Raw genomic sequence first — 54,311 nt, forward strand, 5'->3', positions numbered from 1 at the left:
GGCCAAGCCGGTCCGGCAGGATGCGGCCGTCGTCTTTATCGATCTGTCGGATTTCACTGCACTGAGCCAACAGCTCGATCCGGACCAGCTTCAGGACGTTCTGAAGGCGTTTCACGCGCTGATCGACAAGGCCGCGGTCGATTGCGGCGGCATGATCACGAGCTTCCTCGGCGACGGGGCCATGATCCTGTTCGGCCTGCCGCGCGCAATGCCTGACGATGCGGCGCGCGCGCTGAAATGCGCGATCGACCTGCATCGCGGCGTTGCGCGCTGGATCGCATCGCTGCCGCCTGCGATCGGTGCCCGGCTCGGCTTCAAGATCGGCGCGCATTGCGGTCCGATCGTCGCCTCGCGGCTCGGCGAGAGCCATCAGCACATCACGGCCAATGGCGACACCGTCAATCTCGCGAGCCGGCTGATGGAGGTTGCCGCGCAAAACGGCGCGCGGCTCGCCGTCACCGATAAGCTGCTGGACGCTGCCGACTTCCACGGCGCACCCGACGGCGTGCTGTCCGGTCCCCTGCTGACGCAGGTCCGCGGCCGTTCCGGCGTCGTGACCGTCTGGTTCTGGCGCGACCAGCACAGGCCGAGCCAGGCCGCCACACGGGCCGAGATGATCGACTGAACTCCGCTGTCGTTCCGGCGAAGGCCGGGACGACAACGTAGAGAGTAGCCTGCTAGGGCCTGCGCCTGAGCACGCCGAGGCCGCCGAGCAGGCCGCGCGACATCAGCTCGCGGAAGCTGTCATTGACGAGGACCTCATCGACCTGGTCCGAGATCAATTTCACCTCGGCCCCGGTCATGACGTTCGACGTGAACGCGCCGCCCTGCTTCATCGCGTTGAGCACATCCTTGACCAGCGGCGCCCCACCCGACGGAATCTCCGGCGGCTGCCAATCCAGACCCTCGATGACGAAGAGGCCGCCCGGCTTCAGCGCGGGAAACAGCACGCCGAGCGTCAGGTGCTGATGCACCGAGGCGTGCGAGCCGTCGTCGATGATGATGTCGAGCGGCTTCTCCTTGCGCGCGAGCTCTTCCAGCATGCCGCGGTCGCCCTGGTCGAGGCGATGGATCCTGACGCGCGGATGCGAGAACCAGCTGAAATCCTCGATGTCGACGCCGATGATCTCGGCGTTCGGGAAGTAGTCCAGCCACATCTGCAGCGACGGCACCTGATCCCGGGCGCAGCCTTCGACCCGGCCGCGGCACAGGCCGATTTCAAGGATCCTGATAGGCTCGAGCGCCTTCGACCGGAACAGCTCGTGATAGACGCGCGTGTAGTGATGGGCCACATCGCCCTTGCAGGCCGCGCCCTTGTCCGAACCGTATTTCGCCGCGAGCTGCGTCAGCCAGTTCGGCTCGAGCACCAGCTTCTTGAGATAGCCCGCAACGCTCTCTTCGGGGACGGCATCGAAGCGCAAGCCCCGCTCGGCCCACATCCTGCCCCAGAGATGGACACCGGTCACGCGCGGGTCGCTCAGTAACTCGAAGCCCGCACGGCATTCGGCGGCGAACAGCTCCACCTCGCGGCGGTCGATCGCGTTGAAGCTCGTCGGCGGCAGGATCGACGATTGAAGCTCCTCGCCGCCTGCGACGAGCAGATATTCGCTGAGCAGCAACGGTCCCACCGCGCCATATTCGACGCGATTCTCGCTGAACATCCGCTGCAGCGACAGCGCATAGAGGTTGGCCATGTGAACCGAGCCCCTGGGCGCGCGCATCGCATCGCCGACGCAGACATGCCCGTTCTCGACGCCGGACCATTGCGTGGAGAACACGTGCTCCCTGCCGAAATCCAGCGGCTTGACCAGGACGATGTCCGTATCGAGCCACCAGCCGCCGAGCTCGTGAAGAACGGCATAGCGGAAGATGTCGCTCAAATAGCGGATATCGCTGTTCAGGGCGGCATGCTGGTAGATCGCAGCAGGCACGAGGCTTGCCGCATCCACCACCATCACCCCTGAAGGCACGCGCGCCTGCATCGCGGCGACGTTGTCATAGGTGTAAAGCCTGACCGGATGGCCCTGGCGGACCATCGACTGCAGCGACAGGCGCGACATATCGCTCAGCGGCGCGTTCGACCAGAAGCAGTGAATCGGATCGCGCGCCTCACCCGATCTCGCGCGGGTTCGAAGATGCGGATTGAACTCCGCCGTCAGGGTATTCCATTCGTTGCGGGGAACGGAACCGCACTCGCCGAGGAACGGCAGTTTCTGATAGGCCCGCGCGATCAGGAAGCAGAGGCTCGCCTGGTCGGCTTGCCCCACCCTGCTCAAGGCGTTGCCGAAATTCTCCCAGATCGAAGGATCGACGGGATCGAGCGCCACCGCACGCTGAAACGCCTCGAACGCCTGCGCCTGCATCCCCTTGCCCAGCAGCGCCGTTCCGAACGTCGCAAGATAGGTCGCCTTCATCTCGCTCGTGAGGGCACGGCCGGCCCAATTGATGGCGGCATCGTAGTCGCCGTTGAGCAGAGCGACGCCGGCCATCAGATGAAGCAGGCCGGCATGGTTCGCGTCCGAAGCAAGGCCTTCCCGACAACGGGCCGCGGCCTGCTCGAGCTCGCCTGACTTCAGATGTCGAAGGCAGATCTGGTAAACTTCATCGCGCGTCAGCAACGACGGCCCCGTCGAAGTCTCATCAGCCCTTGCGAGAGTGCCATCGTGATAATTCATGGAGAACCTTCCGGATCATGGGACAGCGGGCAGCAACCCGCTTCCCAAATCCTGGGAAGCTCGCCGCATCTCGACTATCCCGCTCGTAGCTTGTTCGAAGCTTGCCTGAAGCTTGACACCGCCTTCGCTTCGCCGCGCCCGCGCGTGGCGAATCAAATGGGCCGTTGATAAGCGTGAGATCGGGCGTCCGATGGCGCATCGAACCAGGGGAAAGAGAGCCCATGAACAGTCGGCTGGATGTCCATGTCGCCGCCTACGAGGGCAAAAGCGTCTACGATTTCGACAACGAGATTTCGTTGACCTGGTATCCGAAGCGCATTGCTCGTGTCGTCAAGGATCCGGGCGCCGTCCTGGACCTCGGGCTGGGACACGGCTTCGCCACCGAACTCTTTTCGGACTGCTGCGAGCGTCATGTGGTTCTTGAAGGCTCCCCCGCAGTCATCCAAAACTTCAAGCTGCGGTTCCCGGAGAACAGAAGCGAGGTCATCGAAACCTACTTCGAGGAGTTCGAGACGGACGAACAATTCGACCTCATTGTCATGGGGTTCATTCTCGAACATGTCGACGATCCGCTTCTGATCTTGAACCGTTTCAGGAACTTTCTGGCCCCCACGGGCACACTCTTTGTGGCGGTCCCCAACGCCGAGGTCATGAACCGAAGGCTCGGACATCTTGCCGGAATGCTGCCGGATATGGAGGCTCTTTCGGAGAACGATCTGGTTCTTGGGCACCAGCGGTACTTTACGGTCGGCTCCCTCACCAAGCTGGTGACCGAAGCCGGCTACAAAATAGAGAGAATGGAAGGCATCTATCTCAAGCCCTTCGCGACTAGCCAGCTCCTGTCGTTGCATCTCGACACCAAGATCATCCAAGCCTTGTGCGAGATGGGCGTTGACTACCCGGAACTGTCCTGCGGGCTACTGGCGCAGCTCACGCCAGACGGTTCGGCGCGATCATGAGGGTGTTGATCGTAGGCCGAACCTCGGCATGCGCGCAGGCGCTGATCCCGCTGCTTCGTGAACGGTACGACGTGCTGACGGCCGGGCGCAGCGGTTGCGATGTCGAGCTGGACCTATGTTCGAACGATGTACAGATTCCCGGCGGGATCGACTGCGTGGTGAATATGGCGGCCGCCTTCGGCGGCAAAGAATTGCCCGACACGCTGCAAGCCATGAATGTCAACGTGCTCGGCCTGATGAAGCTCTGTCACGCCAGCTCCAGGGCCAACGCGAAGCACTTGGTGCATATCTCAAGCATTTTCTCGGATCTCGCCAACGATTCTCCCTTCTCCGGAGCTTACGCCCTTTCAAAAAGGCATTCCGAGGACGTTGCGCGGTTTTGCGGCAGAGAGCTTCGGCTGCCTGTCGCGGTACTCAAACCCTCCCAGATCTATGGCGTGGGAGAGTCGTTTCGAAAACATCAGCCTTTCCTCTACACCATGATGGACAAGGCCGAGAGAAACGAAGACATCGACATCTTCGGCTCGAATGACCCTCTGAGAAACTTCATTCACACTGACGACGTGGCCAAGATTCTCTCGGCCGTCATTGCGATGCGGATCGAGGGCATCTATCGCTGCGTGAATCCCGACAACGTCAGATATTCGCAGATTGCGGCGGCGGCGATTACGGCTTTTGAAAGCAAGAGCAAGGTCAGGTTCCTGAGGGATAAGCCCGACATCCCGGACAACGGCTTTTCTTGCGACGACACGTTGTTCCGGATGATCGATTATCTTCCCCGCATATCCACTGAGCAAGGCATGCAGATGGAAGCGGCTCATCGAAGGCCGGCATCGTGACGACAGTCCTGGTTTCCGGCGCCGCCGGAATCGTCGGCTACGGAATCCTGCGCTCCCTCAGACTGTCGAAGCGACCGATGACGCTCATCGGCACCTCGATCTATGCCGACTCGGTCGCGCCGGGATTTTGCGACATCTTTGAGATCGTCCCCAGGACCGATGCGCCTGACTACATCGACCGGCTTGCCGCGCTGCTGCGCAAACATCGGGTCGACGTCGCATTCCCCGGCATCGATGCCGACATGTACAAATGGGCAGATCACGTCGCCGAACTTGAAGCGACCGGAACCCGGGTCGTTCTCAATTCGCGCGAGCTGATTTCCCTCTGCTCCGACAAATGGGCCTTCTACCAGCGGCAGCAGGAATTGATGCCGCGCTACGCGATCCCGAGCTATCTGGACATCGACTTCGATGTCCTCAAGGCGAATTGCGGCTTGCCATTCCTGCTGAAGCCTCGCCGCGGCTTTGGCTCCAAGGGCATCGTGACGGTCGAGACTGCGGAGCAGCTTGCCAGGATTGCTCCCGCGACAAAGACAATTTTGATGGCCCAACCCATTGTCGGACGAGACGACGAGGAATTTACCGTCTCCGCGTTCTGCGACGGACAAGGGGGCTTTTCCGCCTGCATGGCGCTTCGCCGAAAACTCTCCAAGGATGGATTCACGGAAAAGGCCGAGGTCGTCGACCACGCCGAGTTCTCCGACGCGATCCGGGATCTGAGCAAGGCGTTTTCGCCAATCGGGCCAACCAATTTCCAGTTCCGCAAGACTGACACGGGCCTGAAGCTGCTCGAGATCAATCCGAGGATTTCGTCATCGACGTCGATCCGCGCCGCCTTTGGCTACAACGAGGCGCTCATGGCGGTCGACATGGCCATCGAGCAACGACTGCCGGTGCAACCGGACATCAGGCGCGGCAGAGCCGTCCGCTATACCGAGGATTTGATCTTCCATGACCATAGCGTTCATCTCTGACATCCACGGAAATTTCGAGGCGCTGAAAGCGGTTCTTGCCGAGATCGACCGCATGCGCGTCGCGGAGATCGTCTGCGTTGGCGACGTGGTCGGCTATTATTCCCAGGTGAACGAATGCTGCGATGAGCTGAGGAGGCGCGGCATCCCAAGCGTTCTCGGCAACCATGACTGGTATCTCGGCTACGGCGGGTTCTGCACCAGATCCAGGAGCGTAAACGAATGTCTGGTCTATCAGCGGAAGGTCATCACGTCCGAAAACGTGAACTGGCTGAGGGCCTTTCACCTGCAAATGCAAATGGACACTGTCCGGATCGTCCACGCCGGCTGGAGCGATCCGATCGACGAGTACCTGACCAATCCGAGCGAGGACTATTTCGCGCGCCTGTCCGGCACACATTTCGTAAGCGGTCATACCCACGTGCAAAGCATCCACCGCTTCGGCGGAAAGACCTATTGCAACCCGGGATCCGTCGGACAGCCGCGCGACGGCGATCCACGAGCCGCGTTCGCAACCTTCGACGGCGAGACCTTCGCGCTGCACCGGGTCGCGTACGACATGCAAAAGGTCTTTGACCGGATGGAGGCCGCGGGATTCCACGACTACTACTATGGCGGACTGAAGACTGGCGCGAAGAATCTCAGGCGGCTCGCAGATTGACCCTCGCGAACCTGGCGTTGTCCGCTCCTCTCATCAACATGAAAACGTGCGAGCACAAATCATGACATCAAACGACCTAGAGGACGCGCAGAACTTTACCTATGCTGCCCGGGACGAAGTGGCCGCTTACAGCCGGCTGCAGGAGCTGATGAAGACCTCGCCGCTGCCTCCGCGTGAATTCCACGCAAATCTCGGCCTGTTCCTCAATCGCCCGTCGCTGGCACGCATCCTCTTCATGCATGACCTTTATTCGATGACCCTGCGCACCCATGGCGTCATCATGGAATTCGGCGTTCGCTGGGGCCAGAACATGGCGCTGTTCACGACGATGCGCCACATCTACGAACCCTACAACATGAGCCGCAAGGTTGTTGGCTTCGATACGGTCGAGGGCTTCCCGTCGGTGGCGCCCCAGGACGGCGATTTCGACGGGCTGAAGGTCGGCGGGCTCAGCGTCACGCCCAATTACGAAGACGTGCTGGCAGACATCCTGTCGGCGCAGGAGAAACTCGCGCCGCGCAGCCACCTCCGCAAGTTCGAGTTGATCAAGGGTGACGTGACCGAGACCCTTCCCGCGTATCTTGAGAAGCACCCCGAGACGATCATCTCGCTGGCCTATTTCGACCTCGATCTCTACGAACCGACGAAGAAATGCCTCGAGCTCATTCGCCCCTATCTGGCCAAGAACAGCATCGTCGGGTTTGACGAGCTGGTCCTCGCCGAGAATCCGGGCGAAACTCTGGCGCTGCGCGAAGCATGGGGCACCCAGGGCTATCGCATCTGCCGCAGCACGATCTCGCCGCAGCAGAGTTACGTCGTGTTCGAATGAGGCGTCGATCTCGACGCCTGGTCGTTTTCGGATCGACGCACCTTGACGGCCTACGCGTCCTGTTCAACCAGATCGTAATTTTCGGCGATGATCTCGCTCAACTTCGACACCGGGTTGAACATCAAGAGATCGACGATCGACAGATATGGCACATGGGGCTGCCCGAACTGCTCATAGGGAAACGGCCTGGATCGCAGCGCCCTGAATTCGATCCCGCGGGCCCTGAAAGCATCGGCATCATAGAGCTCCAGGCCGCCGATCGCGTTGATGTACTTTTGCGTGCCTTCCGCTTCGCACAATGCGAGCACCCTGTCCTGGAACTTGAGGGAATGATCGATCGGCACCTCGGACGAAATCTTGAAGGCGGTCTTCAAACCGAGATGCGCGCAGGTCATCCGCAGCGAATTGAAGAGATAGCGAAATAGATTTGGATCTTGAAAGCCGACAATCTCTTCCAGAAGCGGGAAGGTCTGCTTGAAGAAGGGAGCAGTTCTATAGGCCCCCCGCCATTGATTAAGCAGCTTTGGACGGTCGAACTCGGCCGCCAACTCCCTGTCGCGAATATCAAGCGCGTCCGAGGCCTTCTTCAACGGCAGCGAGAACAACGCGTCTTTGCCGTTGACCAGCATCCGGTTGCGATTGACCCAGCCCTTTTTTACATATTTGACGTTATCGTAGACGATGAAGAGATCGACCGCACCGATGAGCTGATAGTAGCCGATATAGGGCAGAAAATACGGCTGCATGATCGCGAGTTTCATCGTGTGACGCCCTGCTGGCCCCAAACGCGCGCATCGTGGGTATAGGTCGTCGACGTCGCATTGTTGTTGCGCGGCACCACAAGCGGCGCGAAACAGGCATACGCCTGCATGAAGCGATAGACGCTGTTTCCCATCCCGTCCAACCCGGTCGTCGGTAGCATGCGATTGCCGAGCGCCTCGATTTGAACCGGCCGATTATCCATCGGATAGCACAGCTCCAGGAGCCTGGTCGCTCCGGCCGGAGATATCAGGTTTCCGGCTGGCCCGAAGCAAGTGTTCAGCCGGAGCGCGGCAACCTGGGAATTCGCGCTCTGGAAAGCGGCATCACTCCGGTCGTCCGGATGCGCAGGCCGAAAGACCATCATCGACTTCATGCCCTGCGCAAGCTCGAGATCGAGCACTGAATCCGTATTGTATCCGAGCACCAGGAGGTCCCAGTTTCCAAGAGTCGGAAGCAAATTCTCCAGACGCGCGATGATGTCGTGGCGGATGGTACAATCGTCCTCGAAGACAAGGGCGGGTTCGTTCTGCGCGGCGATCCAGTTCAATATCCGCCACAGCGACGCGGCGCCGCCAACGGCTCCCCTGGTGAACTGCGAACCGGGCGCGACAAGCCGCATCGCCATCACCTCCTGATCGGTCAGATCCAGACCATTCGTCGCGGGGAAACGCTCGAAGGCGATTCCGCAGTCTGCATTCCGCTTCACGAAGTTTTCGAATTTCTCTGGATGGCGATCGAGGTTGATGACGAAGTTCTTCATTTGCCAAAAAGCCCGTTAGCGGATGGACGCCGGAGAGCGCCACTAGAATATTGATTCGCCAGCCGCGGCTAGTGCAAACGCGCCTGTCAATCGCGGACCCCGTCGCGCACGAATGCTCCACGCAAGTCTCGACCTATATCGATAAGCCGTCACAAACTTGCATCGACAATCAGGACTCGAGATGACTGCCGCAGTCCCGCTTGAATCTCTCACGCCGCTGGCCCGGAGTCCGCTTCATATCGTGCGTCCCAGCTTTCCGAGAACCGAACAGTTCTTGGCCGCTTTCGAGACAGCGCTGGAGACCGGCCAGGTCACGAACAATTCCCGCTGGGTCGTCGAATTCGAGAGGCGCTTGAGCGAGTATCTGGGCGTCCCGACGCTGGTTTTCTGCAACGGCCAGATCGGGATGATGACCATGCTGAGGGCCGCGGGGATCACCGGCGGCGAAGTGATCGTGCCGTCGTTCACGTTCAGCGCAACACCGCATGCCATCAAATGGGTCGGCGCCGAACCGGTCTTTGCCGATATTCTCGACGACCAGACCATGCGTCTCGACCCTGATGATGTCGAGCGCAGGATCACGGAGCGAACCGTCGCCGTCCTCGCCGTCGACGCTTATGGGATCCCCAGCGATTATGCTTCGCTGGCCCGGATAGCCGAACGCCACAAGCTGAAATTTCTGGTCGATAGCGCCCCCTCCTTCGGAACGCGCATCAACGGGCAGCTGGTGGGAGGGTGCGCAGACGCGCAGATGTTCAGCTTCCACGCCACCAAGGCCTTCGCGACGATGGAAGGCGGCTGCGTCTGCAGCCACGATGCGGACTTGCTCGCGCGCGTCAAGGCGATGCGGAACTTCGGGCAAGTGGACGGCGCTGATTGTCACGAGCCGGGCCTGAACGGGAAAATGCTGGAGATAGCGGCCCTCATCGGCCTCGAGCAACTCAAGACGTTCGAGCAGGCCATTGCGACACGCCGACAGGCTGTCGAGCGCATGCGGACCGGGCTTTCCAAGATTCCAGGTTTGCGCGTGGGGCGAGAGCCAGCAGGCGCGCAAACGAACTGGCTCTATCTTCCTGTCGTCGTCGACGCCAGTGAGTTCGGGCTCGACCGGGATGCGCTGGCGTCGGCGCTCGAGACGCACAATGTGTTCGTCCGCAAATATTACAGCCCGCCCTGCCACCAAATGACGGCCTACACGACGCAGAGGGACGTGAATTTGCCGGTGACGGAAAGGGTCGCTTACAACGTCATCGCGCTTCCGGTCTACAACGACATGACCGACGAAGAATGCGATCTCGTCGTTTCCGCCATCCGGTACGCGCGCCGACAGGCGCAAAACAGACCGAAGCCTTAGTCGCAGAGCAGCAACCGACCCGAGACCCTCAAGAACATAGAAGTCTAGGACATGCAGAAAGTTCTCGTCACTGGAGCCGGAGGCTATATCGGCATTCCTCTGTGCCAGATGCTGGCGCAAAAGGGCTATTCGGTGACAGCGCTCGATCGATGCTTTTTCGGCCGAGATCGATTCACGCAGGCGGCTTCTCACCCGAATATCAAGATGCTCGTCGACGACATCCGCACCGTCGACCCCCAGCAGTTCGAGGGGATGGACGCCGTCATCGATCTGGCCGGACTGAGCAACGACGCCTCTGCCGAAATCGACCCCGAGCTGACGGTCTCGATCAATCACCAGGGCGGCGTTCGCCTGGCTCGCGCGGCCAAGCGGGCCGGCGTGCGCCGCTATGTCTATTCGAGCTCGGCGTCGGTCTACGGCCACGGCCAGGAAGTGTCGCTCAACGAGCACGCCGTCTGTCGCCCGCAGACGCTTTATGCCGAAAGCAAGCTTCACGTCGAGGACGAGCTGCGCAAGCTGCAAAGCGACACGTTCGAAACGGTCATTTTGCGCAACAGCACGGTGTTCGGCCTGGCTCCGCGCATGCGCTTCGATCTCGCCATCAACGTCATGACGCTCCGCGCCTGGAAGGAGCGGGTGATCTACGTCATGGGAGGCGGCGAGCAGTGGCGGCCGTTCATCCACGTTCATGATGTCTGCCGCGCCCTCATGATGGGCATCGAGAGCGAAGCGTCGGTCGTATCAGGGGAAACGTTCAACGTCGGCAGTGACGATCTCAACTACCAGATCAAGCAGCTCGCGAACTTCGTCAAGGACATCATTCCGAACATCGTCACCCACACGATCCCGGATGCGACGGACAAGCGAACCTATAATCTGTCCTTTGCCAAGATCATCCAGCGCCTGAAATTCGATCCATCCTCCCGCGTCCATGAAGGCATCGTGGAGATCAAGCAGGCGCTGGAGCGGGGCACGGTCAGTGGCGACGATCCCACCACCCATACGCTGGGATGGTACCGGTCCCTGATCGACTGGGAAAAGCGGATCAAGGAGTTGTCGTTCAACGGCAAGATCTTGTGATCGCTCAGGGCACAAGTTCAGGCGGCGGCGAGCGGTCGAGCACGTCGCCCTTAGGCCGCTCAAGCAGATCGATACCATAGGTCTCGACCACGAGCGGCCCGCGCTTGCGCTGCAGCTCGGCGACACGCGTCACTTGCGTGAAGAGGTCGTTGAGGAAGGGATGGCCTCCGGGCCTGATCTCGTCGACATAGAGCAGCTTGCCCGCGAGCAGCTTCGGATCGGGCTCGGGCATGTTGACCCAGCGAATGCGCTGGTTCTGCTGCACCACGCAAGCCCCGCGCGGCAGATAGAAGGCGAGCCAGCCCGTGGTGCCGTAGTCAGGCGTGAGCACGCAGGTTGCGCCATTGCGGACGCGTTCGGCTTCGATATTGGCTGCGAGCTCGCGCCAGCCGACGCCGACGCTGCGCACGGTCGCGTCGCGGCGATAGCCTGAAAGCCAGCCGGTATTGGCCTGCAGGATCAGCGCGGCAAACATCACGATGCCAACAGGCGCGGCCCAGCGCAGGCAGAAATCCACCAGGCGGCGCGCCCGCGGCTTCCACTGTGCAAGGCTGGCGGCGGCCGCGGCGGCGACAATGAACGGAGGATAAACCGGCGCAAACCAGTTGGCCTCGACGCGGGCATGGAGCGAATGCCAGACGAAATAGACCACAATGGTCCAGAACATCGTCTCGATCAGCACGCGCGAGGCCAGCGCGCCGGCCCGGCGCCAGGTCAGCGCATGCAGACCCATCGCACCGAGGATGAAGACCAGTGGCGTTGCGAAAGCGATCTGGGTCGGGATCAACTCGGCAATGAAGACCGGGCGGAAATCCTCGATCCTGGCGCGCCCGAGCTGCTTGACGAACGAGACCCAATGATGATCCGCATTCCACAGGATCACCGGTGAGAACAGCGCCAGCGCGACGAGGCCGCCGAGATAGGGCCAGGGCGAGAGGAACCAGCGCCGCAGCTTCGGCACCGCCGCAAGCCAGATCAGGATCGCAGCACCGAAGAACATCGCGGTGTACTTTGACAGCAGCGCCGCGCCGACGGCAGCGCCGACTGCCAGCCACCAGGCACCGCGGCCGGTCTCGAGCACCTTGGCGAGGAAGAACAGCACGAAGCTCGAGGCAACCAGCAGCGGCGCATCCGGCGTCACGATCAGCGTGCCGACCGACGCCATCATGGTGACGTTGAGCAGGATGGCGCTGGTCGCCGCCACGCGCGCACCGCCAAACAGGATCGCGGCGGTGCGATAGATCGCATAGCTCATCGGCAGCGCGAGCAAGATCGAGACCAGGCGGACGCCCAACTCGGTATCGCCGGCGATCATGGTGCCGGCGCGGATCACGTAAGCCACCATCGGCGGGTGGTCGTAATACCCCCCCGCGAGGTTCTTCGACCACATCCAGTAATAGGCTTCGTCGAAGGTGATCGGGGTATACGCGGCCGCAACCAGCCGCAGGGCGACCAGCGCAAGGATCACCAGCGCCGTGTTGCGGACGATCCGCGCGTCAGCCCCGCCCATAGCGGCGCACTATTTCTTGCGCCAGACGAACAGTCCGGACATCGCATAGTTCCACACCACGCCCATCAGTGCGCCGGCAAGGCCCGCCAACCACCAGATCGGCTCCTGATCGTAGACCGAGAAGGCGACGCCGACATTGGCGAGCAGGCCGACGCTGCAGACGATGTAGAACATGATCAGGCCGCGCAGGATCGCAAAACCCTTCAGCCGCTGGTCGCGATAGGTGAGGAAGTTGTTCATGATGAAATTGCTGGTCATGGCGACGATCGCGCCGGCGGCCTGCGCCTCCGCGAACGACACCTTGATCAGCTGAAGCGCGATGAACAGCGTGGCGAGATGCACGATGAGGCCGATGCCGCCGACCATCGCGAACAGGATGAAGCGCAGCGAGACGATGTCGTTGGTCAGCTTTGCCAGGACGAGGCCAAGGAAGTCCAGCGCGACCATCGAATCGAGCTTGCTCTCGCCGTGCTGGCGGGCGCCGAAGGTGTAGGGAATTTCGACGGCGCGCAAATTGCCGTGCGCGGTGGCAACGAGGTCGAGCAGGATCTTGAAGCCGTGCACCGACAGTTTCGGCGCCAATTGCTCGAAACGGTCGCGGCGGACCATGAAGAAGCCGCTCATGGGATCGGCGATCTCGACCCGGAGCATCTTCCTGGCGACTTCGGTCGCCAGCGCGCTGGCGCCGGCGCGCTTTTTGTTGAAACCTTCGCTCTTGTAACCCTCGATGTAGCGGCTGCCGACGACGAGGTCGGCCTTGTCGCTTGCGAGCAGCAGCAGCATCTTCGGCAGCTGCGTCTCGTCGTGCTGGAGGTCGGCATCGATCACGGCCGCATAAGGCGCGCTCGAGGCCAGGATGCCCTCGATGCAGGCGCCGGAGAGGCCGCGGCGGCCGATACGGCGGATGCAGCGCACGCGGCTGTCTTTCTGCGCCAGCTCGCGCACGACGTCCCAGGTGCCATCGGGCGAATTGTCGTCGACGAACACGACCTCCCAGGCGACGTTAACGAGCGTCGCCTCCAGGCGCCGGTACAGCACGGTGACGTTGTCGCGCTCGTTGAAGGTCGGGACGATAACCGACAGTTCGGGCCCCTCTTGGGCCTGGCTGTGGGCGTCCGGTCTGATCGCTTCATTCATGACGGCAGCGTATATCCGCCGCGTCCAGCGATGCCAAGTTCTTGGGCTACAAGTTCTTAGGCTACGAGTTCTTGGGCTACAAGCCGAGGTTTTTCAGGGAAACCGCCCCAAAAGGGGCCCAAAAATGCCAACGACCCCGGAACGGCGGACCGCGCGTACATCCGGCGCAGGCCCAAGCTATTCCAAGGTCGTCCCAGCGCCGGAGCTTTTGGCTCAACGTCGCCGTTAGGGGCTAGATGGGAACGGAAAAGCCTGATTGCAAGAGGCCGAACCCGCCCTTTTTCAGGCCATCATTGATTCGGGACTTCCCGGATCACTGGGCCCCGAGGCGCGGGGGCCACAGGGGCCGCAGGCGCCATGGCGGCGGGGGCCTCGACCTTGGCCGGCTTCGGAGGCTTGCCGTACTGGCCGATCGGCCCGAAGACGACGGCGACCGCCAGCACGACCGCGGCGACGATCGCGCCAAAAATGCCACCGACCGACTCAGACGACATACCAACCCATCCCCATTCCAGATGAGCCCTGTCATATCACGGATGAATGCACGGTCGGAAGGGCCAGGGGGCGAGTTGCGAATAGCGAATGGCGAGTAGCGAATGAAGTAAACCAGGCCTTCCCGCCCTATTCGCCATTGGCCATTCGCCACTCCCCTACTTCGCCGGCGGCCGGTGCTTGACGTAAGCGGTCACGATGTCCCTCTGCGCCGACTCCACCGCCCTGTTCGCGGTCGCGAGATGGGAGCCGGAATCGATATCAGGATATTGCGTGGTGAGATAATCGAGCAGCGCGACCCGGTAATATTGCCGCTCCGATGGACAGGCCCCCGCAACAGAGCGGCCGAACTCCTGCTCCGACAGGCCCTGATTGGAGTCGCGCGAATACTCGCGCGCCAGGCAATGCCAGTAATCGTCGCGGCCCTGCATCGCGAGCTTCTGTGCGCCCTTCGCATCGTCATCATCCGCCCTCACGGAATGTGTGGCAGCAGATGTCATCATGACGAGCGCCGCTCCCAGCATCAGCATCCGCATCTTGTTCTCCTTTTTGTGCAGATCGCGGGGCAAGCTTAGACGGGATGCAACAACTGGCCAATCACTTCTGGTTTGAATAGGATGCAGCTCTCCCCTTCCCGTCGATGCGAGATCCTCCCGTGGCCAAAGCAAAAACCGCGACCAAAAAATCCGGCAACATCTACATCGGCATCGGCGGCTGGACCTTCGAGCCCTGGCGCGGCGTGTTCTATCCGGAGAAGCTGACGCAGGCGAAGGAGCTGTCCTACGCCGCCTCGAAGCTGACCTCGATCGAGATCAACGGCACCTATTACGGCTCGCAGAAGCCGGAGAGCTTTCGCAAATGGGCGAGCGAAGTGCCCGAGGGCTTTGTATTCTCGGTGAAGGGGCCGCGCTTTGCCACCAACCGCCGCGTGCTGGCCGAGGCCGGCGATTCGATCAAGCGCTTCTATGATTCCGGCGTGCTGGAACTCGGCGACCATCTCGGCCCCGCGCTGTGGCAGTTCGCGCCGACCAAGAAATTCGACAGCGCCGATTTCGGCAAGTTTCTGGAGCTGCTGCCGCGCAAGCTCGAGGGGCGCGCGCTGCGCCACGTGGTGGAAGTGCGCCATGACAGTTTTTGCACGCCTGACTTCATCGCCCTGATCCGCGAGTTCGAGACGCCCGCGGTGTTTGCCGAACACGGCAAATACCCCGCGATTGCCGATGTCGCCGGCGATTTCGTCTACGCCCGGCTTCAAAAGGGCAATGACGAGATCAAGACCTGCTATCCACCGAAGCAGCTCGACGCCTGGGCCGCACGCTTCAAGGCCTGGGCCCAGGGAAGTGAACCCGACGACCTGCCGAAAGTTGACAAGACCAAGCCGAAAAAGGAACCGCGCGACGTGTTCGCCTATGTCATCCACGAGGGCAAGGTACGCGCGCCGCACGGCGCCATGGAACTGATCGCGCGGGTGAGTTGAGGAGGCTCCATGGCCAAGGCGAGGAAGCTCTTCACCATCGGCTACGAGCAAACGCCGCCGAAGGCCGTGCTGGATGAGCTCGAGCAGGCCGGCGTCAAGCTCGTGGTCGACGTGCGCGCGGTGACGTCGTCACGGCGGCCGGGCTTTTCCAAGAAGCAGCTCGCCGCAGGCCTCGATGAGCGCGGCATCGCCTATGTGCATCTTGCCGCATTGGGCACGCCAAAGGAAGGCCGCCTCGCTGCGCGCAGTGGCCAGTACGATGTGCTGGAGAAAATCTTCTCGAAGCACCTGAAGACGCCGGAGGCGAAAGAGCAGATGGATGAGCTCTCGGCCCTCGTGAAGAAGGCCGGCCCGGTCTGCCTGCTGTGCTATGAGCGCGACCACACCCATTGCCACCGCCAGATGATCGCGGAGATCATCGAGGAACGCGACGGGGTTGCGGTGAAGAATTTGGCAGGGCGGCAGGTGTAGCAGCAGTTGTAGTCCGTAGCCCGGATGGAGCGAAGCGCAATCCGGGACCTTCGTTCCGCGCCGGCAGTCCCCGGATTACGCTTCGCTCCATCCGGGCTACGAAGATCCTACCCCTCCCCCGCCAGGTTGAACGTCCCCTCCATCATCTGCACGCAGGCACCGCCGACATGGGCGGAGACGATCTTGCCGTCGCGCTTGACGACACGCGTCTGCAGGATGCTGGGGCGACCCATGTCAAAGCCCTGGCCGACGGTGAGCTTCAACTCGCCGTCCCCGACAGGATCGAGATCGGCGAACAGCGCGGCTGCGGCGACCGTTGCGCTGCCGGTGGCGGGATCTTCGGCGAGACCGCCGGCGCCGCGCATGAACATGCGCGCCTGCCGCTCGCACGGCGCCTCCGAGGCGGGCACATCACGCGTGTAGAACCACACCGAGCGGGCGTCGTCGCGCGGCAAGATCCTGCCGAACGCGGCCGCGTCGGGCCTTGCCCGCTTGAGCGCCTCACGCGACACCACCTCGGCCACCAGAAACGGCGTTCCGACGCCAACGACTTGCGGTGCATGATGTTCGATCCTGATGTCGTCGGCCGCGAGCGAGATGCAGGCCGCAACATCAGCGGCGGACACTTCCGCCCATCGGGACAGCGGCTGCGGCGCGGTCAGCTCGGTGCCGATGACCCGCCCCTGCTCGCGAAAAATATCGATCGGCACGAGGCCGGCCTTCTCCTCGAACCGCAAACGCGACTTCGGCTCCCTCGCAAGGCTCGCCAGCACGAAGGAGGTGCCGACATTGGGATGCCCCGCGAACGGCATCTCCCTCACCGGCGTGAAAATGCGAACCTCGGCGTCGTTATCCCGGTCGCGCGGCGGCAGCACGAAGGTCGTCTCGGAATAATTGAACTCGGTCGCGATCGCCTGCATCTGCTGCGTCGAGAGCCCGGCAGCATCGAGCACCACGGCGAGCTGGTTGCCGCCGAAGGCGCGATCGGTGAACACGTCGACAGTGATGTAGCGGCGCTGCATGGTGCTTCCTCACGCTAATGGCGGCGGCAACCCGCGCCGCTTCGCGCAACACTCTACAAACCGCCGACATCGTCCGTCATGCCCTAAAATAGAGAGCAATCGGAGCAATCGCGCTCGCGCCTCAGAAGCGGAAAAGGGGTCGCGGCGATGCCAGCACCTGCGCGCGCTCGCGCTCGTCGACGATGAGCGTGTCGAGAAATTGCCGGTTCTTGGCGTAAGTCTGCGTCGCCTCGAACTGCGTGTGCGGCCAGTCGCTGCCCCACAGCAGGCGATCGAGGCCGTAGGCATTGCGAAGCAGCGGATAGGCCTCCTTGGCAAAGCTCTCGCCTGCCGCGCCGTTGCGATACGGCGCAGAGATCTTGACCCACACGTTCTTCGTCGCCCCTAGCTTCAGCACGGATTGGAAGCCGGGATCCGCGACGCCGGCCTTGGGATCCGGCAGGGCAAAGTGATCGAGCACGACGGTGACGCCGAGCTCGAGCAGACGCGGAGTGAGCACGGCGAGATCGGACGCGTTGCGCTGGATCTCGACCTGCCAGCCCATCGCCTTCACGTTGGCGAGCAGTCCCTTCCATTCGCTTGCCGAAAGATCAGGCAAGGGCTGGCCGACGAGATTGAGGCGGATGCCGACCACGCCGGCCCGATCGAGTTCACGCAGTTCTTCGGCGGGCACGGCAGGATCGACGACGGCAATGCCGCGCAGGCGGCCGGCCGTCTGCTTGAGGCAATCGACGAGATAGGAATTGTCGGTGCCAAGGAAGCTCGGCTGCACCAGCACGCCATTGCTGATGCCGTTGTGGTCGAGCTGTTCCAGATACAGCGACAGCGGCGCGTCGTAGTCGGGCGCATAGCGCCGGCCCGGCGCGAGCTTCAGTCCGTGGTGGAAGACATGGGCGTGGGTGTCGATCACAGGCATCGTCGCCTCACCTGCCGCTTTGCCCGCAGCCGCGATGGCCGCCAGGGCTGCGGCGCCCGCGCTGAATTGGCGGCGCGTCATGCCGCGATCGGTTATCTTCATGTTGATTACCCCTCATTCCCGTCAAACGCGCGCGGCCGCAGTCTGCTCGAACACCTTGCCGCGGGTTTCGGGCAGCAGCAGAACCGCGATCAGCACCAGCGAATAGGCGAACGCGGCGTCGATGCCGATCGCGGGCCCAAGGCCGATGTGATCGCTGAGAAAGCCGACCAGGAAGGGGAACGCGGCGGAGACCACGCGGCCGAAATTGTAGCAGAAGCCGACACCGGTGCCGCGGACGCCGGCCGGATAGAGTTCGCTGAACAGCGCCGCCATGCTCGCTGGGATGCCGGCCGAGAAGAAGCCGAGCGGAAAGCCGAGCACCAGCATCTGGCCGTTTGTCAGCGGCGCAAAGATATAGACCAGCACGGTGGCGATGCAGGCGCTGGCGAAGAACGCCACGTTCGCGCGGCGGCCGATCCGGTCGCTGACGATCCCGCTGGCGACGCAGCCGCAGAAGAAGGCGATGATGATGACAGCGAGATATCCGCTGGACCCGAGCACCGAGAGGTGCCGCACTTCGCGCAAGTAAGTCGGCAGGAACGTCGTCAGCGCGGCATAGCCGCCATGGGCGCCGATGCCGAACAGACCGCCGACCAGGGTCGAGCGCAGCACGTCGCGGTGGAAGATGCCGGCGAGCGTCGCGAAGAATGGTGCCTCTGCGTCCCTGGCGGCAGCGCGCGGCGGCTCCTTCAGTCCGCGGCGGATGAAGATGATGAGCAGCGCCGGCAACAATCCGATCGCGAACAGGATCCGCCAGGCGATATCGGCCGGGGCATAGGTGAACACCAGCGCGGACAGCAGCACGGCCGCGCCCCAGCCCACGGCCCAGGCGCTCTGCACCGTGCCCAGCGCCTTGCCCCGATGCTCGGGGCGGATGATCTCGGCCATCAGCACCGCGCCGCAGGCCCATTCAGCACCGAAGCCGAGGCCCTGGATCGCCTTGAGCACCAGGAGCTGGGTGTAGCTCATCGCGAATGCTGACGCGAAGGTCGCAAGCGCGAAGGTCGCGACCGTGATCTGGAGCGCCTTGACGCGACCGAAACGATCGCCGAGCGCGCCGCCGAGCCAGCCGCCGAACGCGCCGAAGAACAGGGTGACCGAGCCGAGCAGGCCCGCATCGGCCTTGCTGATGCCGAAGGCGGCGATCAGCGCGGGAATGGCAAGACCGAACATCTGGACGTCGAGCGCATCCAGCGCCCAGCCGCCAAAGCTTGCCCAGAAGGTGCGCCGCTCCAGCGGCGAGCTTTCACTGTACCAGTTCGACATGTTTCCTACCCCTGTACGCGTTTATTGCTTGGTGTCGTTGAAGGCCGCCATCACCGGATCTCGGCGTGGTAGCGGAAGCGATCCGCCGGCCCGCGCGAGCGGCGCCATTCGATCGGCCGCCGTTCCAGATCGAGTGCGAGGCGCTCGATCACGATCAGCGGTGCGTGCGCCTCGAGGCGCAACAGCCGGGCCTGCATTTCGTTGGCTGTCTCGACCGTCAAAACTTCTTCGGCGGAAACCACGACCTCGCCGCAGCGCTCTTCGTAGAGCGGATACAGCAGGTCGCCGAACTCGGCGGTGTCGATTTCGAGAATTGGCGCAAAGCGCGATTGCTGAAGCCAGATTTCCTCGGCGAGCAGCGGCACATCATCGAGCAGCCGCAGGCGCGACAGGCTGATCACGGGTTCGCCGACGGGAATGCGCAGCGCTGAGGCGACCGCCGTCGTCGCTGGCACGCTCTTGCGCCTGAGGATGCGGCTCTTCGGCACGCGCCGCTCGCCGCTTTGGGACTGGAAACGGAAGAAGCGGAACAGCGAGGAGTTGAAGCGGGCGCGGCGCACGAAGGTGCCGCGGCCCTGCTGCCGCTCCAGCACGGCATCCGCGACGAGCCGGTCGATCGCCTTGCGCACCGTGCCGATGGCGACGCCGTAATGCGCCGCCAACTCGGCCTCCGATGGGATGGGCTCGCCCGGCCGCCATTCATTGCGGTTGATCCGCGCGGCGAGGTCGTCGCGCAGGCGCTGGTAGCGTGGCAGGCGGTCGTCGTGCGAGGCCGGATTCATATAGTCATATAGATGACTAGATGAGATAGGAGTCAAGCGCTACTAGAATACCGCATGCAGCAGATACGAAGCCGGGCTGGATATTTCAGCACGCGCCTGCAAAGAAACGCGAGCGATCCCCTCACCCCAATTGAAACACGGCGACCGGCTGTTCATAGCCGCGCACCGTGACCTCGCCGAGCGCGACCGCATCCTCGCCGTCTTCACCCAGCGCCTCGCGCACGGACGATGAGATCAGGAGCTGCGAACCAAACTCTTTATTGAGCGCCTCGAGCCGCGATGCGAAGTTCACGGTGTCGCCGATCACGGTATATTCCTTGCGCCTGGGCGATCCGATATTGCCGGCGACGACCTCGCCGAAATGGATGCCGATGCCGATGCGCAGCGGCCAGCTCGTCTGCGCGTTGATGTGATCCATCGCGGTCAGCATGTCGCGGCCTGCGGCGACCGCACGATGCGCGGCATCGGAGGCCTCCAGCGGTGCGCCGAACAGCGCGAGAAATCCGTCGCCCAGAAACTTGTTCACGATGCCGCCATGGCGGTCGAGAATATCGACCAGCACGGCGAAAGCGCCGTCGAGCCGGTCGACGACCTCCTGCGGGGTGCGCGACTGGGCGCCGGCGGTGAAGCCGCGGAAATCGACGAACATCACGGCGACGCGCCTGATATCGCCGGCGACGCTGGTCCCCTCCGCCATCAGCCGCTCGACCACCTGCGGCGAGACGTGCTGGCCGAACAGGTTGGTCACCCGGTCGCGCGCGGTCGCCGCCGCGATGCTCGCGCCAAATTGCCGCCGCAACTGCGCGCCGACGGAGCCCGCGAGCACGCCGCAGAGCAGGATGACGGCGCTGCGCACGGTGTGGAAGTAGATCAAGGGTTCGCCCGCGGCGTTCGCCGAATCGAAATACAGCGCGACCGCCAGCAGTTCGCTTGCTGCGACAAATCCCGTGAAGGTGGACAGCCAGAAATCGAGCCGCAGCGTCGAAAGAATGACGAAGATGAAATAGACGAACGGCAGCACGAAGCCGAGCGCGGGCCCAGCGCCCATGCTGCGGATCTGCAGGATCAGGATCAACGTCGGCAGCGACGTTTCGATGAAGGCCCCGATATAGCGCCTGACCACCGGCAGGTCGCGATCGAGCTTGAGGTTTCGCCTGATCTGGCTGTGGACCCAGACCTCAAACAGCAGGAAGCCTGCAACAAGGACATATTCGCGGACCATGCCGTCCGTCCCGCGCCAGATCCGGTTCGCGATGGCAGGGTCGATCAGGAAAGTCGCCGTGAGCAACACCAGCATGACGAGGCCCGTGGCGATCAGCGCCTGCACCCGCAAGAGCTCGGTCCGCAGCACTTCGCGCGTCAGCTCGCGCTCGAACTCCTCCGACAAGACGGCCCTCTGCCGGGCTCTTAAGAAGCTAACCATTATTCCCCCGGGTCATTCCGGGGCGATGCGACAGCATCGAACCCGGAATCTCGAGATTCCGGGTTCACGCTTCGCGTGCCCCGGAATGACCTCAGCTATTGTGCCTCAATCCAGCGTGCGGCGGAAGCGCGTCACGGCGATGGTCATGGCGACCAGCATCAAGATGGCCAGCGCCAACGTATCGAACCGCAGGTTCGGCATGGTGGCGCCCTTCAGCATGATGGCGCGGACGATGCGAATGTAGTGCGTCAGCGGCAGGCATTCGCCGATATATTGGGCCCAGGCCGGCATCCCCGCGAACGGGAACATGAAGCCGGACAAGAGAATGCTCGGCAGGAAGAACATGAATGACATCTGGATTGCCTGCAGTTGATTCTGCGCGATGGTGGAGAACGTGTAGCCGATCGCGAGATTTGCAGCGATGAAAAGGGTCGAAAGTCCCGCCAGAAGGAACAGATTGCCGAGCACCGGCACGCCGAACAGGAACACTCCGATATTGACGATCAGGAAGGCCTGGACGAAGCCGACCAGGATGTAGGGAACGATCTTGCCGATCATCACCTCGACCGGCTTGATCGGCATCGACAGGAGGCTCTCCATGGTGCCGCGTTCAATCTCGCGCGTCACCGACAGCGCCGTGAAGATCAGCATCGTCATGGTGAGAATGGTGCCGACAAGTCCCGGCACGATGTTGAGCCGCGATTCCGCCGCCGGATTGTAGCGCGCATGGGCGCGGATCTCGAACGGCATCGCCGGGGGATCGCCGATATAGAGATCGTGCGCGAGTGCGGTCTGCACGATCATGCCGAGCGAGCCGAGTGCGGAGCTTGCGGCGACCGGATCGGTCGCGTCGGCTGCAACCAGCAGCGCCGGCTTGTCGCCGCGCCGCACCGCGCGCTCGAAGCCGCGCGGGATCTCGACGCCGAACAGCACCTTGCCGGACTTCAGCAAATTGTCGAACTCGTCGACGTCGTGCACTTCGTAGACGAAGCGAAAATAGGCGGTATTCTCCAACGCCTTCAGGATCGAACGGGCAAGGTCCGAGTCCTCCTGCAGCAGCACCGCGCTCGGCAGATGGTGCGGCGTGGTGTTGATGGCATAGCCAAACAGGAGAAGCTGCATCACCGGGATGGCTATGATCATCGCGAACGAGACGCGGTCCCGCCGAAGCTGAATGAACTCCTTGGCCATCATGGCATAGGAGCGACGCCAGAAGCCGAAGCGGTCGCGGATCTCCCGTGCGGGGCCGGTTGTCTGGACAGTGCTCATTGGAAATTGTCCTTGGAGCGGCCCATCAACTCGATGAAGACGTCCTCCAGCGAGGGCGCCGATTTCTGCCAGTGCAGCTCACCCTTCTCGCGCCACGGCGCGATGCTGGCTTCGAGGGCGGCGATGTCGCGGCCCGAGACGTGCAGCGAGGTGCCGAACGGCGCCACCATGTCGATCCCGGGCTTGCCGGCAAGCTGGGCCGCGAGGCCGTTCAGCTCGCCGGTGACAGTGTAGGTCACTAGCGCGGACTTCGCGATCACCTCGTCGACCGTGCCGTGCGTCAGGAGGTGGCCATAGGCGATATAGGCGATCTCGTGGCACCGTTCGGCCTCGTCCATGTAATGGGTCGAGACCAGCACGGTGAGGCCACCGGCGGCGAGCGCATGGATCTCGTTCCAGAAATCGCGCCGCGCCTTCGGATCGACGCCGGCGGTCGGCTCATCGAGCAGCAGCAATTCCGGATTGGGCAGCGTGCAGGCTCCCAATGCAAGGCGCTGCTTCCAGCCGCCGGAGAGCTCGCCCGCGAGCTGCTCCTCGCGGCCCGAGAGGCCGAGCCGCTTGATCATGTCGCGCGCAGCCCCGCGCGCGTCGTCAAGGCCATAAAGCCGCGCAACGAATTCGAGGTTCTCGCGCACGGAGAGATCCTGGTAGAGGCTGAAGCGTTGCGTCATGTAGCCGACCTTGCGCTTGATCTTTTCGGCATCGCGCAGGATGTCGTAGCCGAGACAGGTGCCTTCGCCGCTGTCGGGCGTCAGCAGGCCGCAGAGGATGCGGATGGTCGTGGTCTTGCCCGAGCCGTTCGGCCCGAGGAAGCCGTAGATCGAGCCGCGCTTCACCTGCATCGACAGGTCGTGCACGACCTCGCGGCCGCCAAACGACTTGGTCAGGCCCTTGACGTCGATCGCGATGTCGTTCGCACCGTTCATCGCTTGTCCGCCACCGGAGTTTTCGGGTTGAGATAGACGTCGATCGGCTGCCCTACCCGCAAGGCATCGGGTCGCGACGGCCGCGCCTGGATCAGATAGACGAGCTTGTTGCGCTCTTCGAGGCTGTAGATCACGGGCGGGGTGTACTCGGCCGTGGTCGCGATGAAGTAGATCTTGGCGGTGAGATCGGCCGCGCAATTGTCGCAGGCGATGCGCACCGTGTCGCCGATCGACAGCTTCGGCAGCTCCGTTTCCGGCACGAAGAAGCGCAGCTTCATGTTGCCGGGCGGCATGATCGAGAGCACCGGCCGCTGCGCCGCCACCATCTCCCCTTCGCGGAAATAGATCTGCTGGATGGTGCCTGCAACAGGCGCAAAACCCTTGCGGCGCGCTAGTCGCGTCTCCGAGGTTGCCACCCGCGCTTCCGCGACACGCAGCGACGACACGGCGGAATCGAGATTGGCTTGCGTGCCCGAACCGGTCTTGCTCAGCGAGGCTGCGCGATCATAGGTCTGCTGCGCATTGGCCAGTGTCGCCTTGTTCTGGTTGAGATCAGCGAGCTGGAGATCATCATCGACGGAATAGAGCTGCTCGCCGACCCTGACCTCGTCACCCTCCCGGACGTTCAGCTTCGTTACCCGCCCGGCCTCATCCGGGCTGACATAGATCATGTCGGCCTCGACCCAGCCCTGGAAACCGGGATCGCGCTTCTCCTTGCAGCCGGCAAGTCCGGTTGCGAGCACGGTGGCCAATGCGATTGCAAAAATCCTTTGCGACGACGTCATGTCGTCCTCCGCTCACCAAAAATCAAATCGAGATGGACGCGCAGCATGTCCTGCGCGTCGAGCGGCGCGTGCCGCGCAAACAGGCTTTGCCAGATCACCGCGATCATCGCCGGCGCGATCAGGATCTGCGGATAGCGCGCAAGCTTTGCCTGTTGGATCTCGCCACGGGCAATGCCGAGCTCGATCAGCGCGCGCATGCCGGCCATCCCCCGCGAGACCACCTCGCGGTAGTAGAAGTCCGCCACCGCCGGAAAGCGGGGCCCCTCCGCCACGATCAGGCGGACGAGATCGCCGCGCCTTGTGCCGATCACCTCTTTGAGAAAATTGCCGGCAAAGGTTTCGATCAGATCGCGCACCGAGCCCGTCGGCGGCGGCAGCGCGTTCAGCTTCGCCACCACCGGGACGATCACGGTGCGCACCAGCTCCTCGAACATCGATTCCTTGTCCTTGAAGTGCAGGTAGATCGTGCCCTTCGCGACGCCGGCGCGCCTGGCGATGTCGTCGAGCCGCGTCGCGGCAAAGCCGCGCGTGATGAACTCCTCCATCGCCGCCGCGACGATCGCATCGCGCCGCTCCGCCGCGCGCGTGGCCCGGTTCGACACCGGCGCGGCTTCGTCGCCGGCTTCCGCATTGCGCGTCTCTGCTTTGGCCGTAGCCGCTTTGCTGAACTTCTTTGTCATGCTGCATTTATGACTGACTAGTCAGTCAATGTCAATGAGACTTGGGCCATTCCCCGGCACAACGAATTAGTATTGACTAATGCATTAGTGCCCACTAATTGATTGACATGATCGAAGCCGCCCCCAATCCCGTCACCGCCGTGATGCGCGCCCTCGCCGATCCGACCCGACGCGCGGTGTTCGAGCGGGTGTTCGACAGCAAGGAGATCAGCGTCGCCGAGCTGACGCGCGGCAGCGGGGTGACGCAGGGCGCGATCTCGCAACATCTGAAATCGCTGAAGCAGGCGGGCCTCGTCGCCGAGCGCGCCGAAGGCCGCAACGTCTATTACCGCGCTGCGCCGCAAGGACTCGAACCGCTTGTGACCTGGATCGATCATTACGGTGTCTTCTGGCGCGAGCGCCTCCAGAACCTGCGTGACCTCTTGAAGGAGATCGACCCGTGAATGCAGCCGCGTTGAAAGCCGAAACCAAAGATATCGTGATGGACGAGGTGCTCCCTCACGCGCCGGAGACGGTCTGGAAGGTGCTGACATCCGCCCAGTTGATCGCGCGCTGGCTGATGCCGCCGACCGGCTTCGAGGCTGTCGAAGGCAATGTCTTCACCTACCAGACCAAGCCGGGCGGCCACTGGGACGGCGTCATCCATTGCCGCGTTCTGGAAGTCGTCCCTAACAGGCGTCTGGTCTACGCCTGGAAGGGCGGCGACGAGCGTAACGTTGGCTACGGCGCGCCGCTCGACACTGTCGTGACCTGGTCCCTCACCCCCGTCGAAGCCGGCACGCGCATTCAGCTGGTTCATGCCGGCTTCATCATGCCGAGGAACGACAGTGCTTACACCGTCATGAGTGGCGGCTGGAAGAAGGTGATCCGGCAGCTCGACGAAATCAGCGGCGAAGACAGTTGAGGAGTTATTGCGATGACCAAGCCCTATACCGGCGGCTGCGCCTGCGGCGCGATCCGCTATTCTGTCGTCGGCGAGCCCATGTTCTCCAATCATTGCCAATGCCGGGACTGCCAGCGCGAAAGCGGCACCGGCCACGGCTCCTACGCCACCTTCCCGCGCGCCGGCGTCACGGTGACGGGCAAGGCCAAGACATGGGACATGACCGGCGACAGCGGCAACGTGAAGACGCGCGCCTTCTGCCCCGAATGCGGCGTCGCTGTCTACATGACCTTCAAGGCCATGCCAGACATCTTCACCATCCGCGCCGCCAGCCTCGACGAGCCCACCCGTTACAAGCCGCAGGCGGTCACCTACGCCGTGCGTGCGTATGACTGGGATCCTCTCGATTCCGGCCTGACGAAATTCGAGAGGATGCCGCCCGGTTGAGGCGCTCGAACACGCTTTAGCCAAAGTCGAGCACCATGCGGCCGTCGATCTTGCCGGCCTTCATCCGCTCGAACACGTCGTTGATTTGCGAAAGCGGCACTTTCGTCACCTCGGCTTTCACCTTGCCGTCGGCAGCGAACGCAATGGCCTCGTCGAGATCCCTGCGGGTCCCGACGATGGAGCCGCGCACGGTGATGCGCTTGAGCACGACATCGAAGATCGGCGTCGGGAATTCGCCCGGCGGCAGGCCGACGAGGCTGACGGTGCCCTTCCGCCGCACCAGCTTCAGCGCCTGCGCGAACGCGGCAGTCGACACCGCCGTGACCAGCACGCCGTGAGCCCCTCCGCCGGTCGCCGTCAGCACCTTGTCCACGGCGTCTTTTGCGAGCGCGTTGACCGCAAGATCGGCGCCAGTCTCGCGCGCGAGCTTCAGCTTGTCCTCGGCGATATCGACGGCCGCGACCTTGAGCCCCATCGCCTTGGCGTACTGGATCGCGACATGGCCGAGCCCGCCGACGCCCGAGATCGCAACCCACTCCCCGGGTCGCGCGTCCGTCTCCTTCAATCCCTTGTAGGTAGTGACGCCGGCGCAGAGGATCGGCGCGACGGCCGCGAAATCGATCGTCGGCGGCAGCTTCGCCGCGAAGGCCGCCGAGGCGATGACATATTCGGCAAAGCCGCCATTCACGCTGTAGCCGGTGTTGTGCTGATGCTCGCACAGCGTCTCCCAGCCGGTCTCGCAATATTCGCAACTCATGCAGGCGTCGTGCAGCCAGGCGACGCCGACGGCATCGCCGACCTTCAGATTTTTGACGCCGGGCCCGAGCGCCGCGATGATGCCGGCGGCTTCATGGCCGGGAATGAACGGCGGCACCGGCTTGACCGGCCAGTCGCCCGAAGCGGCGTGCAGGTCGGTGTGGCAAACGCCGCAGGCCTTCACCTTGACCAGGACTTCACCGGGACCGGGCTGCGGTACCGGTACATCCTCAATCACCAGCGGCTTGCCGAATTGTTTGACAACAGCGGCTTTCATGGTCGGCATTGCTCTGCTCCATTGCATGACGCAAGTAGACTAGCAATGCCGCACAGCTCTCACTTGATTGGAGTCAAACAACGCAGGTTTATTGGTCGCGCTGCGGAGCGCAGAGCACGCGCGGCAGCGAAGAGCGCGCCTGGCAGCGAAGAGCGCGCCTGGCAGCGCAGAGCGCGGAGCGCGCTTGGCGTCAGCTATGGAACTTCAATCCGTCGACGATCTTATCGATCAGCCTCCGCTCGGCGCGCATTGCGATGCCGACGAGATTGAGATCGCCGCGCGCGACCGCCCTCACGACCTCGCGATTGGCGGCATCATGCGTGGTCTTGAACATGTCCTCGGTGTAGACCGCCGGCGTGACGTTGCGCGTGAGTGCGCGATCGAGTGCGCGCGACAACGCCGGACCATCCGCACCATAGATCAGGATCGGCTGGCCGATCAGCGCTAGATACTTCGTGCTTGAAGCGTCCTCATAGGCCTCGCCGATGCACTCCGGAAAGGCAGCCGCGACGCCGCTTGTCAGGAATGACGCAACATTGAGCTTCTGCCAGGCCTGGAGGTCGTTGCGAATGACAACGGCGATCTTGGTATCGAACTGCATGAATTCTCCCCGCGCACATCCAAGCATCTGGCAAGCGTCTGGAAAGAAAAGAAAATCCCGAGCGCTGCGACTGCTGATGAAATGTAACGCGAATTCTCCGAGCGATCACAGCGCAGAAATTTCAATGCGGGATGCGATCGGCTATGCTTCTCTCCGCCGGTCAAGTCGGATATACGTCGATGCCCTGTCACTGAACTGACATAAAGCTACCAATGTCCGAAACCGGCGCCATCAAGCGAGCACTCGAACCGGTGCGGCGTCTCGCCGGGTCAAACAACCAGCACGTTGCAATCAAGGACGCCCGGGCTTCCGCTGCGGAACAAAAACCTGGTTCCAAACTCTCCGGCATCGAGCCCCCGCGCAGTGGACCACGTCCCGCCGGCCTGCCGGCCGAGGATATCGGCGCCGAAGCGACGACGCCGGATGTCGCTTCGCCCCGCGATGTTGCGCCTCACGCGAGCGAAATCGAACTCAAGCTGCTCGTGGCTTCCGATCGTCTGGCGGATTTCAACAATGCGCCGATCATCGCAGCGAATGCGCGCAACAAAGGGGCGCGCAAGCATCTCAAGGCTGTCTACTACGATACGCCCAAGCGCGCGCTTCGGCGTGACGGATTCAGCTTCAGGGTGCGCCAAAGCGGCACGCGATTCACGCAGACCGTGAAAACGGAATCCAGCAACGATCCGCTGCGACGTGGCGAGTGGGAGGCAGCCGTGCCGTCGATGGCGCCCGACATCGCGCTGGCCATGCCGCTGGTGTCGGACAAGCTGCGCACTGAGCTGGAGCGTCACCCGGTCGAAGCCGTCTTCAGCAGCGACATCCACCGGCATCAGCGCCTCGTCGACTTGCCGTCGGGCACGGTCGAACTCGCCTTTGATCATGGCCATCTGACCGCAGGCGATCGCTCGTTGCCGGTCAGCGAGATCGAGCTGGAGCTCAGGAGCGGCAGCCCGTCCGCGATCTGGGAGCTCGCACTGCGGCTCGCCGAGCATGGTTCCGTGAAACCGTCGATCCGGACAAAATCGGCGCGCGGATTTGACCTCGCGGCCGATGCGCCGCCGCGGACCCCGAAGCCGCCGAAGCTTCGTCTCGATCCATCGATCTCGCTCGACGAAGCCTTCGCCGAGATCCTGCGATCCTGTCTGTTGCATTTGCTCCAGTCGTTGCCCCTAGCCGAGGACGGTCGCGACCCCGAGGGGATGCACCAGCTTCGCGTCGCGCTGCGCCGCCTGCGCTCCGCGCTCGACCTGATGCGGTCGGTGGTATCGCTTGCCAAGCTCGACCTGATGCGCGCTGAAGCAAAATGGCTTGCGGGACGTCTCGCCGGCGCGCGTGACTGGGACGTGTTCCGGCAGGAGACGTTGCGAACCGTCGCGGACGGCTGTCCGTCGGTCACCGGCTTCGACACGCTCGGCGCGCTCGCAGACGAACGTCGCGCAGCCTGTTACGATGCGGCCCGCCTCGCCCTCGCCGACCGACGCTGCCAGTATTTCGTGATCGGGCTCGGCGCCTTTATCGAAGCGCGCGGCTGGCGCAGCGACGTTGCTCCCGAAGGCCTGGCGCGACTGGCGGAGCCGGCGATCAACTTCGCACGCAACATCCTGTCGGCGCAGCATGCCAAGGTGCTGAAGCGCGGCCGCAGATTCAAATCGCTGACGGCCGAGCAACGGCACCGCGTCCGCCTCGCCGCGAAGAAGCTGCGCTACTTCGCCGACTTCCTGCTGCCGCTCTGCGGGCACGGCAAATCCGCAAAGCGCTTCTCGCGCAAGCTCGCGGATCTGCAGCAGGAGCTCGGAATCTACAACGACATGGCGACGACGTCGTCGCTGCTCGCCGACGTCAATGCCGGCGCGATCGGCAGCAGCATGGTCGCGGCGGCGATCACGGGCTGGCAGGCCCATGCGACGGTCGGCGTCGAAGCGCGGCTGCTAAAGGCCTGGTCGGAATTCGCTGGAGCCAAGGTGCCCTGGTCAGTGGACGCGGCGGAGCAGCCGATCAAGCTGGTACAAACCAGCGCGGGCTGGCTGCGCTAACGGCAGTTCGACCCTTGATTAGCCTTTGGCGTCGCACGCCCAGGCCCGGATCACGCATTCCTTGCCGCCATATTTGTAGCATTCGCGGGTCGCGGCATTGAGCGAGGCCGAGATCTTCGGCTTCACGGCGTAGCCATAGGCGCCACAGGGATTGGTCATGTCGACTGACATGGCCGCACAGGCCCGCCTCATCGTCACCGTCGTGCATTCGCCCTTGCACTGCTTTTGAGCGGCGGCACGTGCCTCGTGCTCGGCGCCGTAATCATAGGCCTGGCCATACGCGCCGCACTTGCCAACGGCAAGGGCGCCGGCCGCATGAGCCTCGGTTATATGACGGGCGCCGGCGACACAGACCGACAGCGCAAAGAAAAACATCGCGCAACGGCGCGCGACGACGGTCGTAACCATGGAAAAAACCCCTCACCCCCAAGGCAAGCGGCGGCAACTCTAAGCGGCGGTCGTTTCCAGATGGTGAATGGGTGGTTGAAGCCATGACGGAATAGTGACGCCGCATAACACACTTTATAATAGTAATTTTTCATAGCGTTATTTAAGGTCGTATAGCGTCAAGCAGACAGGCAGGGAAACGCTCATGCGTCCAATCAATTCAATGCTGTTCGGAATCGCTGCGGCGGCCTGTCTGATCGGACCCCTGCCTGCGCGTGCGCAGTCGGTGAACTGGACCTGGACCAACCAGTATGGCTCGACCCTGGCGATCACCAGCTTCAACCAGAACACGGGCGCGATCGCGGGGACCTACACCAACAATGCAGCGAGCAGTTGCGATGAAGGCAAGCCGCAGGGCGTGACCGGCTGGCTGGCCTACGGCAATACGGGCACCGCGATCAGCTTCTCGGTGAATTACCTCGGCTGCGGGTCGACCGCCGTCTGGACCGGACAGCTCAACAACTCGGCCGGATTCCAGGGACTGTGGTATCTGTCCCTCGGCGAGGCCGTCGCATGGAACGGCATCAGCGCGGGCGCCGACACCTTCACCTTCAGCAGCGGCGACAAGAGCCTGCTGACGAAGAGCGGCGTCGATCTGAAGGCCGCCAGCGAGAAGCTGTCGAACACCAAGAAATAGGCAAGCAGGGACCCGCAGGGTGGATTAGCGAAGCGTAATCCACCAATGTGTCATCGCAGAAAAGGAAGTGGCGGGTTACGCCAGCGGACCGCGCTTCGCGCAGCCGCTGTCTAACCCACCCTACGAAGTTACAGCACCTTCAACCGCGCCTTGCCGCTTCCAGAGCCTGCGGCGTGTCGATGTCGAGGAAGGCACTCTCGCCGTCGACGGGCACTTCGGCGACCGCCTCGGTGTGTTTTGCGATCAAATGCCGCGCGCCGACGTCGCCGTCGAGCGTCATCAATTCCTTGAAGAAGCGACGCGACCACAGCACGGGATTGCCGCGGCGGCCTTCGCTGACGGGCACGACGATCAGATTGCCACGATCAGGCGCAAAGCTGTCGATCAGGCGATCGATCAGGCCGGCATCGATCAGCGGCATGTCGCCGAGGCAAATTACGGCGCCGTCGCTGGCGTCGGGCACGGCCGCAATGCCTGCTTTCACGGAGCTCGCGATGCCGCCGGCGAAATCAGGGTTCTTGACGAACCTTACGTTTAGGCCTTGCAGCGCCTGCTCGACCAGCTCGGTCTGATGTCCGGTGACGACGATCACCTCGGATGCTTTGGAGGCCAGCGCCTGTTCGGTGGCGATCCGCACCAGCTTCTTGCCGTCGAGCTCGGCGAGCAGCTTGTTCGGCCCGCCCATGCGGGTGGAGCGGCCGGCCGCGAGCACGATGGCCGCGACCTGGCTGTTGCCCTCGATCTCGGGCTTTGCGCGCGGCTGCGGCCGCGTCACGATCTCCATCAGCAGGCCGCCGACTCCCATGCCCATCAGCTCGGAGCGTGTCACCTTGATGCCGGCGAGCAGACGCATCAGCACCCAGTCGAATCCGTTCTCCACCGGCGAGCGCGCGCAGCCCGGCGCGCCCAGCACCGGCACGCTGCCGGCGCGCGCGATCAGCAGCAGATTGCCGGGATCGACCGGCATGCCGAAATGTTCGATCTCGCCGCCGATTCCGGTGACGGCAGCCGGAATCACATCGCGGCGGTCGGCAATTGCGGAAGCACCAAACACGATCACGAGCTCGGCGCCAAGCGCGAGCAATTCCTTGATCGCCGCCGACAGCGCGCGCTCATCGTGCGGAACCCGCCGTTCGGCGACGATGCTGGCACCGGCCGGCGCGAGGCGCTCGGCGGTGACGCGCAAGGTCTTGTCGACCACCTTGGACGACAAGCCCGGCAGCAGCGTCGAGACCACGCCGACACGCTTGATGACATAGGGCGCGATTTTCAGCACGTCCTTGCCGGCCGCCTTCACCGCGGCATCGCGCAAGCCGCCTTCGACACCGAACGGGATGATCTTCACCGTGCCGACCATCTCGCCTTCGACCACCGGCTTGTAGGCGGCGAGCGTGGCAAAGGTGATGGCCTCGTCGACATTGTTGATGCGGTCGACCGCGGCGCGGTCGATGACCAGCACGCCCGGCCGCGCGGCGAACAAATTGGCGCGGCCGGTAAAGGCGCGCTCGACATGGATGCCCTCGCCGCCGATGGCAAGCGCGATGCTGGCGGCCGCGACGTCCTCGGAAACGTCGCCTTCCTCCATGCGCACCACCACGATGTCCTTGATGCCGGCGCGCTCCAGCTGCTCGACCTCGGCAGGCCCGATCGTCGTGCCTTTCTTCAGCACCAGCGGTCCCTGGCGCAGGGTGTGGACGGTCACCCCGCCGATCGCATCCCTGGGGCTCGCGGGGCCGAACTTCATGCCGCTTCTTCTTTTTCCTTGGGCGGCAGCCGCAGCACCGCCGTGATCTCGGCCATGATCGCCACCGCGATCTCGGAGGGTGAGACCGCGCCGATCGCAAGGCCAATGGGCGCGTGGATGCGCGCGATGTCGCTTTCCTTGGCGCCCTGCGCCCGCAGCCGGTCAGCGCGCTTGGCATGCGTCTTTCGCGAGCCCAGCGCGCCGATATAGAAGCAGTTGCGCTCAAACGCATGCAGCAGCGCGGGGTCGTCGATCTTGGGATCGTGCGTCACTGCGACGAAGGCGGTGTAGGCATCGACATTGAGCGGCGGCAGCGCGGTCTCGGGCCATTCGGCGACCAGCGGAATGTCGGGGAAGCGCTCGGGGCTGGCAAAGGCCGTGCGCGGATCGACAACGGTGACGTCATAACCGAGCGAGCGCGCCAGCGGCGCCAGCGCCTGGCTGATATGGACCGCGCCAATGATCACGAGCTTCGCAGTCGGCGCGTAGACGTTGAGGAACAGTTTTTTACCGCCGGCCTCGACATTGGCGCTCTTGCCCATGCGAAGCTGCTTGTCCAATTCAGTACGCAGCGGGTCCTTGGCGAAGTCTGCCGCCTTCACCAGGCGCTGCTCGCCGCTCTCGGTGTCGGTCACCAAAATCACCGGCCGGCGCGCGGCGCGCTCGGCATTGAGTTCGTGCAGAATGGAGAGCTTCACGGTCAGCCGACCTTCTCGACGAAGACGCGGATGGTGCCGCCGCAGGACAGACCGACATTCCAGGCGGTCTCGTCGGCCACGCCGAACTCCAGCATCTTCGGCTTGCCGCTCTCGATCACATCCATGGCCTCGGTGACCACGGCGCCCTCGACGCAGCCGCCGGAGACGGAGCCCAGGAACGTGCCCTCGTCATTGATGACAAGGCTCGAGCCCGCGGGGCGCGGGGCCGAACCCCAGGTTTCGACAACGGTGGCCAGCGCGACGCCGCGCCCGGCCTTCTGCCAGTCCTCCGCCGCCTTCAGGATGTCCTCGTCGCGATCGAGCATGGCTAGCCTCTCAAGCTGCGGAGCGGATCAGGCTGCGGTGATGCGGCGGCAGCGGCCGGGAGAGCGTCGTGATCAGCTCCTGGATCGAGCTCAAATTATGTACCGGGCGGAATTCGTCAACGTGCGGGAGCATCATTTTAATTCCCTGGGCCTTGGCCTCGAAGCCCCCGAACCGAAGCAGCGGGTTGAGCCAGATCAGCCGCCGGCAGGAGCGGTGCAGCCGGTCCATCTCGAAGGCCAGCCTGGAGTCGGCCTCCCGCTCCAGCCCGTCGGAGATCAGCAGGACGATCGCGCCCTGGCTCAGCACCCGCCGTGCCCATAATTTGTTGAAGTTATGCAGCGAGGCCGAGATCCTCGTGCCGCCGGCCCAGTCCTCGACTGCCGCCGAGCAGCTCGCCAGCGCCTCGTCGGGATCGCGCTGGCGCAGCGCGCGGGTCACATTGGTCAGGCGGGTGCCGAACAGGAACACCGAGACGCGCTTGCGCGCATCGCCGATGGCATGCAGGAAATGCAGGAACAGGCGAGTGTACTCGCTCATCGAGCCGGAGATGTCGAGCAGGGCCACGATCGGGGCCGGTTTCTCGATCCGCCCGAGGCGATGGATGTCGATGATATCGCCGCCGGTGCGCAACGACGCCCGCAGCGTTCGGCGCATGTCGAGCCGCAGGCCACGCGGATCGGGCAGATAGCGGCGCGTCAAAAGCTCCGCCTGCGGCAGGTGCATCATTTCGATGGCGCGGAGCGCCTCTGCGATCTCGGCCGCACTCATTTGCGCAAAATCCTTCTTCTGAAGGATCTCCTTGTCGGAGACCGACAGGCGCAGATCCTGCTCCTGGTGCTGCGGCGTCTCGGTCATGTGCGGCTGCGACATCGCCTCCTGGACGCGGCGCGAGCCGGCCTGGGGCTTCTTCTTGGCCTGCTCCGGCAGCGGCACCGAATCGAGCAGGTGCTTCCACTCTTCCGAGGCGCGGAAAAACAGGTTGAAAGCCTGCTTGAAGATCAGCGCATGCTCATGGCGCTTGACGAAGATCGCCTCCAGCGTGGTGAAGACGTCGGCGCGGTTGCCGATGTCGATCACCTGCAGCGCGCTCATGGCATCGATCACCGCGCCGGGGCCGACCGGCATTCCGGCCGCGCGCAGCGCGCGCGCAAAGCCGACGATGTTGTCGGCGAACTGCTCGGTCTGCTCCGGGGCAAGATGGTTGATGGCCATGCTGGTACTCATCTTCTCGTCATTCCGGGGCGCGAGTGAAACGAGCGAACCCGGAATCTCGAGGTTCCGGGTTCGATGCTTCGCATCGCCCCGGAACGACGACGACTAATTCTCGCTCGTAGCTTCCTTCAGCACCTTCTGCAGGGTGTCGCCCTGCATCCGCGTGATGTCGTCCTGGTATTTGAGCAGCGCGCCCAGCGTGTCGCCGACCACTTGCGGGGTCAGCGAGCGGGCATCGAGCTCGGACAAGGCGGTGGCCCAGTCGATGGTCTCGGCGACACCGGGCGACTTGTAGAAATCCTGGTTGCGCAGCGCCTGCACGAAGCGGACGACCTGCTGCGACAGCTTGACCGAGATACCGGGCACGCGCGTCTTGACGATCGCAAGCTCGCGCTCCGCGGCGGGATAGTCGACCCAGTGATAGAGACAGCGCCGCTTCAACGCATCGTGAATTTCGCGGGTGCGATTGGAGGTGATGATGACGATCGGCGGATGCGGCGCCTTCACGGTGCCGAATTCGGGGATCGTCACCTGGAAGTCGCTGAGGATTTCCAGGAGATAGGCCTCGAACGCCTCATCGGCGCGGTCGAGCTCGTCGATCAGCAGCACCGGCGGTCCGGCAACGTCAGGCTCCAGCGCCTGCAGCAGCGGCCGCTTGATCATGTAGCGGTCGGCGAAGATGTCGCTCGACAGCTGCTCGCGATCGGTGTCGCCGGCGGCTTCCGCCATCCGGATCGCGATCATCTGCGCGGCGCTGTTCCACTCATAGACTGCGGAGGAGACGTCGAGGCCCTCGTAGCACTGCAGGCGGATCAGCTTCCGCCCCAGCGCCGCCGAGAGCACTTTTGCGATCTCGGTCTTGCCGACGCCGGCCTCGCCTTCCAGGAACAGCGGCCGGCCCATGCGCAGCGACAGATACGTCACCGTCGCCAGCGACCGCTCGGCGAGATAGCCGCGCGAGGTCAAGAGTTCGAGCATCGCATCGACCGATGCCGGCAGGGTCGCTGAAGTCATGAAAGTGCCAGTCTCGTTACGCCCTCGCTAACGGGCAAGTATCGCGCCAAGGCGTGAGGTCCACTCACTCCTTGGCATTGGCCGCGTCGACGGCTCGCCGTGTCAGCACGCCGATCAGATGCGCGCGGTATTCGGCGCTGCCGTGGATGTCGCTGTTGAGCCCTTCCGCCGGCACGTCGATGCCTTCAAGCACCTTGGACGAGAACCGCTTTTTCAGCGCTTCCTCGAACGCATCGACGCGGAACACGCCGTCCGAACCAGCACCGGTGACGGCGACGCGCACATCCGACGGACGCCGCGCCACGAACACGCCGACCAGCGCGTAGCGCGAGGCCTGGTTGCGGAACTTGATATAGGCGGCCTTCTTCGGCAGCGGGAACATCACCTTGGTGATGATCTCGTCGGCTTCCAGCGCGGTCGAGAACAGGCCCTGGAAAAACTCCTCGGCCTTGAGGCGGCGCTTGTTGGTGACGATGGTGGCGCCGAGCGCGAGCACCGCGGCCGGATAGTCCGCGGTCGGATCGTTGTTGGCGAGCGAGCCGCCGATCGTGCCCTTGTGGCGCACCGCGGGATCGCCGATCTGGCCGGCGAGATTGGCGAGCGCCGGAATGGCTTCACCGACGACAGCCGAGGTCGCGACCTCGGCATGCCTGGCGGTGGCGCCGATCACCAGCGAACGGCCCTTCATCTCGATCGTGTTCAGCCCCTCGATATGGGAGAGGTCGACCAGATGCGGCGGGCTTGCGAGCCGCTGCTTCATGACCGGAATCAGCGTGTGACCGCCGGCGATCAGCTTGGCGTCCTCGTTCTTCACCAGGAGATTGGCGGCCTGCCGGACGGTGCCGGGGCGGTGGTATTTGAATTCGTACATGGGGGTATCCTGGGGGTGTCCTGATCGCGGAGGGCGCGCGGTTACGCGAGATCGGATTTCGCCATCGCCTTCGCGCCGGCGGCGATCGAGGCGACGATATTCTGGTAGCCGGTGCAGCGGCAGAGATTGCCTTCCAGCTCTTCCCTGATGGTATGGTCGTCGAGCTCGTGGCCCTTGCGATGGACGATGTCGATCGCGGTCATGATCATGCCGGGCGTACAGAAGCCGCATTGCAGGCCATGGTGCTCGCGGAAGGCTTCCTGCATCGGATGCAGCGGCGCGCCGTCGGCGGCCAATCCCTCGATCGTCTTGACCTCGTGGCCGTCGGCCATCACGGCGAGCGTCGTGCAGGACTTCACGGCCTTGCCGTCGAGATGCACGACGCAGGCGCCGCACTGCGAGGTGTCGCAGCCGACATGGGTGCCGGTCAGGCGCAGATTCTCGCGCAGGAACTGCACGAGGAGCGTCCGCGGGTCGACATTGCCGGTAACAGGATTGCCGTTCACGATGAGGGAGATTTTTGCCATAAGCACTCTCTGTCAGCGCCCCGACGGGTCCCGTCGAAGCGGTTCTTTCTTATAATTATTCCAACCCATCATATGGGCCATTATGGCCGGGGGCAACATTGCCCCAAGCGCAAGGTGCCATGACGGAAAGCGAGGGCGATCAGCCCTGTACCGCCTTGGCGAAATTCGCGAAAAACTCGTCGGCCAGCTTCTTGGCGGTGCCGTTGATCAGGCGCTGCCCGAGCTGCGCCAACTTGCCGCCGATCTGCGCCTCGACGTCATAGGAGAGCAGCGTGCCGCCATCCTTCTCCGCGAGCTTCACTGCGGCGCCGCCCTTGGCAAAGCCGGCCACCCCGCCCTCGCCCTCGCCCGAGATCTTGTAGCCGTTCGGCGGGTCGAGATCGGAGAGCATCACCTTGCCCTTGAAGCGCGCCGAGACCGGACCGACCTTCATTTTTGCCGTTGCACGGAAGCCGCCGTCCTCGGTCTTCTCCAGCTCCTCGCAGCCGGGGATGCAGGCCTTCAGCACCGCGGGATCGTTGAGCTTCTCCCATACGGCCTCGCGCGGCGCCGCAAGCTGGACTTCGCCGTTCATTGTCATGGCCATGGGGCGCCTCCGGGGTCGCAAAAGGTGGGATGCTCAAGTAACGCAGGGAGATCGCAAAGAAAAGGGTCACCCATGGTCACGTGGAATGCATATTCGCACCTGCAAAAAGTCTTGTGCCGATCGTCAGGGATTGGCAGAGCCTGATCATGATGATTAGGTCTCTTTACCGGACTTGCGCAACATGAGCACAGCCCTCTCCCCCCTGCTTGCGCCGATGCTGTCGAGCGCAGCCATGCGCGCCGTCTGCGACGACCGGACCACGCTGCAGAACATGCTCGATTTCGAGGCAGCCCTGGCCCGGGCCGAGGCCGCCACCGGTGTGATTCCCGCATCCGCAGTGGGCCCGATCGAAACGGCCTGCAAGGCCGATGCCTTCGACATGACCGCGCTGGCCATGACTGCGACCCGGTCGGGCAATCTCGCGATCCCGCTGGTCAAGATGCTGACCGCCAATGTCGGCAAGGCTGACGTGGAGGCCGCGCGCTACGTGCATTGGGGCGCGACCAGCCAGGACGTCATCGACACCGCGACCATGCTGGGCTTGCGCGCCGCCATCGATGCGCTGGATGCCGACCTCAGCCGCGCCATCAAGGGCTTCGCCGCACTCGCGCGCGCCCATCGCAACACCGCGATGGTGGCGCGGACCTGGCTCCAGCACGCCCTGCCGATGCCGTTCGGATTGAAGGCCGCTGAATATGCCTCGAGCCTCGCCCGTGCCCGCTGCCGTCTGCGGCGGCTCCGCCGCGAGGGTCTCGCCCTGCAATTCGGCGGCGCCGCCGGCACGCTCGCAGCCCTCGGCGACAACGGCCTCGCAGTCGCCGAACGATTGGCGCAGGAGCTCAGCCTGCCGCTGCCAGAGGCGCCCTGGCACACCCATCGCGACCGCATCGCCGAAGCTGCATCAACCTTCGCGATCCTCGCCGGAAGCTGCGGCAAGATCGCGCGCGACGTCTCGCTGATGATGCAGACCGATGTCGGCGAAGCCTTCGAGCCCGCCGGCGAAGGCCGCGGCGGCTCCTCGACCATGCCGCACAAGCGCAACCCGGTCGCGGCCGCAAGCGCGCTCGGCTGCGCGACCATGGCCCCGCAGCTCACCGCTACGATTCTGGCCGCGCAAGTGCAGGACCACGAGCGCAGCGCCGGGCCCTGGCATGCGGAATGGCCGACACTGCCGCAATTGATGCTGGTCACCTCGGGCGCGCTCGCCGCGATCGTCGACATCGCCGAAGGCCTCGAGGTCGATGCCGCGCGCATGCGCAGCAATCTCGATACAACGCACGGGCTGATCATGGCGGAAGCCGTCACCTTTGCGCTCGCCGACAAGATCGGCAAGAGCGATGCACATCATCTGATCGAGGCCGCGAGCAAGCGCGCGGTCGCCGAGAAGAAGCACCTGCGCGACATCCTTTCCGCGGATTCGCAGGTCACCGCGCATCTGACGCCGGAAAAAATTGCGGCATTGTTCGAGCCGATGGCCTATCAAGGGGCGTCACAGGCCCTGATCGATCGCCTGCTCGCTTCGTTGGATCTCTCCTGATGTCATTGCCAGGCTTGACCCGGCAATCCATCATCCAGGATAGATTCACCTTCTAGATGGATGCGCGGGTCAAGCCCGCGTATGACAAGGAACATGCAATGCCCATGATCGATGCCGACGGTTGCCTGATCAACGTCTCTGTCGAGGGCCGTGACGGCGGGCCGACCCTGATGCTCTCCAACTCGCTCGGCTGCACGCTGCAGATGTGGGAGCCGCAGATGAAGGCGCTGACGCAGGTGTTCCGCGTCATCCGCTACGACCGCCGCGGTCATGGCAAGTCCAACGTCCCGCCCGCCCCCTATACGATGGAGCGCTTCGGCCGCGACGTGCTCGCGATCCTCGACGACCTCAACATCGAGAAGGTACATTGGTGCGGCCTGTCGATGGGCGGCATGGTCGGGCAATGGCTCGGCGCCAACGCGCCGGAAAGATTCGGCAAGATCATCCTCGCCAACACCTCCTGCTACTATGCCGAGCCGACCAGATGGCTGGAGCGCATCGACGCCGTGAAGAAGGGCGGCATCGCGGCGGTCGCCGATGGCGTGATCGCGGGCTGGCTGACGCAGGATTTCCGCGAGCGCGAGCCCGAGATCACCGCCAGGATGAAGGCGATGCTGCTTGCGACCCCCGTCGAAGGGTATCTGGCCTGCTGCGAGGCGCTGTCGACGCTCGACCAGCGCGCGCTGCTGCCCAAGATCAAGAGCCCGACGCTGGTGATCGCCGGCCGCCACGATCAGGCCACTCCGATCTCCGCGGGCGAGCTGATCCGCTCGAGTATTCCAGGCGCCAGCATGACCATCATCGACGCCGCCCACATTTCCAATGTCGAGCAGCCGCACGCGTTCACCGACGCGGTGGTGGGATTCTTGACGCAGCGTTAGCAACCAACCGTCATTGCGAGCGCAGCGAAGCAATCCAGAAATTCCTCCGCGGTGACAGACTGGATTGCTTCGCTACGCTCGCAATGACGGAGAGGAGGACAGCATGGACGACCAGAAGCGCCGCGATGCCGGCATGACCGTACGCCGCAAGGTGCTGGGCAATGCCTGGGTCGACAAATCGATCGCGAACCGCAACGCCTTCAACACCGATTTCCAGGACATGATCACGCGCTATGCCTGGGGCGAGATCTGGACCCGGCCGCATTTCGACGAGCGGACGCGGCGCGTGCTTGTGATCGGCACCATGGTCGCGCTCGGACAATGGGATGAATTCCGCCTGCACGTGCGCGCGGCGCTGGCCGAGGGCGGCTTCACCCCCGACGACATCAAGGAAATCCTGCTGCAGCAGGCGATCTATTGCGGCGTCCCGGCGGCGAACCACGCCGTCAAGGAAGCCTCAGCGATTGTGCAGGAGCTCGGCCTTATCAAAGGCTAGCGCCGCGGTATCCGGAACGGCAACCGTCTTCGGCGCTCCGTCCGGCCGCTCGATCAGCAGCACGATCGCGGCGCCAAGCAGCAGCAGCAGCTCCGTGGCGTGCAACCGAAGGGCGGCCATCTCGCCGACCTTGGAGGCCATGACCATGCTTGCGAACGAGATCAGGCTGCCGATTGCGAGCGCAATGCCGAGCGCCTCGTCGCTGGCCCCGCTCCTGCGGGTGCGCGGAATGACCAGAAGCGCAAGATAGATCGCAAAGAACGCCACCACGGTCAGCCGTCCCAGCGCCAGCAGCCAGGCGGCGCGCACCGTGCTCAGGCCGGACATCTGCAGTTGGTCGCTGAGGAACAGCGCCACCGCGACGCTCGGCCGCTCGTAGAGACCATGCACCGGCGCGACCATGATGTTGAAGGCGACCATCGTCCAGGCCGGGATGAAATAAGCCGCCAGCAGCGCGCCGTTGACCGAGCCGATCCGCCAATTTTTGAACATGCCGCTTCCCGCTTCGTCTACTCGCCTTCGAGGTAAGGCTTTGCCGGGAGCTAACTCGCACCGGACTGCGGCGGCAATTTAAACCCTTTGTTTACCTTAACTGGCCTGTTGACGGGCCGTCGTTCCGGGATGGAGGGTGAGCACCACACCTCAGGTGCGCAATTGCGCACCGGGGAACCTGGAGATCGCGGGCTCGGCTGTTCGAGCGCCCCGGAATGACGCCNNNNCCCCGCCTCTCGGCGGGACCACGTTGCGCTACTCCCTGGGGGTCAATCCAGTCTGTTGTCCTGCTTGCCGCCCTGCTGCTGGCCGGGCTTGTCGCCCTGGCGCATCGGATCGTGCTGCTGCTGCTGTCCGGGTTTCTGGCCGCCGCCCTGCTGCTGCCCTGGTTGCTGGCCTGGGCGCTGCTGGCCGGGGCTTTGGTTCTGCTGGCCCGGATTCTGGTTCTGCTGCTTCGTCATGGGGGAAAGCTCCCTTGTTGGACGTCAGTTGAGAGATAACCGCCGGTGTGGATTTTGGTTGCCTTGCGGAACCGGTTCCTCGCAGGTGCGGAACCGGGAGCCGGCGTCCGAAGCCGAAATCAACTCTGTACAAGCCCTTATGCCCGGGCATCCCCAGTTGCAGCCGCCAGTTCCCTCCTGTTACAAAACGGGGAGAAGACGGGGCTGCCGGGGCCCGAGAAGAAACCAAGCAACTCTCTCGAATAGCTCCCTTTCAACGTCAGGTTCGGTAGCGGCAGCCCATGGATTATTTCGCCCAGCAGCTCATCAACGGCCTCGTGCTCGGTTCCATCTACGGTCTGATCGCGATCGGCTACACGATGGTCTACGGCATCGTCGGCATGATCAATTTCGCCCATGGCGACATCTTCATGATCGGCGGCTTCATCGCACTGATCACTTTCCTGCTCCTGGTCTCGCTCGGTCTGACTGCGATCCCGCTGATCCTGCTGCTCGTCCTGCTGGTCGCGATGGCGGTCACCGCACTCTATGGCTGGACGGTCGAGCGCATCGCCTATCGGCCGCTGCGGCACTCCTTTCGGCTCGCACCGATGCTGTCGGCGATCGGCATGTCCTTCGTGCTGACGAACTATTCGCAAGTCGCGCAGGGCGCCCGCGTCAAGCCCGTGCCGCCGATCATCACGGGCGGCTACACGCTGCATGAAGGCGCCGAGGGGTTTGCGGTGCAGCTCTCCAACATGCAGATCATGGTCGTGCTGGTCACCATCGTGCTGCTGGCCATGTTCACCTGGCTCGTATCGCGGACACGGCTCGGCCGCGACATGCGGGCCTGCGAGCAGGACCAGACCATGGCGGCGCTGCTCGGCGTCGACGTCGACCGAACCATTTCCATGACTTTCGTGATCGGCGCGGCGCTCGCCTCGGTCGCGGGTATGATGTACCTGCTCTATTACGGCCAGGTCGATTTCAACATGGGCTTCGTCGCGGGCATCAAGGCCTTCACCGCCGCCGTGCTGGGCGGCATCGGCTCGCTGCCCGGCGCGGTGCTGGGCGGGCTCGCGATCGGCCTGATCGAGACCTTCTGGTCGGCCTATTTCTCGGTGGAGTACAAGGACGTCGCCGCCTTCTCGATCCTGATCATCGTCCTGATCTTCATGCCGACCGGCCTGCTTGGCCGGCCCGAAGTCGAAAAAGTCTGACGGGCCCTCGCGTGACAGCTCTTTCAACCGAAACTATGCAGGCCAGCCGCACGGCGGGCATTCCGTTCATTCTGAAAAAAGCTTTCCTCAGCGCATGCGTTGCGCTGGTGCTGTTCTCGCTGATGATCGGCATCCGCACTGAGGCCGGCCCCGACGGGCAGCTGACCTGGTGGACGCGTTTCGGCGATCTCGCCTCCATCGTCGGCCTCGTGTTCGGCGGCTCCATCATCATTGAGCTGCTGCGGCAATGGCTCGGACCGATCGGCGCGGAAAAGCTCGTGCCAGCGCCGGTCCAGCGCGGCCTGTCACTGGCGGGCCGCTTCCTGGGTCCGGCTCTGCTCGTCTTCACCCTGCTCGTGCCCGTCATCTTCTACAATCAACGCTATATCCTCGACCTCGCCATCCTCGTGCTCACCTATGTGATGCTCGGCTGGGGCCTGAACGTCGTGGTCGGGCTCGCCGGCCTGCTCGACCTCGGCTATGTCGCCTTCTACGCGGTGGGTGCCTATTCCTATGCGCTGCTTGCCACCAATTTCGGCTGGTCGTTCTGGGTCTGCCTGCCGCTCGCCGGCATGCTCGCCGCGATCTGGGGGGTCATGCTCGGCTTTCCGGTGCTGCGGCTGCGCGGCGACTATCTCGCCATCGTGACCCTCGCTTTCGGCGAGATCATCCGGCTCGTCATCCTCAACTGGCAGAGTCTGACCGGCGGACCCAACGGCGTATCCGGCATTCCCCGCCCCACCTTGTTCGGCATTCCGCTCGACAACAGCGATGACGGGCTCGCCGCCAAGCTCGGTATCGACTACTCGCCGACCCATCGCATCGTCTTCCTGTTCTATCTGATCCTGGCGCTCGCGCTGCTCACCAATTGGGTGACGATCCGCCTGCGGCGCCTGCCGATCGGCCGCGCCTGGGAAGCGCTGCGCGAGGACGAGGTCGCCTGCCGTGCGCTCGGCATCAACACCACGACCACCAAGCTCACGGCCTTCGCCACCGGCGCGATGTTCGGCGGCTTTGCCGGTGCGTTCTTCGCAACACGCCAGGGCTTCATCAGCCCGGAATCCTTCACCTTCCAGGAATCGGCGCTGGTGCTCGCCATCGTCGTGCTCGGCGGCATGGGCTCGCAGCTCGGCGTCGCGCTCGCCGCCCTCACCATGATCGGCGGCTTCGAGCTGTTCCGCGGCCTCGAGACCTACCGCATGCTGGTGTTCGGCATGGCGATGGTGCTGATCATGATCTGGCGGCCGCGTGGCATCATCGGCCATCGCGCGCCGACCGTATATCTGACCAAGGCGCAGGCGATCTCCTCCGACCTCGTCAAGGAGGGCCACGGATGAGCGGCGAACCAATTCTCAGTGTCGACGGGCTCACCATGCGCTTCGGGGGCATCGTCGCCGTGCACGACCTGTCGTTTGCAGCCGAACGGAAGCAGATCACCGCGCTGATCGGACCGAACGGCGCGGGCAAGACCACGGTCTTCAACTGCATCACGGGCTTCTACAAGCCGACCGGCGGTACCATTCGTCTCACCCAGGACGACGGCAGGCAGACCGCGCTGGAGCGGCTGAACGATTTCCGCATCGCCAAGCAGGCCAAGGTCGCGCGCACCTTCCAGAACATCCGCCTGTTTCCCGGCATGACGGCACTCGAGAACCTGATGGTGGCGCAGCACAACACCTTGATGCTCGCATCGGGCTTCACGGTTCTCGGCCTGATCGGGGTCCCCACCTATCGCGACGCCGAAAAGCGCGCGATCGCGCTCGCGACCGACTGGCTCAAACGGATCAACCTGCTCGACCGCGCCGACGATGCCGCAGGCAACCTCGCCTATGGCGACCAGCGCCGGCTCGAGATCGCGCGCGCGATGTGCACCGAGCCCGCCCTGCTTTGCCTGGACGAACCCGCCGCCGGCCTCAATGCACGCGAGAGCGCCGCGCTGAGCGAGCTGTTGCAGTCGATCCGCGGCGAGCTCGGCACCTCGATCCTGCTCATCGAGCACGATATGTCGGTGGTGATGGAGATCTCGGACCACATCGTGGTGATGGACCATGGCGTGAAGATCGCGCAAGGAACGCCGCGGGAGGTGCGCGACGACCCGAAGGTGATCGCCGCCTATCTTGGCACCGACGAGGAAGAGGCTGCGGCCGTGATGGAGAGCGGATCGTGACGGCTGCCACCCCCTTGCTCGCGATCCGCGGCTTGCGCGCCGCCTACGGCAAGATCGAGGCTCTCAAGGGCGTCGATGTCGAGATCAATGCCGGCGAGATCGTCGCGCTGATCGGCGCCAACGGCGCCGGCAAGTCGACGCTGATGATGACGATCTTCGGCAAGCCGCGCGCCCGCGCCGGCCAGATCCTGTTCGACGGCAAGGACATCTCCGCTGTCCCCACCCATCAGATCGCGCATTTGCGCATTGCTCAGTCGCCGGAGGGCCGCCGCATCTTCCCGCGCATGAGCGTCGCGGAAAACCTGCAGATGGGCGCCGACGTCACCGACAGCACGGAGGCGGAGCGAGAAAGCACCCGGGAGCGCGTGTTCGCACTATTCCCCCGGTTGAAGGAACGCGTCATGCAGCGCGGCGGAACCCTGTCGGGCGGCGAGCAGCAGATGCTGGCGATCGGCCGGGCGCTGATGAGCCGCCCGCGCCTGCTGCTGCTCGATGAACCCTCGCTGGGGCTCGCGCCCCTCATCGCGCGGCAGATCTTCGATGCGATCCGCGCCCTGAACCGCCAGGACGGCCTGACCGTCCTCATCGTCGAGCAGAACGCCAACCATGCACTGAAACTCGCCCACCGCGGCTATGTCATGGTCAACGGCCTGATCACCCTGGCCGGAACCGGCGCCGAGTTGCTGCAGCGCCCCGAGATTCGCGCGGCCTACCTGGAAGGCGGCCGGCACGCCTGACGGCCTTGGCGCGCCCGCCGAATACGGCGAGATATCTTTGCAACTGCCCGTATTTTGCCGGTGACTTCTCGAAAAATTCATTGAACAATGGCGCCGGTTTGAACCGGGCTTGCCCGGCAACTCCCACAGACGATCACCCGCGAGGTATCTCATGAAATCACTGAAACTCATCGGTCTGGCATTCGGCGCTTCCGTTGCGCTGTCAACGGCGGCGTTCGCAGACGACCTCACCATTGCAGTCGCGGGCCCGATGACCGGCACCGAATCCGCCTTCGGCCGCCAGATGAAGAACGGCGCCGACCTGGCGGTGGCCGACCTCAATGCCGCCGGCGGCGTTGCCGGCAAGAAGCTGGTCCTCGATGCCGAGGACGATGCCTGCGATCCCAAGCAAGCCCGCTCGGTTGCCGAAAAGATCGCGGGCGCGAAGATCCCGTTCGTCGCCGGCCACTTCTGCTCGTCATCGTCGATCCCGGCTTCGGAAGCCTATGCGGACGGTAACGTCCTCCAGATCACACCCGCCTCGACCAACCCGCTGTTCACCGAGCGCAAGCTCTGGAACGTGGCGCGCGTCTGCGGCCGAGACGATCAACAGGGCCTGATCGCCGCGCAGTACATCGCGAAGAACTTCAAGGGCAAGAACGTCGCGATTCTCAACGACAAGACCACCTACGGCAAGGGTCTGGCGGATGAGACCAAGAAGGCGCTCAACAAGGCCGGCATCACCGAGAAGCTCAATGAGTCCTACAACAAGGGCGACAAGGACTTCAACGCGATCGTCTCGCGCCTGAAGAAGGAGAACATCGACCTCGTCTATGTCGGCGGCTATCATCAGGAGGCAGGCCTGATCCTGCGCCAGATGCGCGACCAGGGCATGAAGACGGTCCTGATGTCGGGCGACGCGCTGGCCGACAAGGAATACGCCTCGATCACGGGCCCGGCCGGCGAAGGCACGCTGTTCACCTTCGGTCCCGATCCGCGCAACAAGCCGAGCGCGAAGAAGATCGTCGAGGCCTTCAAGGCCAAGGGCATCGATCCGGAAGGTTACACGCTCTACACCTATGCCGCGATGCAGGTCTGGTCGCAGGCGGTCAAGAAGGCCGGCACCACCGATGCCAAGAAGGTCATGGAGACCATCAAGGCCGGCAAGTGGGATACGGTGCTTGGGCCGCTCGAATATGACGCCAAGGGCGACATCAAGCAGATCGACTATGTCGTCTACAAGTGGGACGCCAAGGGCGGCTACGCCGAGCTCAACGCCAACGGCACCTAAGACAGGGCGCCTGGACTTTTAACAGCTTGACGTCAACGCCCCGGTTCGCCGGGGCGTTTTGTTTTCGCAAGCCGGTCAAACGGCAGCAGACAATTCGCCGCCAGCCGCTGTCTGCGCCTTCCGGAGCGCTTGCAGCAGACCGTTCGGCCGAAACGGCTTTTGCACGCAGATCACGCCGGCGAGACCCGGCGCCTCACTGATGAAATCCAGTGTCGTCATCCCCGATACCGCCACAATCGGAAATCCGGGAACACGCTCGCGAATGGCGGCCATGACCTCGATACCGCTGATGTCGGTCAGGAAGATGTCGACAATGGCCGCGTCGAAAACCTCTTCGCCAAAGGTCTTGAGGCCAGCCACACCGCTCTCGGCTTCAACTACGTCAAATTGGTTGACCCGAAGGACGATCGAGACCATGGCGCGGACGTCCTTCTGGTCATCCACAACAAGGACACGGGGCATGGGAACAACTCCCGGATTCGCATCATTAATTGGTTCAATTCAAACGGCGACGCACGGCAAGGCAGTATGACCCCGTCCAGTAAAGCCAACCTTACCGATTTCCTATTCCGATTCCCCGTCCGAGTTAAGTAAGCTGTAACCCTCGGTTGAGTCGTGGGCACATCCCCTCGGGACACGCGTCCAGAGCGGGTTACCATGGAGGCCAGGGCCGAGACGCCAGGGCCAGTACCCGAGGCGGCCGGCCGATCAAGTCACGTGGACTACCCATGCTGTCCCTACGAGAGGTCAACGTGCACGCCAGAAACGACCGAAGCACATTCCTTTCGACCTTGCCGGCCATGCAGAGCGATCGCACCGCAGCGTTGGCGATCGTCGGGATCTCCGCGATCCTGTTCGCGCTGGCTGTCCCCTTCGCGGGGACTCCCCTGGTCCAGATGCCAGCCTTCGTGGCCAGCTACCAGTCGGCGCTGGCCGTCAGCGATATCATTACCGCTGTTCTGCTGCTGTCGCAATTCTCGGTCCTGCGCAGCCGCGCGTTGCTGCTGCTGTCGACAGGGTATCTGTTCACCGCAGCGGCGGCGGTGACACACGCCCTCACCTTCCCCGGACTGTTCGCGCCGACGGGATTGCTGGGCGCGGGCACCCAGACCACGGTCTGGCTCTACATGATCTGGCACAGTGGATTCCCCTTGTTCGTGCTGGCCTATGGCTGGCTGAAGGACGGCAACGGCGGCAACAAGATCGAGGGACCGACGCAGCGGTCGATCGTGGTCGCCGTGCTCGGCGTCATTGTCGCGATGATCGTCATCGGTTGGATCGTCACGGCGCGGCACGATTTGCTGCCGGTCCTGCTGAGGGACGGCCGCTACACCACCGCCATGATCGGCGTGGTGTCTTTTGTCTGGTCCTTGAGCTTCGCGGCGCTGATCACGCTCTGGCTCCGCAGGCCGCATACGGTGATCGACATCTGGCTGATGGTCACGATGTGCGCCTGGCTGTTCGACATCGCGCTGTCGGCGATCGTCAATGTCGCCCGCTACGACCTCGGCTTCTACGCCGGCCGCATCTACGGCCTATTCGCCGCGAGCTTCGTGCTCGCCGTGCTCCTGATCGAGAACGTCCGCCTGCAGGCGAGCACGATGGGCCTTGTCGGCCGGCTGCGCGAGCAATCGGCGTTCGAGCGCGACTATTACGGCAAGCGTCTCGCGCTCTATGGCGCCGTGGTCGAATCCTCCAATGATGCCATCATCACCGAATCGCTCGACGGCCGCATCACGGGCTGGAACAGAGCTGCCGAGCGTCTGTTCGGCTATTCAGCCAATGAAGCCATCGGCCGATCGATTGATCTCGTGGTGCCGGAGGACCGTAGGGCCGAAGCCAGGGGTCTTCTCAACCGCATCAGCAGCAACGAGTCGATCGCCCAGCACGAGACCGTTCGCATCCACAAGGACGGCCGACCGATCGACGTCGTCCTGAACGTCTCGCCGCTGCGATCCGACAATGGCGAGATCATCGGCGCCTCCAAGATTGCCCACGACATCACCGAGGAGAAGCAGGCGCGGGAGAAGCTGCGCCGCGAGATCGAGGAGCGCGAGCGCATCTTCGAGACCTCGCAGGACCTGATCCTGGTCACCGACGGGTACGGTAATTTCATCCAGGTCAGCCCGAGCGTGAAGGACATTCTCGGCTTCAACCCGGAGGACATGATCGGGCACAGCGCGATCGAATTCATCCATCCCGACGATCTGGACAGGACGCGCGAAGAGATGCGCGCTGCGCGGCGCGGTCAGACCAAGCGCAGCTTCGAGGCGCGCTATTACCACTATGACGGGCACGAGGTCTCGCTGAACTGGGTCGGAAACTGGTCGGAGCCCGTCAAGCGCCATTTCTTCATCGGCCGCGACCTCACCGACAAGCAAGCCGCAGAAGCCCAGCTGCGGCAGGTCCAGAAGATGGATTCCATCGGCCAGCTGACCGGCGGCGTCGCCCACGACTTCAACAACGTGCTCACCGTCATCACCGGCACGATCGGCATTTTGTCGGACGCGGTCGCCGACCGGCCCGAGCTTGCCGCCATCACCAAGCTGATCGACGACGCCGCCGAGCGCGGTGCGCAGCTGACCAAGCATCTGCTCGCCTTCGCCCGCAAACAGCCGCTCCAGCCCCGCGAGATCGACGTCAATGCGCTGGTGCTGGAGGCCGCAAAGCTGCTGCATCCGACGCTCGGCGAGCAGATCACGATCATGCCGCAGCTTACCGAAGACGCCTGGCCTACTCTGGTCGATCCAGGCCAGCTTTCGACTGCGATCCTCAATCTCGCCCTGAACGCGCGCGACGCCATGCCCGATGGCGGCACCCTGGTGCTGGAGACCCGCAACATCTTCCTCGACGACGGCTATGCCAGCATGAATCCCGATGTCGTCGCCGGCAATTACGTGATGATCGCGGTCAGCGACACCGGCTCGGGCATTCCGGCCGCGCTGCTCGAGCGGGTGTTCGATCCGTTCTTCACCACCAAGGAGGTCGGCAAGGGCACGGGCCTTGGCCTCAGCATGGTGTTCGGCTTCGTCAAGCAGTCCGGCGGCCACATCAATATCTACAGCGAGGAAGGCCACGGCACGAGCGTGAAGATCTACCTGCCGCGGTCCACCGGCATGCAGGAGACCGAGTACGAACAGCCTCAGAACGTGCCCATCACCGGCGGTAACGAGAAGGTCCTGATCGTCGAGGACGACGCGCTTGTGCGGCAATATGTCGTGACCCAGGTCAAGAGCCTCGGCTATGCCGCGCTCGAGGCCGCCAACGCCGCCGAAGCCCTGGTCATCATCGATGCCGACAAGGACATCGACCTGCTCTTCACCGACATCATCATGCCCGGCAACATGAACGGCCGCCAGCTCGCCGATGAGGCGACACGGCGGCGACCGCAGCTGAAGACGCTGTTCACCTCGGGCTACACGGAAAACGCCATCGTCCATCACGGCCGGCTCGATTCCGGCGTGCTGCTGCTGGCCAAGCCTTACCGCAAGTCGGAGCTCGCCAAGATGCTCAGGACCGCGCTCGCGAGTTGAGCCCGCCGCTCGCGTACGCTATCGCTGGGACCGTGCCAGCTGCATGGGAGTGCCGTCCTTGAAAAACCTGCTCACCGATATTGCCGGCGTCCGCGTCGGTCATGCCGATGACGCAAAACTTGCCTCGGGCGCAACGGCCATCGTGTTCGATCAGCCGGCGGTCGCGGCGATCGACATCCGCGGCGGCGGACCCGGCACGCGCGAGGACGCGCTGCTTGGCCTCGCCAATACCGTCGAGCGCGTCGACGCGATCGCGCTGTCCGGCGGCTCTGCCTTCGGCATCGAGACCGGCGGCGGCATCCAGGCCTGGCTTGCCGAGCAGGGCCGTGGCTTCCGCGTCCGCGAGGCCCTGATCCCGATCGTGCCGGGCGCCATCCTGTTCGATCTGCTCAACGGCGGCGACAAGGCCTGGGGCCGCTTCGCGCCCTATCGCGATCTCGGCTATGCCGCAGCCGCCTCAGCCGGGAGCGAGTTTGCGCTCGGCAGCGTCGGCGCCGGCTTTGGCGCCACCACAGCGACGTTCAAGGGCGGCCTCGGCTCGGCATCCGCCGTCACCAGCAGCGGCGTCAAGGTCGCGGCGCTCATCGCCGTCAACGCGGTCGGCAGCGCCACGGTCGGCGACGGACCCTGGTTCTGGGCGGCGCCGTTCGAGCTTGGCGGCGAGTTCGGTGGCCGCGGATGGCCCGACAAGTTCACCGACGACATGCTCAAGCTGCGCATCAAGGGCGGCCCCGCCGCAACCGAGCGCGAGAACACCACCATCGGCGCCGTCGTCACCGATGCAGTGCTGAGCAAGCCCCAGGCCAAGCGGTTGGCGATGATTGCGCATACCGGCTTCGCGCGTGCGATCTATCCGGTGCATGCTCCGACCGATGGTGACGTGCTGCTCGCCGCCGCAACCTGCGCAAAGCCGATTGATCCGATCGTCGGCCTCACCGAGCTCGGCATGGTCGCCGCCAATGTGGTTGCCCGCGCCATCGCCCGCGGCGTCTACAACGCGACCGCGCTGCCGTTCCCGGGCGCGCAGCCCGCGTGGAAGGATCGGTTCGGAGTGTAACGAGAGCGCCTCTCTCCCCACGTCGGGTGGCATCGCCCGGCGAAGACCGGGCGATGCATTATTCCAAAGACGATTGCGATTGAATGAGAGGCCGCGGCGTACTGGATGCCCCGGCCCCGGCTCCGCTAGGCTACGCCGGGCCTACAAGGAGCTCGGCCGGCGAAGCTTCAGCGAAGACGGCAAGCCGGGGCATGACAGCGGATGCGCCCCTTACACGCTCATGGACATCGACGAAGCCGCGGAACCGGCCGCGGTCTGGGCCTGGCGCTGCATCATCTGGCCGAACCAGTCATAGGGCGAATTGGCGCTGGAGGCGCCCGGCACCACTGTCGTCATCTTGAAACCGTCAGCATAGGTGACGGTTGTGGTGGTCGAGCCGTCGGCGGCGGTCGTGGTGGTCGAGGTCGACCCGCCGCTCGGCGATGACGAGGAATCCGAGCCGTTGCCCGACGCACCGCCCGAGCCGCTCGGCGCGTGCGCATGGTGGTGGCCGCCATGATGGCCGGCGCCCTTCAGCGCCTTGGACATCTCGTCCAGGCTGACGCCGCCGTCCGAATTGGTATCGAGCTTGGAGAACACGTCGTCGGCCTGCGCCAGATTGGTGCCGCCGGCGCCGAGCGCGTTCTCGAACTCCGATTGGGTGATCTTGCCGTCGCCATTGGCGTCGATCTGCGAGAACAGGTCCTTCAGCGCTGCGTCGCGGCTGGTCGAAGTCGCGTTGCCCGTGCTGGCGGACTGGTCCGTCGACTGGCTTTGCGCGGCGAACAGCGCATTCATCGTCCCCGGCGAGATCTGCGGATAATGGCCAGGATTCGCCGACGGAGCTGCACTGCTTGACGTGCTGCTGGTGCTGCTGTCGATCGCGAATGGGTTGGCCGCGCCTTGCGACGAGCCAGTCTGCGGCGTCGAGGACGATTTCGAGCTCGTCAGCGATTGAATGGCATCAAGCGCAGTCGAGACGGCACCAAGCGCAAACAACATTGCACAACTCCAAACCATGCGGCATGCCGCCGCCAATGTTCTGGCCGTGAGGTCAGCAAGCGACGTGCCAGCGCGAAAAGCTCAATGAAATCCATATCCGCCGGGCTTTGCGGGGTGCGGGAACATCGGCAATTCATGCCCGCTGGCGGCAGAAATTTCCGCCCACAGGAAGCTCAACCTCCCTGCATTGCCCGGCCGGGAGGCCCATGTTAGGCGAGGCCAACAGCCCCCATGCCGCCCCGGGAAACAGCGCCATGATTCAAGCCTTCGCCCCCCGCCCCCTGGCCATCGCGCCCTCGATCCTGGCCTCGGATTTCTCGAAGCTCGGCGAGGAGGTCCGCGCGGTGGATGCTGCCGGCGCCGACTGGATCCATCTCGACGTGATGGACGGGCACTTCGTGCCCAACATCTCCTACGGCCCTGACGTCATCAAGGCGATGCGCCCGCACACCAGGAAGGTGTTCGATGCGCATCTGATGATCTCGCCCTGCGATCCCTATCTGGAGGCCTTCGCCAAGGCCGGCTGTGACCACATCACCGTGCATGCCGAGGCAGGTCCGCATTTGCACCGCTCGCTCCAGGCCATTCGGGCGCTCGGCAAGAAGGCGGGCGTCTCGCTCAATCCGGGCACGCCGATCAGCGTGCTCGAATACGTGCTCGACCTGGTCGATCTCGTGCTGGTGATGTCGGTCAATCCCGGCTTCGGCGGCCAGGCCTTCATCCCCTCCGCTATCGGCAAGATCCGCGACATTCGCGCGATGACGGCGGGGCGTCCGATCGATATCGAGGTCGATGGCGGTGTCGGCCCCGATGTCGCCGGCGCGCTTGCGGCCGCCGGCGCCAACGCCTTCGTCGCCGGCACGTCCGTGTTCAAGGGCGGCACGCAGGATGCGTTCAAGAACAATATTGCAGCGATCCGCAACGCGGCGCTCGCGGCGCGCGGCGAGGCGATCTGACCGGCGCTACGCCCGCAAAACTGCGGCCCTTTACGGGCATTGCGACGCGCAATGACTAAAATTGCAACCTAAATCCGTACTCCTCCGGACTTCCCTGATTCGTGCAAATCATCGCTAGTGATTCCTGCCTGATTTGACAGGAGCACATCATGACGACGACCCTGGTTTGGACTGGCGTGGCGTTGTGGATCGGTTTTTGTGCGTTCGTTGTGTTCGGCCCATCGGCCGGACCGGTGCAGGTCCCGGCGCGTTCGACCCGCGTCATCGGTCGCCGCCGCTATCCGGGCTGACGCCATGCAGATCGCCCTCGTGAAGCGTCAGCCGAAACGCAGGTGC

General features: G+C 63.8%; 59 protein-coding genes (1 of these 59 only partly in view). 28 read left to right on the forward strand and 31 right to left on the reverse strand.

What is annotated here, in order from left to right:
• Window positions 1–625 (forward strand): adenylate/guanylate cyclase domain-containing protein (locus AOQ71_RS48090; RefSeq protein WP_245316974.1); only part of this gene is annotated, 625 nt, incomplete at its 5' end.
• A 52-nt stretch (window positions 626–677) separates the two neighbouring features.
• On the opposite strand, the gene AOQ71_RS18160 is transcribed toward AOQ71_RS48090, so the two are convergent.
• Window positions 678–2,675: a glycosyltransferase gene (locus tag AOQ71_RS18160; RefSeq protein ID WP_057748766.1), complete on the reverse strand. Its 1,998-nt coding sequence runs from the start codon at window positions 2,673–2,675 to the stop codon at window positions 678–680.
• 221 nt (window positions 2,676–2,896) lie between these two features.
• Between AOQ71_RS18160 and AOQ71_RS18165 the strand changes: the two genes are divergently transcribed.
• The 5 genes from AOQ71_RS18165 to AOQ71_RS18185 all read left to right on the forward strand — a co-directional run bounded on the left by AOQ71_RS18165 (window position 2,897) and on the right by AOQ71_RS18185 (window position 6,934).
• Window positions 2,897–3,634, forward strand: a complete 738-nt coding sequence (locus AOQ71_RS18165; RefSeq protein ID WP_057748769.1) for a class I SAM-dependent methyltransferase — start codon at window positions 2,897–2,899, stop codon at window positions 3,632–3,634.
• Window positions 3,631–4,473: an NAD-dependent epimerase/dehydratase family protein gene (locus AOQ71_RS18170; RefSeq protein WP_057748772.1), complete on the forward strand. Its 843-nt coding sequence runs from the start codon at window positions 3,631–3,633 to the stop codon at window positions 4,471–4,473. Before AOQ71_RS18165 ends, AOQ71_RS18170 begins: the two co-directional genes overlap by 4 nt.
• Window positions 4,470–5,447 (forward strand): ATP-grasp domain-containing protein, encoded by a 978-nt coding sequence (locus AOQ71_RS18175; protein WP_057748775.1) that lies wholly within the window; start codon window positions 4,470–4,472, stop codon window positions 5,445–5,447. Before AOQ71_RS18170 ends, AOQ71_RS18175 begins: the two co-directional genes overlap by 4 nt.
• Window positions 5,425–6,105 carry a metallophosphoesterase family protein gene (locus AOQ71_RS18180; RefSeq protein WP_057748778.1) on the forward strand — a complete coding sequence of 227 codons (681 nt, stop codon included), beginning with the start codon at window positions 5,425–5,427 and terminating at the stop codon, window positions 6,103–6,105. The genes AOQ71_RS18175 and AOQ71_RS18180 overlap by 23 nt, the downstream gene beginning before the upstream one ends.
• 61 nt (window positions 6,106–6,166) lie before the next feature.
• Window positions 6,167–6,934, forward strand: a complete 768-nt coding sequence (locus AOQ71_RS18185) for a class I SAM-dependent methyltransferase (RefSeq protein WP_057748781.1) — start codon at window positions 6,167–6,169, stop codon at window positions 6,932–6,934.
• A 50-nt stretch (window positions 6,935–6,984) separates the two neighbouring features.
• Here AOQ71_RS18185 and AOQ71_RS18190 read toward each other — a convergent pair whose 3' ends face one another.
• The gene (locus AOQ71_RS18190) at window positions 6,985–7,695 is read right to left on the reverse strand and encodes a WbqC family protein (RefSeq protein WP_057748784.1); all 711 of its coding nucleotides are present in this window, start codon (window positions 7,693–7,695) and stop codon (window positions 6,985–6,987) included.
• On the reverse strand, window positions 7,692–8,456 hold the full coding sequence (locus tag AOQ71_RS18195) for a glycosyltransferase family 25 protein (protein WP_057748787.1): 765 nt from the start codon (window positions 8,454–8,456) through the stop codon (window positions 7,692–7,694). The genes AOQ71_RS18190 and AOQ71_RS18195 overlap by 4 nt, the downstream gene beginning before the upstream one ends.
• A gap of 181 nt (window positions 8,457–8,637) precedes the next feature.
• Here AOQ71_RS18195 and AOQ71_RS18200 point away from each other — a divergent pair, with 181 nt between their 5' ends.
• Window positions 8,638–9,810, forward strand: coding sequence for a DegT/DnrJ/EryC1/StrS family aminotransferase (locus AOQ71_RS18200; RefSeq protein ID WP_083514300.1), 1,173 nt, complete (start codon window positions 8,638–8,640; stop codon window positions 9,808–9,810).
• A 51-nt stretch (window positions 9,811–9,861) separates the two neighbouring features.
• Window positions 9,862–10,890 carry an NAD-dependent epimerase/dehydratase family protein gene (locus AOQ71_RS18205; protein ID WP_063958260.1) on the forward strand — a complete coding sequence of 343 codons (1,029 nt, stop codon included), beginning with the start codon at window positions 9,862–9,864 and terminating at the stop codon, window positions 10,888–10,890.
• A gap of 4 nt (window positions 10,891–10,894) precedes the next feature.
• On the opposite strand, the gene AOQ71_RS18210 is transcribed toward AOQ71_RS18205, so the two are convergent.
• The 4 genes from AOQ71_RS18210 to AOQ71_RS18225 all read right to left on the reverse strand — a co-directional run bounded on the left by AOQ71_RS18210 (window position 10,895) and on the right by AOQ71_RS18225 (window position 14,565).
• A complete protein-coding gene (locus tag AOQ71_RS18210; RefSeq protein ID WP_057748798.1) occupies window positions 10,895–12,400 on the reverse strand; it encodes a glycosyltransferase family 39 protein in 1,506 nt (501 codons plus the stop codon).
• Between the two features lie 9 nt (window positions 12,401–12,409).
• The gene (locus AOQ71_RS18215; RefSeq protein ID WP_057748801.1) at window positions 12,410–13,537 is read right to left on the reverse strand and encodes a glycosyltransferase family 2 protein; all 1,128 of its coding nucleotides are present in this window, start codon (window positions 13,535–13,537) and stop codon (window positions 12,410–12,412) included.
• 290 nt (window positions 13,538–13,827) lie between these two features.
• Window positions 13,828–14,031 (reverse strand): hypothetical protein, encoded by a 204-nt coding sequence (locus tag AOQ71_RS18220; RefSeq protein WP_057748802.1) that lies wholly within the window; start codon window positions 14,029–14,031, stop codon window positions 13,828–13,830.
• A gap of 156 nt (window positions 14,032–14,187) precedes the next feature.
• Window positions 14,188–14,565: a hypothetical protein gene (locus AOQ71_RS18225; RefSeq protein ID WP_057748952.1), complete on the reverse strand. Its 378-nt coding sequence runs from the start codon at window positions 14,563–14,565 to the stop codon at window positions 14,188–14,190.
• 104 nt (window positions 14,566–14,669) lie between these two features.
• Between AOQ71_RS18225 and AOQ71_RS18230 the strand changes: the two genes are divergently transcribed.
• Entirely contained in the window at window positions 14,670–15,506 is an 837-nt protein-coding gene (locus AOQ71_RS18230) for a DUF72 domain-containing protein (RefSeq protein WP_083514301.1), read from the forward strand.
• 9 nt (window positions 15,507–15,515) lie between these two features.
• Window positions 15,516–15,977, forward strand: a complete 462-nt coding sequence (locus AOQ71_RS18235) for a DUF488 domain-containing protein (RefSeq protein ID WP_057748809.1) — start codon at window positions 15,516–15,518, stop codon at window positions 15,975–15,977.
• A 107-nt stretch (window positions 15,978–16,084) separates the two neighbouring features.
• On the opposite strand, the gene AOQ71_RS18240 is transcribed toward AOQ71_RS18235, so the two are convergent.
• The 9 genes from AOQ71_RS18240 to AOQ71_RS18280 all read right to left on the reverse strand — a co-directional run bounded on the left by AOQ71_RS18240 (window position 16,085) and on the right by AOQ71_RS18280 (window position 25,148).
• Window positions 16,085–16,999, reverse strand: coding sequence for a PhzF family phenazine biosynthesis protein (locus AOQ71_RS18240; RefSeq protein ID WP_057748811.1), 915 nt, complete (start codon window positions 16,997–16,999; stop codon window positions 16,085–16,087).
• A gap of 121 nt (window positions 17,000–17,120) precedes the next feature.
• Window positions 17,121–18,017 (reverse strand): amidohydrolase family protein, encoded by an 897-nt coding sequence (locus tag AOQ71_RS18245; protein ID WP_057748814.1) that lies wholly within the window; start codon window positions 18,015–18,017, stop codon window positions 17,121–17,123.
• Window positions 18,018–18,038: 21 nt separating this feature from the next.
• A complete protein-coding gene (locus AOQ71_RS18250; protein ID WP_057748818.1) occupies window positions 18,039–19,283 on the reverse strand; it encodes an MFS transporter in 1,245 nt (414 codons plus the stop codon).
• Window positions 19,284–19,333: 50 nt separating this feature from the next.
• Window positions 19,334–20,065: a GntR family transcriptional regulator gene (locus tag AOQ71_RS18255; protein WP_057748821.1), complete on the reverse strand. Its 732-nt coding sequence runs from the start codon at window positions 20,063–20,065 to the stop codon at window positions 19,334–19,336.
• A gap of 121 nt (window positions 20,066–20,186) precedes the next feature.
• Complete coding sequence (locus AOQ71_RS18260) at window positions 20,187–21,488, reverse strand: adenylate/guanylate cyclase domain-containing protein (protein ID WP_057748824.1); 1,302 nt, start codon at window positions 21,486–21,488, stop codon at window positions 20,187–20,189.
• A gap of 105 nt (window positions 21,489–21,593) precedes the next feature.
• Window positions 21,594–22,757, reverse strand: coding sequence for an ABC transporter permease (locus tag AOQ71_RS18265; protein WP_057748827.1), 1,164 nt, complete (start codon window positions 22,755–22,757; stop codon window positions 21,594–21,596).
• The gene (locus tag AOQ71_RS18270; RefSeq protein ID WP_057748830.1) at window positions 22,754–23,683 is read right to left on the reverse strand and encodes an ABC transporter ATP-binding protein; all 930 of its coding nucleotides are present in this window, start codon (window positions 23,681–23,683) and stop codon (window positions 22,754–22,756) included. Before AOQ71_RS18270 ends, AOQ71_RS18265 begins: the two co-directional genes overlap by 4 nt.
• Window positions 23,680–24,468, reverse strand: a complete 789-nt coding sequence (locus AOQ71_RS18275) for an HlyD family secretion protein (protein ID WP_057748833.1) — start codon at window positions 24,466–24,468, stop codon at window positions 23,680–23,682. Before AOQ71_RS18275 ends, AOQ71_RS18270 begins: the two co-directional genes overlap by 4 nt.
• Window positions 24,465–25,148, reverse strand: coding sequence for a TetR/AcrR family transcriptional regulator (locus tag AOQ71_RS18280; RefSeq protein ID WP_083514302.1), 684 nt, complete (start codon window positions 25,146–25,148; stop codon window positions 24,465–24,467). The genes AOQ71_RS18275 and AOQ71_RS18280 overlap by 4 nt, the downstream gene beginning before the upstream one ends.
• 107 nt (window positions 25,149–25,255) lie before the next feature.
• Here AOQ71_RS18280 and AOQ71_RS18285 point away from each other — a divergent pair, with 107 nt between their 5' ends.
• From AOQ71_RS18285 to AOQ71_RS18295, 3 genes are read left to right on the forward strand one after another with little or no spacing between them, the layout of a single operon-like run.
• The gene (locus tag AOQ71_RS18285; protein ID WP_057748836.1) at window positions 25,256–25,591 is read left to right on the forward strand and encodes an ArsR/SmtB family transcription factor; all 336 of its coding nucleotides are present in this window, start codon (window positions 25,256–25,258) and stop codon (window positions 25,589–25,591) included.
• Window positions 25,588–26,052: an SRPBCC family protein gene (locus AOQ71_RS18290; protein WP_057748839.1), complete on the forward strand. Its 465-nt coding sequence runs from the start codon at window positions 25,588–25,590 to the stop codon at window positions 26,050–26,052. The genes AOQ71_RS18285 and AOQ71_RS18290 overlap by 4 nt, the downstream gene beginning before the upstream one ends.
• Before the next feature lie 12 nt (window positions 26,053–26,064).
• Window positions 26,065–26,478 (forward strand): GFA family protein, encoded by a 414-nt coding sequence (locus AOQ71_RS18295; RefSeq protein ID WP_057748841.1) that lies wholly within the window; start codon window positions 26,065–26,067, stop codon window positions 26,476–26,478.
• A gap of 16 nt (window positions 26,479–26,494) precedes the next feature.
• Here the strand turns inward: AOQ71_RS18295 and adhP are convergent, their stop codons facing one another.
• Both adhP and AOQ71_RS18305 read right to left on the reverse strand, forming a co-directional pair.
• Window positions 26,495–27,520: an alcohol dehydrogenase AdhP gene (adhP, locus tag AOQ71_RS18300; protein ID WP_057748844.1), complete on the reverse strand. Its 1,026-nt coding sequence runs from the start codon at window positions 27,518–27,520 to the stop codon at window positions 26,495–26,497.
• A gap of 181 nt (window positions 27,521–27,701) precedes the next feature.
• Window positions 27,702–28,112, reverse strand: a complete 411-nt coding sequence (locus AOQ71_RS18305; RefSeq protein WP_057748847.1) for a DUF2000 family protein — start codon at window positions 28,110–28,112, stop codon at window positions 27,702–27,704.
• Between the two features lie 212 nt (window positions 28,113–28,324).
• Between AOQ71_RS18305 and AOQ71_RS18310 the strand changes: the two genes are divergently transcribed.
• Complete coding sequence (locus AOQ71_RS18310; RefSeq protein WP_083514303.1) at window positions 28,325–30,145, forward strand: CYTH and CHAD domain-containing protein; 1,821 nt, start codon at window positions 28,325–28,327, stop codon at window positions 30,143–30,145.
• A gap of 18 nt (window positions 30,146–30,163) precedes the next feature.
• Here AOQ71_RS18310 and AOQ71_RS18315 read toward each other — a convergent pair whose 3' ends face one another.
• Entirely contained in the window at window positions 30,164–30,553 is a 390-nt protein-coding gene (locus AOQ71_RS18315) for a DUF4189 domain-containing protein (protein WP_057748850.1), read from the reverse strand.
• Between the two features lie 184 nt (window positions 30,554–30,737).
• On the opposite strand from AOQ71_RS18315, the gene AOQ71_RS18320 reads away from it, so the two are divergent.
• The gene (locus AOQ71_RS18320; RefSeq protein ID WP_057748854.1) at window positions 30,738–31,229 is read left to right on the forward strand and encodes an avidin/streptavidin family protein; all 492 of its coding nucleotides are present in this window, start codon (window positions 30,738–30,740) and stop codon (window positions 31,227–31,229) included.
• A 139-nt stretch (window positions 31,230–31,368) separates the two neighbouring features.
• On the opposite strand, the gene AOQ71_RS18325 is transcribed toward AOQ71_RS18320, so the two are convergent.
• The 8 genes from AOQ71_RS18325 to AOQ71_RS18360 all read right to left on the reverse strand — a co-directional run bounded on the left by AOQ71_RS18325 (window position 31,369) and on the right by AOQ71_RS18360 (window position 38,208).
• Window positions 31,369–32,973, reverse strand: coding sequence for an NTP transferase domain-containing protein (locus tag AOQ71_RS18325; RefSeq protein ID WP_057748857.1), 1,605 nt, complete (start codon window positions 32,971–32,973; stop codon window positions 31,369–31,371).
• Window positions 32,970–33,671, reverse strand: coding sequence for an XdhC family protein (locus tag AOQ71_RS18330; protein ID WP_057748862.1), 702 nt, complete (start codon window positions 33,669–33,671; stop codon window positions 32,970–32,972). Before AOQ71_RS18330 ends, AOQ71_RS18325 begins: the two co-directional genes overlap by 4 nt.
• Before the next feature lie 2 nt (window positions 33,672–33,673).
• Window positions 33,674–33,997 carry an XdhC family protein gene (locus AOQ71_RS18335; RefSeq protein WP_008564652.1) on the reverse strand — a complete coding sequence of 108 codons (324 nt, stop codon included), beginning with the start codon at window positions 33,995–33,997 and terminating at the stop codon, window positions 33,674–33,676.
• A 10-nt stretch (window positions 33,998–34,007) separates the two neighbouring features.
• Window positions 34,008–35,210, reverse strand: coding sequence for a vWA domain-containing protein (locus tag AOQ71_RS18340; RefSeq protein WP_083514304.1), 1,203 nt, complete (start codon window positions 35,208–35,210; stop codon window positions 34,008–34,010).
• A 105-nt stretch (window positions 35,211–35,315) separates the two neighbouring features.
• Window positions 35,316–36,224: an AAA family ATPase gene (locus AOQ71_RS18345; RefSeq protein ID WP_057748868.1), complete on the reverse strand. Its 909-nt coding sequence runs from the start codon at window positions 36,222–36,224 to the stop codon at window positions 35,316–35,318.
• 64 nt (window positions 36,225–36,288) lie between these two features.
• A complete protein-coding gene (locus AOQ71_RS18350) occupies window positions 36,289–37,095 on the reverse strand; it encodes an FAD binding domain-containing protein (RefSeq protein ID WP_057748871.1) in 807 nt (268 codons plus the stop codon).
• A gap of 41 nt (window positions 37,096–37,136) precedes the next feature.
• A complete protein-coding gene (locus AOQ71_RS18355; protein ID WP_057748873.1) occupies window positions 37,137–37,622 on the reverse strand; it encodes a (2Fe-2S)-binding protein in 486 nt (161 codons plus the stop codon).
• Between the two features lie 139 nt (window positions 37,623–37,761).
• On the reverse strand, window positions 37,762–38,208 hold the full coding sequence (locus tag AOQ71_RS18360) for an SRPBCC family protein (protein ID WP_057748876.1): 447 nt from the start codon (window positions 38,206–38,208) through the stop codon (window positions 37,762–37,764).
• A gap of 181 nt (window positions 38,209–38,389) precedes the next feature.
• Between AOQ71_RS18360 and AOQ71_RS18365 the strand changes: the two genes are divergently transcribed.
• The 3 genes from AOQ71_RS18365 to AOQ71_RS18375 all read left to right on the forward strand — a co-directional run bounded on the left by AOQ71_RS18365 (window position 38,390) and on the right by AOQ71_RS18375 (window position 41,122).
• A complete protein-coding gene (locus tag AOQ71_RS18365) occupies window positions 38,390–39,745 on the forward strand; it encodes a 3-carboxy-cis,cis-muconate cycloisomerase (protein WP_057748960.1) in 1,356 nt (451 codons plus the stop codon).
• Window positions 39,746–39,843: 98 nt separating this feature from the next.
• A complete protein-coding gene (pcaD, locus tag AOQ71_RS18370; RefSeq protein WP_057748963.1) occupies window positions 39,844–40,626 on the forward strand; it encodes a 3-oxoadipate enol-lactonase in 783 nt (260 codons plus the stop codon).
• A gap of 103 nt (window positions 40,627–40,729) precedes the next feature.
• Window positions 40,730–41,122, forward strand: coding sequence for a carboxymuconolactone decarboxylase family protein (locus AOQ71_RS18375; protein ID WP_057748880.1), 393 nt, complete (start codon window positions 40,730–40,732; stop codon window positions 41,120–41,122).
• On the opposite strand, the gene AOQ71_RS18380 is transcribed toward AOQ71_RS18375, so the two are convergent.
• On the reverse strand, window positions 41,084–41,614 hold the full coding sequence (locus tag AOQ71_RS18380) for a hypothetical protein (protein WP_057748882.1): 531 nt from the start codon (window positions 41,612–41,614) through the stop codon (window positions 41,084–41,086). The genes AOQ71_RS18375 and AOQ71_RS18380 overlap by 39 nt on opposite strands.
• A 269-nt stretch (window positions 41,615–41,883) precedes the next feature.
• Window positions 41,884–42,075, reverse strand: coding sequence for a hypothetical protein (locus AOQ71_RS45975; protein ID WP_057748885.1), 192 nt, complete (start codon window positions 42,073–42,075; stop codon window positions 41,884–41,886).
• A 281-nt stretch (window positions 42,076–42,356) separates the two neighbouring features.
• Here AOQ71_RS45975 and AOQ71_RS18390 point away from each other — a divergent pair, with 281 nt between their 5' ends.
• From AOQ71_RS18390 to AOQ71_RS18410, 5 genes are all read left to right on the forward strand, one after another.
• Complete coding sequence (locus AOQ71_RS18390) at window positions 42,357–43,274, forward strand: ABC transporter permease subunit (protein ID WP_057748888.1); 918 nt, start codon at window positions 42,357–42,359, stop codon at window positions 43,272–43,274.
• Between the two features lie 11 nt (window positions 43,275–43,285).
• Entirely contained in the window at window positions 43,286–44,611 is a 1,326-nt protein-coding gene (livM, locus tag AOQ71_RS18395) for a high-affinity branched-chain amino acid ABC transporter permease LivM (protein ID WP_057748891.1), read from the forward strand.
• Entirely contained in the window at window positions 44,608–45,441 is an 834-nt protein-coding gene (locus AOQ71_RS18400) for an ABC transporter ATP-binding protein (protein WP_057748894.1), read from the forward strand. Before livM ends, AOQ71_RS18400 begins: the two co-directional genes overlap by 4 nt.
• Window positions 45,438–46,178 (forward strand): ABC transporter ATP-binding protein, encoded by a 741-nt coding sequence (locus AOQ71_RS18405; RefSeq protein WP_057748898.1) that lies wholly within the window; start codon window positions 45,438–45,440, stop codon window positions 46,176–46,178. The genes AOQ71_RS18400 and AOQ71_RS18405 overlap by 4 nt, the downstream gene beginning before the upstream one ends.
• A 151-nt stretch (window positions 46,179–46,329) precedes the next feature.
• On the forward strand, window positions 46,330–47,448 hold the full coding sequence (locus tag AOQ71_RS18410; protein ID WP_057748901.1) for a branched-chain amino acid ABC transporter substrate-binding protein: 1,119 nt from the start codon (window positions 46,330–46,332) through the stop codon (window positions 47,446–47,448).
• 75 nt (window positions 47,449–47,523) lie between these two features.
• Here AOQ71_RS18410 and AOQ71_RS18415 read toward each other — a convergent pair whose 3' ends face one another.
• A complete protein-coding gene (locus AOQ71_RS18415; RefSeq protein WP_057748904.1) occupies window positions 47,524–47,910 on the reverse strand; it encodes a response regulator in 387 nt (128 codons plus the stop codon).
• 266 nt (window positions 47,911–48,176) lie between these two features.
• Here AOQ71_RS18415 and AOQ71_RS18420 point away from each other — a divergent pair, with 266 nt between their 5' ends.
• Together AOQ71_RS18420 and AOQ71_RS18425 are read left to right on the forward strand one after the other, a co-directional pair.
• Complete coding sequence (locus AOQ71_RS18420) at window positions 48,177–50,981, forward strand: PAS domain S-box protein (RefSeq protein WP_057748906.1); 2,805 nt, start codon at window positions 48,177–48,179, stop codon at window positions 50,979–50,981.
• Window positions 50,982–51,039: 58 nt separating this feature from the next.
• Window positions 51,040–52,038 carry a P1 family peptidase gene (locus AOQ71_RS18425; RefSeq protein ID WP_057748966.1) on the forward strand — a complete coding sequence of 333 codons (999 nt, stop codon included), beginning with the start codon at window positions 51,040–51,042 and terminating at the stop codon, window positions 52,036–52,038.
• Window positions 52,039–52,248: 210 nt separating this feature from the next.
• Here the strand turns inward: AOQ71_RS18425 and AOQ71_RS18430 are convergent, their stop codons facing one another.
• Window positions 52,249–53,019, reverse strand: coding sequence for an EF-hand domain-containing protein (locus AOQ71_RS18430; RefSeq protein ID WP_057748909.1), 771 nt, complete (start codon window positions 53,017–53,019; stop codon window positions 52,249–52,251).
• Between the two features lie 254 nt (window positions 53,020–53,273).
• Between AOQ71_RS18430 and rpe the strand changes: the two genes are divergently transcribed.
• From rpe to AOQ71_RS18440, 3 genes are all read left to right on the forward strand, one after another.
• Window positions 53,274–53,975 (forward strand): ribulose-phosphate 3-epimerase, encoded by a 702-nt coding sequence (gene rpe, locus AOQ71_RS18435; RefSeq protein ID WP_057748969.1) that lies wholly within the window; start codon window positions 53,274–53,276, stop codon window positions 53,973–53,975.
• Between the two features lie 149 nt (window positions 53,976–54,124).
• On the forward strand, window positions 54,125–54,265 hold the full coding sequence (locus tag AOQ71_RS46335) for a hypothetical protein (protein ID WP_167353985.1): 141 nt from the start codon (window positions 54,125–54,127) through the stop codon (window positions 54,263–54,265).
• Between the two features lie 4 nt (window positions 54,266–54,269).
• Window positions 54,270–54,311: the start of a hypothetical protein gene (locus AOQ71_RS18440; protein ID WP_057748912.1), read on the forward strand. It continues 138 nt past the right edge of the window; 42 of the gene's 180 nt are visible here — the first part of the coding sequence; its start codon is at window positions 54,270–54,272; its stop codon lies off the right edge, out of view.

Source organism: Bradyrhizobium manausense (genome assembly GCF_001440035.1).
Taxonomy (GTDB): domain Bacteria; phylum Pseudomonadota; class Alphaproteobacteria; order Rhizobiales; family Xanthobacteraceae; genus Bradyrhizobium; species Bradyrhizobium manausense.

Excerpts from the sequence above, each read along its gene's own strand:
- AOQ71_RS18345 (WP_057748868.1), bottom strand. The coding sequence starts at position 36,224 with ATGACTTCAGCGACCCTGCCGGCATCGGTCGATGCGATGCTCGAACTC.
- AOQ71_RS18340 (WP_083514304.1), bottom strand. The coding sequence starts at position 35,210 with ATGGCCATCAACCATCTTGCCCCGGAGCAGACCGAGCAGTTCGCCGAC.
- AOQ71_RS18245 (WP_057748814.1), bottom strand. The coding sequence starts at position 18,017 with ATGAAGATAACCGATCGCGGCATGACGCGCCGCCAATTCAGCGCGGGC.
- AOQ71_RS18220 (WP_057748802.1), bottom strand. The coding sequence starts at position 14,031 with ATGTCGTCTGAGTCGGTCGGTGGCATTTTTGGCGCGATCGTCGCCGCG.
- AOQ71_RS18325 (WP_057748857.1), bottom strand. The coding sequence starts at position 32,973 with ATGAAGTTCGGCCCCGCGAGCCCCAGGGATGCGATCGGCGGGGTGACC.
- AOQ71_RS18410 (WP_057748901.1), top strand. The coding sequence starts at position 46,330 with ATGAAATCACTGAAACTCATCGGTCTGGCATTCGGCGCTTCCGTTGCG.
- AOQ71_RS18195 (WP_057748787.1), bottom strand. The coding sequence starts at position 8,456 with ATGAAGAACTTCGTCATCAACCTCGATCGCCATCCAGAGAAATTCGAA.
- AOQ71_RS18190 (WP_057748784.1), bottom strand. The coding sequence starts at position 7,695 with ATGAAACTCGCGATCATGCAGCCGTATTTTCTGCCCTATATCGGCTAC.
- AOQ71_RS18185 (WP_057748781.1), top strand. The coding sequence starts at position 6,167 with ATGACATCAAACGACCTAGAGGACGCGCAGAACTTTACCTATGCTGCC.
- adhP (WP_057748844.1), bottom strand. The coding sequence starts at position 27,520 with ATGCCGACCATGAAAGCCGCTGTTGTCAAACAATTCGGCAAGCCGCTG.
- AOQ71_RS18355 (WP_057748873.1), bottom strand. The coding sequence starts at position 37,622 with ATGGCAAAAATCTCCCTCATCGTGAACGGCAATCCTGTTACCGGCAAT.
- AOQ71_RS18360 (WP_057748876.1), bottom strand. The coding sequence starts at position 38,208 with ATGGCCATGACAATGAACGGCGAAGTCCAGCTTGCGGCGCCGCGCGAG.
- AOQ71_RS18315 (WP_057748850.1), bottom strand. The coding sequence starts at position 30,553 with ATGGTTACGACCGTCGTCGCGCGCCGTTGCGCGATGTTTTTCTTTGCG.
- AOQ71_RS18350 (WP_057748871.1), bottom strand. The coding sequence starts at position 37,095 with ATGTACGAATTCAAATACCACCGCCCCGGCACCGTCCGGCAGGCCGCC.
- AOQ71_RS18210 (WP_057748798.1), bottom strand. The coding sequence starts at position 12,400 with ATGGGCGGGGCTGACGCGCGGATCGTCCGCAACACGGCGCTGGTGATC.
- AOQ71_RS18260 (WP_057748824.1), bottom strand. The coding sequence starts at position 21,488 with ATGGTTAGCTTCTTAAGAGCCCGGCAGAGGGCCGTCTTGTCGGAGGAG.
- AOQ71_RS18390 (WP_057748888.1), top strand. The coding sequence starts at position 42,357 with ATGGATTATTTCGCCCAGCAGCTCATCAACGGCCTCGTGCTCGGTTCC.
- AOQ71_RS18295 (WP_057748841.1), top strand. The coding sequence starts at position 26,065 with ATGACCAAGCCCTATACCGGCGGCTGCGCCTGCGGCGCGATCCGCTAT.
- AOQ71_RS18285 (WP_057748836.1), top strand. The coding sequence starts at position 25,256 with ATGATCGAAGCCGCCCCCAATCCCGTCACCGCCGTGATGCGCGCCCTC.
- AOQ71_RS18420 (WP_057748906.1), top strand. The coding sequence starts at position 48,177 with ATGCTGTCCCTACGAGAGGTCAACGTGCACGCCAGAAACGACCGAAGC.
- AOQ71_RS45975 (WP_057748885.1), bottom strand. The coding sequence starts at position 42,075 with ATGACGAAGCAGCAGAACCAGAATCCGGGCCAGCAGAACCAAAGCCCC.
- AOQ71_RS18310 (WP_083514303.1), top strand. The coding sequence starts at position 28,325 with ATGTCCGAAACCGGCGCCATCAAGCGAGCACTCGAACCGGTGCGGCGT.
- AOQ71_RS18165 (WP_057748769.1), top strand. The coding sequence starts at position 2,897 with ATGAACAGTCGGCTGGATGTCCATGTCGCCGCCTACGAGGGCAAAAGC.
- AOQ71_RS18305 (WP_057748847.1), bottom strand. The coding sequence starts at position 28,112 with ATGCAGTTCGATACCAAGATCGCCGTTGTCATTCGCAACGACCTCCAG.
- AOQ71_RS18280 (WP_083514302.1), bottom strand. The coding sequence starts at position 25,148 with ATGACAAAGAAGTTCAGCAAAGCGGCTACGGCCAAAGCAGAGACGCGC.
- AOQ71_RS46335 (WP_167353985.1), top strand. The coding sequence starts at position 54,125 with ATGACGACGACCCTGGTTTGGACTGGCGTGGCGTTGTGGATCGGTTTT.
- AOQ71_RS18160 (WP_057748766.1), bottom strand. The coding sequence starts at position 2,675 with ATGAATTATCACGATGGCACTCTCGCAAGGGCTGATGAGACTTCGACG.
- AOQ71_RS18400 (WP_057748894.1), top strand. The coding sequence starts at position 44,608 with ATGAGCGGCGAACCAATTCTCAGTGTCGACGGGCTCACCATGCGCTTC.
- AOQ71_RS18430 (WP_057748909.1), bottom strand. The coding sequence starts at position 53,019 with ATGTTGTTTGCGCTTGGTGCCGTCTCGACTGCGCTTGATGCCATTCAA.
- AOQ71_RS18170 (WP_057748772.1), top strand. The coding sequence starts at position 3,631 with ATGAGGGTGTTGATCGTAGGCCGAACCTCGGCATGCGCGCAGGCGCTG.
- AOQ71_RS18365 (WP_057748960.1), top strand. The coding sequence starts at position 38,390 with ATGAGCACAGCCCTCTCCCCCCTGCTTGCGCCGATGCTGTCGAGCGCA.
- AOQ71_RS18320 (WP_057748854.1), top strand. The coding sequence starts at position 30,738 with ATGCGTCCAATCAATTCAATGCTGTTCGGAATCGCTGCGGCGGCCTGT.
- AOQ71_RS18275 (WP_057748833.1), bottom strand. The coding sequence starts at position 24,468 with ATGACGTCGTCGCAAAGGATTTTTGCAATCGCATTGGCCACCGTGCTC.
- AOQ71_RS18235 (WP_057748809.1), top strand. The coding sequence starts at position 15,516 with ATGGCCAAGGCGAGGAAGCTCTTCACCATCGGCTACGAGCAAACGCCG.
- AOQ71_RS18415 (WP_057748904.1), bottom strand. The coding sequence starts at position 47,910 with ATGCCCCGTGTCCTTGTTGTGGATGACCAGAAGGACGTCCGCGCCATG.
- AOQ71_RS18380 (WP_057748882.1), bottom strand. The coding sequence starts at position 41,614 with ATGTTCAAAAATTGGCGGATCGGCTCGGTCAACGGCGCGCTGCTGGCG.
- AOQ71_RS18225 (WP_057748952.1), bottom strand. The coding sequence starts at position 14,565 with ATGCGGATGCTGATGCTGGGAGCGGCGCTCGTCATGATGACATCTGCT.
- pcaD (WP_057748963.1), top strand. The coding sequence starts at position 39,844 with ATGCCCATGATCGATGCCGACGGTTGCCTGATCAACGTCTCTGTCGAG.
- AOQ71_RS18250 (WP_057748818.1), bottom strand. The coding sequence starts at position 19,283 with ATGTCGAACTGGTACAGTGAAAGCTCGCCGCTGGAGCGGCGCACCTTC.
- AOQ71_RS18265 (WP_057748827.1), bottom strand. The coding sequence starts at position 22,757 with ATGAGCACTGTCCAGACAACCGGCCCCGCACGGGAGATCCGCGACCGC.
- AOQ71_RS18335 (WP_008564652.1), bottom strand. The coding sequence starts at position 33,997 with ATGCTCGATCGCGACGAGGACATCCTGAAGGCGGCGGAGGACTGGCAG.
- AOQ71_RS18375 (WP_057748880.1), top strand. The coding sequence starts at position 40,730 with ATGGACGACCAGAAGCGCCGCGATGCCGGCATGACCGTACGCCGCAAG.
- AOQ71_RS18240 (WP_057748811.1), bottom strand. The coding sequence starts at position 16,999 with ATGCAGCGCCGCTACATCACTGTCGACGTGTTCACCGATCGCGCCTTC.
- AOQ71_RS18215 (WP_057748801.1), bottom strand. The coding sequence starts at position 13,537 with ATGAATGAAGCGATCAGACCGGACGCCCACAGCCAGGCCCAAGAGGGG.
- AOQ71_RS18180 (WP_057748778.1), top strand. The coding sequence starts at position 5,425 with ATGACCATAGCGTTCATCTCTGACATCCACGGAAATTTCGAGGCGCTG.
- rpe (WP_057748969.1), top strand. The coding sequence starts at position 53,274 with ATGATTCAAGCCTTCGCCCCCCGCCCCCTGGCCATCGCGCCCTCGATC.
- AOQ71_RS18230 (WP_083514301.1), top strand. The coding sequence starts at position 14,670 with ATGCGAGATCCTCCCGTGGCCAAAGCAAAAACCGCGACCAAAAAATCC.
- AOQ71_RS18255 (WP_057748821.1), bottom strand. The coding sequence starts at position 20,065 with ATGAATCCGGCCTCGCACGACGACCGCCTGCCACGCTACCAGCGCCTG.
- AOQ71_RS18270 (WP_057748830.1), bottom strand. The coding sequence starts at position 23,683 with ATGAACGGTGCGAACGACATCGCGATCGACGTCAAGGGCCTGACCAAG.
- AOQ71_RS18205 (WP_063958260.1), top strand. The coding sequence starts at position 9,862 with ATGCAGAAAGTTCTCGTCACTGGAGCCGGAGGCTATATCGGCATTCCT.
- AOQ71_RS18200 (WP_083514300.1), top strand. The coding sequence starts at position 8,638 with ATGACTGCCGCAGTCCCGCTTGAATCTCTCACGCCGCTGGCCCGGAGT.